Below are 41,222 nucleotides of genomic sequence, written 5' to 3'. Positions count from 1 at the left end.
TAATTAGTAAGCGATGCCACTCACCAACATTATGGAGTATTAATCTTCATTTCTAAAGGCTATCCTCCTGTACAAGGCAGATTCTATACGCGTTACGCACCCGTTCGCCGGTCGTCATCTGCAGCAAGCTACAATGTTACCCCTCGACTTGCATGTGTTAAGCCTGCCGCTAGCGTTCATCCTGAGCCAGGATCAAACTCTTCATTGTATATTTTAAATATTATAATGAATAGTTTCAAAAGAATTTAACTTCGTCTGAAGTTATGGTTATTTCTTACTCTCTAATTACGCTGTCAATTTCAATAATATCAATGAACTTCGTCAATCTTAATATTTAGTCTATCTCAACCAAAATCGCAATCAACTTACTCTTGTAGAAACACTAGAATCGAACTAGTTAACATCTTATCTGTTATTCCAAAATCTCTGTGATCGTGTGCTTTCGTTTCTGAAAGCGGATGCAAAACTATAACCTTTTTTTATTCTGACAAAACTTTTTTTGAAGTTTTTTTTAAAGTTATTTTCTCACAATAAATCAATGAACTCCCGCCAAAAACGGACTGCAAATATACAAGCTTTATTTTTAAACCCGCAAGTAAAATTTTAATTATTTTTTAACTTAAATTTCACTCTTTACTTACACTCTGTTAATGAACTTATGCAAATTCTAAAACTGTGTTTTGTTATTTGCGGGTGCAAAACTACACACTCTTTACAAACCTACCAAACTTTCTTAAGCCTTTTTTTGAATTATTTTATAATCAACAGACTTTCAAACATATAAAAAAGGAGCATTTTTAATCTAATAGAGCAACTTAAAGACTTATTTAACAAATACTGTAATTATAGCTTTGATTTTTTGTTTACTTTTATTCTCAAAATAAACATAAACTATGAAAAAAGTATTTCTGTGTATAGCAATTGCCTCTACTCTATTCCTTTTATTTAAAACTCAAAAAGGGAAAATAGTATCGAATCAATTGAAAGGAATTGTACAAAACACAGTTTCGAACTCTAACAATTACATTAATAAAGAAGGGAATTCTATAAAAACAAGAGTTCTTATTCCTGAGGGATACACAAGAACTACATATAAAAAAGACTCTTTTGAAGAGTATCTTCGCAATTATTCTTTAAAAGCTTATGGTAGTCCTATTATTAATTATGATGGTTCGGAGTATTTTGCTCAACATTGGCATGATGCTATTTTAGAAATACCTGTTCCTAAAAATGGTTTGCAACAATGTGCTGATGCTTTGATGAGAATTAGATCTGAGTATTTATGGGATCATAATCGAAAAAATGAGATTGGTTTTAAGTTTACATCTGGTCATTATTGTTCTTGGAAAGAATATTCTAAAGGTTATAGACCTAAAGTTAATGGTAATAAAGTTAGCTTTCATAAGACGGCAACTGCTGATAATTCTAAAAAGAATTTCTACAAATATTTAAACCTTATATATATGTATGCTGGAACTTTGTCATTACATACAGAATTACCTAAAGTTCCTCTATCAAAAATAAAGATTGGTGATATGCTAGTTAAACCAGGAACCCCTGGACATATAGAAATTATTATTGATGAAGTTATAAATGATAAAGGAGAGAAACTATTCTTATTAGCACAGGGGAATACTCCTGCTCAAAATGTGTGTCTACTTAAGAATTTTGAAGAACCTGACATCTCTCCTTGGTATACTTTTAATGAAAACACCCCTGTTTATACTCCGAGTTATCATTTTGACAAACCTATTTTTGTGAGATTTAAGTAATATTATAAATTAGGAAAAACACTACTTACTCCTATTAAGATATATTTTCCAACTATTAATTCTTATTATTAAGTGTAAATACGTTTATAAAGTTGCGTTAGGGATTGAAGCGTTTGTTGGAGCTCTTTTTAATTTTAATCAATAAAATTTAAAAAGCGACTGCGTAAAGCCCGACCTCCAGGGAACGTACATAAAAAGTTGTCAGTTATCAGTGAACAATTATCAAACTCAATGTTTGGTATGAGAGTTAATCTCGAACTAACTCCGTCAATTTTTCTTCTTGATCTATTTGCCAAACATTGAAAACACCATCTCCGTCAAAATCTGTCACAGCCACAGCTTTTACTTTAAATGAATTATTAGTTGCTTCAATAATTTCATAACTATAGTTGGCATTACCATTCTCTTGAACTGTTTTTGGTGGAATAAAATCGATCGCATTAAAATCGTTAGAATACTTAGAATGCATAAAAAAATGATTTCTCTGCATTCTAAAAGCATGTTTTAATTGTGTTTTAGCTTCAAGACTTCTTGCATTTGCAATTAGAGGCATTATGTTAGGTAATGCTATTAGTATAAGAATACCTATAATTACCAACACTACCAACAACTCTTGTAGGTTAAATGCTGCTACTCTTTTAGTTACTATTTTTCCTTTAAAATTCATAGTTTATGTTTAGAAATGTCAAAAGTATAAATATTTATACTATTTTTGCCGATATTTTTTATACAATTTATAAGTATATATGAGAAAATTGCTGTTTTTATTAGGTCTTAGTGCCTTGGTTTCTTGTGGCACACTTCCACAAAAGTATGATTACTACGTACCTGTTTCGTACGTGGAATTAGGTTTTGTTGGTAAAAAACAAAAATCTGTTCATCAGACTGAATTTAAAGCTTTTGGAATTCCAAAGTATGAAAACAAAGTTCGGTTAAAAGTTATTCAAAAAGATTTTTCTAAGTCTTATTTTAAAAAGTATACAAAGGCCGCAAAACTTAGTCGTGTTACTACTAATGTAGTTTACAATGATAGTATTGCACCTAAACCGACTTTTTTAAATATTGATATTGAAGATAGGGTTTCTGTTGTTAGTAACATTAATGCACAAAAACCTGTTTTTAATTATTTAAAGAGAAGTCCACAAGCTACTATTGTATCTGGATTACAAATTGTACCTAGTAATTCTTTTATGAAATCATATAAGAATGCTGATGCTGTTTACTTAGAAACCGATCATCATGATAAACAATGGTTTCTTTTTTATAAGAAAGGAAAATTAATAGAGAAAATAGATTTAAATAATTCTACCATTTTTGGTTATAAGCTATCTTCTTTTTGTTGGGAAGCCACTGAAAGGAGAAAAATTAAAATCGCTACTATTGTGGATGAAGGTAGTGTTTGTACGAAAATGACGAAGAGAAATCCTGAAAAACTTGAACAAGAACTTACTAAAAGTAGTTTTGATTTTTAAACTTTAAACCCTATGAAAAAGTTATTATTTTCATCATTAGTATTATCAATTTTCATGGCTTGTGAAGCTATCTTTATTGAAGATATTTCTAATGAAGAAGTTACGATTATAGCTCCTACAGATGGTAGTGTGTTAGATAAAGGTACTATTAATTTTAATTGGAATTCATTAGAAAATGTAGATAAATATCGTTTACAAATTGCCAAACCTAGTTTTACATCTGCTACTCAGGTGGTACTAGATAGTTTGGTTACTTCCACTACTTTTGGTAGTGATTTAGCTTCTGGTGAATATCAATGGCGTATTAGTGGTGTAAATGCTGAATTTGAAACCAATTATACTACTGCTAGTTTTATTGTTAAAGCTGAAGATATATCTGCTGGTATTGTTACTATTACAGCTCCTGTAGAAAATAGTGAAGTTGGTGTGGGAACTGTTGAATTTACATGGAATGAATTGAATGATGCAGATGAATATCAACTGCAAATAGCAACTCCTGATTTTGATTCTGCTACCAGTTTTGTAGTAGATACTCGTGTAGAAACCGCTTTCTTTAACACTAGTTTAGCTGAAGGCACTTACCAATGGAGAATTAAAGCGCTTAATTCTGGTTTTGAAACAAGATATACTACTACTAATTTTACGGTTAAACCTGTAGATATTTCTGGAGAAACAGTTTCTTTAACTACTCCTGCTAACGAAAGTGAAATTGATGCTGGTACTATTGCTTTTTCTTGGGAAGCTTTGGATAATACAGATGAATACCAAATTCAAATAGCAACTCCTAATTTTGCTACTGCTACTAGTTTTGTTGTTGATGAAACTGTTGACACTGCTACTTTTAATAGAGATTTGCCTGTTGGAGAATATGAATGGAGAGTTAAAGCAATAAATGCAAACTCAGAAACTAGCTACACTACTTTAAGTTTTACAGTTAAATAAAAACAAATGCTTAAGAAATATATTATAATATCTTTTTTATGGTTTTCATGTGCTGTTGTTTTTGCACAAGAAATTAATGATAAAGAAACTCAACGAATAGAAAAATTAAAATCGGAATTAGATGCATTGTCTAATAAAGTTGGTGGCCTTACTGAAACTGTTGATTTTAATGTTAGTGATACAGAACTTTCAACGTTTGTAAGAGCAGTTGGAAAATCAAAAAAAGTAAATATTAGTGTTACTAATGATATACAATCAACAACTTTAACTCATAATTTTTCGAATGCAAAAGTAAAAGACATTATACTATACTTATGTAAAGAACATAAATTTACGTTTGACATTACTGGTAATATTATTGCTTTAAAAAAGTATTCTCCAATTACAATACCTAAAAAACCAACACCTAGATCAATTTATGTTGATTACGATAATTTAAATGATTTGTTTTCTGTTGATTTAAAAGGTGATAGTTTGGCTGTTGCTTTTAAGAAAATTACTGATGTTACCAGTAAAAACTTAGTTTTTGCTCCTGGTTTAGAAAAAAAACAAATCTCTGGATATATTAAGAACAAGCCTTTTAAAAGTGCTATGGATAAATTAGCTTTTTCTAATAATTTATTAGTTACGGAAACTAAAGATGGTTATTTTTTATTTGAAAGTGATACTCCTGAATACAATCAAGCTAGTACCTCTACAAACAATAGAGGAAATAGAAACGGAAGAAACACAGGAGGAGTTACTAGACCTAGGAGATATCAGAGTTCTAACTTCTTTTTTAAAGTAATTGATAGTACTAAACAAATTGTTGAAGTTGACTTTGAAAATACTCCAATTTCTTCTATTATTAAAGATATAGGAAACCAACTAAATGTAAATATGTTTACCAATGCTCCTTTAAAAGATATTGGTAAGGCTTCTGTAAAAGCTAAACGTATTGCTTATGAAGATTTATTGGCTAGAATTTTAGAGGATTCTGATTTTACTTTTAAAAAGAGAAATAACATTTACTACTTTGGTAAAAATGATCAAGCATCTTTACGTAGTTCGGTAGTGATTCCTTTAATGCACCGCTCTATTGAAGTTATGAATCAACCTTTAAGTTCTGGTGGAGGAAGAAGTAGTTTTTCTTCTGGAGGTATTGGTGGTGGATTTAATTCTGGTTTTAATAATGGTGGAATTAATGGGAATAATGGTAACTTCAATAATAATATTAATAACGGAGGTAGTATCGGTAATAATAGAAATTCTAACTTTAACAACCAGCAACGTATTAACACTAGAAGTAACCAAACTTTTGGAAACTATAGTTCTAAATCTGAAGCTTTAATTAATATTCTTCCATCAGATGTAACTAAAGATTTAGAGATTAAAACAGATATTGAACACAATACTTTTATTGTGAGTGGTGATGCTCAAAAAATTGAAAAATTAAAAGAGTTTATTAATAAAATAGATAAACCTGTACCTGTTGTACTTATTGAAGTTATGATTTTAGAAGTGAATAATTCATCTAGTATTTCTACAGGTATTGATTTAGGTTTGGGTGAAAATCCAGTAAACGATTCTGGTAGTTTATTTCCTTCTGCTAATGTAACTTTGGGTGCATCGTCTATTAATAAAATTATAGGTGGATTTAATGGTTTTGGTTCTTTAAATGTTGGGAAAGTTGTTCCTAATTTCTTTGCTAAAATTCAATTTTTAGAGAGTAATGGAGATGTAAAAGTTCGTTCTACACCTAAATTATCTACCTTAAATGGTCATCAAGCAACTTTATCAAACGGTGAGCGTTCGTATTATAGAATTGAAAGAACAGATGTAATTGGAGCGCAAAATCCGCAAACAATTCAAACTAACAACTATGTGCCTATTGATGCTGATTTAACTATTGGCATTCGTCCTATTGTTTCTGGTGATCAACAAATCACGTTAAATATAAATGTAATGCAGTCTGCTTTTAACGATGGTGACAGAGTAGACCCAAATGCGCCTCCTGGAATGAACATCCGCGAGTTTACTTCTACTATTAGAGTAGGTGACCAAGATGTAGTAGTTTTAGGTGGTTTAGAAGAGAATAGAAAAAATAGTGTGGGTTCTGGTGTGCCTTTACTGGCTAGAATTCCTGTTCTTAAATGGTTTTTTAGTAAACGTACAAGAACTGCTTCTAAGAGTAAATTATCTGTATTAATTAAACCAACAATTATTCGTTAGTGTATCCTCGTAAATTCACATATGGTTCTGTTTTTAGTGCTGTTGAGTATGCTAACTATAATGGAAAAGAAACTTTACAGCTTTTACAGCTAGAGAAAAAGAAAAAAGAATTGGTTGTTAAAAACAATCAGAGCTTTTTGAGCATTGATGAAATAAAAAAAGATGATGTTAAACATTTCTTTTTAGTTATTAATAATTCACAGGTTATTACTAAAAAAGTTGATTTTTTAAATGAAGATCCTCTTATTTTAGTTCAAGAGGCTTTTCCTAATATTGCGCTTCAAGATTTTTATTTTGATACTTATAGTAATGATGAAGATTCTTTTATTGCTATTGCAAGAAAAACTTATATTGATACTTTAATTGATGAATATGAGAAAAAAGGAATTGCTGTAGTTGGAGTTGGCTTAGGCAGTTTGGTTATTAAAAATTTACTCAATTTTATTAAGCCTGATACTTCTATTAATACTTCTAATAGTATTGTTTCTATTGAAGATGCTAAAATTATCGATATCAGAAAAACTAATTTAGATAAAAGTTATTTCTCTATTAACGGTTTAGAAATTTCTAATTTAGATACTTTATCTTTAGGAGGAATTCTATCGTATTATACTGGTTCTTTTTTAGGCTTGGAAGATTTAAATAGTACACTAGCTGGTAATTATGAGAAAAAAAGAGAGTTTACTATTAATTTAACTCTTATTCTTGGCTTTTTACTTTTTAGCTTACTGATTAACTTCTTTGTTTTTAATAATTATTATTCAAAAGTCACAGCTTTAGAGTCTGAATTATCTATTAATGAAGTTTATAAAAATCAATTGATTTCATTACAAGAAGAAGTAAAAACGAAAGAAACTGTTTTAGAAAGTATTCAATCTGTTTCTCAATCGAAGTTAGCTATTTACTTAGATGAAGTTGGTCAATTGGTACCAAATACTATTTCTTTATCTGAAATAAATTATCAACCTATTACTAGTCGTTTTAAAAAAGGTAAACAGATTAAGGTAGATTTAAATAGAATTTTAATTAGAGGTGTTGTGAAAAAAGAATCTGATTTTACTGTTTTTGTTGATTTGTTAGAATCTAAAAACTGGATAGATAATGTGATAATTAACAGTTTTAGTAAAAACAGAAACGCAACCAACTCATTTGAACTTTTAATAGATCAACAGAATGACTAGTAAACAAAAGAACATAGGGTTGATAATTGGTTTTATTGTTTCTTTATTTTTGGTGTATAATTTTGCAATTAAAAACACTTTCAATTATAAGAATCAGTATAAAAAATTATTAAAGGAAAAGGATTTATTAAATAATGCTGAATCTAAAATTAATTTCTTACAGCGTAAGAACAGACATATTGATTCTATTTTAACTTCAAAAAATATTTCAATAGAAAACTCTTTTCAGCAAACCATATTACAAAATATTACAAGGTTTTCTGCTTCTGAAAATATTCAGATTGTAAATTTTAATGCTCCGCATTTATATACAAACAATAATACAATTACGGAAACATTAACTTTTGAAGCTAGGGGTGATTATCATACTCTTTTAAAATTAATTAACTTTATTGAACAAGAGCAGTTAGGTAAATTATTATCTACACACTTTGAAAAGAAAAAGAATTACAGAACTAATAGAAATTATCTTACTGTTATAATATATCTACAAAAAATTAGTAAGAATTAAAATATGGAACTTTCGCTATTTATTTTTATAGTATCATCAATTGCTAGTATACATATTTTGTACATGGCAATGCCTGAAATATTTTTTATCGTTCCTAATTGATTGAAAGCAATTTTCTATAGACTCGTATTCATTCCAGCAATTATATTTAGTATTATTGGAACTGATGAAATACATTCTCAAACTTGGAAAGTTGTTTTTTGTTTGGTTTTTCTTTTTCTCTCCTATAAATTGATTACAACTGTTGAGAGATCTTTTATGATGATGATTTTATTTTTAGCTTTTACAGCTTTTTATATTTTTTATTTCAGAGACGGATTTTAAATCAACCTTATTAAAATAGAAAAACTACTAATCACTATTAGACCAAGTTAAAACACCTTTTAAAATTTCTTCTTCAAAACCTTTAATTAAGTCTTTATTGTTTCTTGTATAAATATCAATTCTAATCCACGCTTCATGTGATTCATTTCTGTATCTATTTTTAAGAAGCTATTTAAATTATTCTTGGACAGTATCTTATTCAGATTTTCTACATCTTCTAAATCTATACCATTCACAGCACCACTTCCTTTATATTTATCTCCTATAAAATAATTTGAAAGTTCTATTTCTGGACTCAAAAATTTGTGTTCTTCTTCTGAAAAATCATTACACAAAGGCAAGTAAATACCTTCTACTTTAGGGTGTAGACATGATGTTCCTCCTATTTGGTTAGAAATCAAAACTCCTGTTGGATATTCGATAATAATTCCTATACCTACACTATCCCACAATTCTATTTTGAGGTTTATATATTTAAAAAAAGAACTCTAATGAGACCTATTTTATATAGCTAATTACTAACGGTAACAATGTTAATATTGTAAAAATACAGTAACCAACAATGGAAATATAGTATTGATAATTCTCTTTCTCTTTTTTTACAATACTCATTACCGTCATACATATTCCAACAACTAATATCACTTTAGATATTATAGAAATCATTGTTAGTTTTTTTAGCAAATCTTCTGGATTGATTAAAACATTAAGCAGTTTTACAGACACATAAAAAGTTAATATTTGCATTATAACTAAATAGATTAAAAATCTAAAAGCCCACTTTTTGTAGTTTGTTTCTTTTTTATTACCAAATTCTTCTTCTAATTCGTTCATTTAATTTGTTTGTGTAATTGATAAAATCCTTTTATTTGGCTGAGATAAATTAGATAATATCAAAAGCCCTCCTACAAATAAAATTGCTCCACCTATAAAAGGAAAACCGGCTCCAACTAAATCAGCTATATTAGAAGAAAACAAAAAAGGTAAGCAAAATATCATTCCAAATATTCCTGATAAAATCGATGTAAAAGCTCCCATTTTTACAATTTTAATTATGTTAATAGTTGAACTTAATTTATTATTTAATCTTGATTCTATTAACTCTTTTTTTAATTCTTTTAAATTTCTATTAGCATACTCTTCAATGGTCCAATTAGAAATTGACTTTGTTTTTCTTCCTTTTTTAAAATCTTTATAAAAAGTCTTCCATAAATCAGGAAGTAAAAATGCTCCGAAAATAAAAATTGTAAAAGAAGGAATAGAGTAATTACCATTTCCAATCATAAAAGCCTGCATTCTAATTTCATCTTCAGGAGTCATTTTGTACTCTAATAGTATATGTTTTAAATCGTGACTTTCAAATTTTGGAACTAAATTTAAGCCATATGCATCTAAACAATTCGCTATTTCTTTTCCTAAAGTGTCTTCTTTACACTTTTTCAAGTCGAAAACAATCTTTTTATAAGGTCTCATATCATGATTTTTCTCTATAAATGACACTGAAAAATCAAACGATTTTTTAATTATTTTTCTAGCTAATTTTTGTGATAAATTCATTTCATTTCTTTTTTTATCCTATAACAGTACTTAATTTAAACATTGGCAAATACATAGCTACTAAGATAGTTGCTACAATGGCACCTAAAACTAAAATCATTAAAGGTTCAACTGTGGCACTTAGCATTTTTGATTTGTGTTCTATTTCTTGTGTATACTGGTAGGTTAACCTATTAAAAATAGTTTCTACCTGATTTGTTTCTTCTGCTACTTTAATTAATGATCCCATTTTAGGATCAAAAATTGATTCACTACTGATACTTTCGTGTAAACTTTTTCCTTGTAAAATTCCCTCCTCCACTCTTTTCAATGCTCTTTGTAAAGGATAAAAGTCTATCATTTTTTCAGTCAACTGAATTCCGTTTAACAAAGGAACTTTAGCACTCACTAATAAAGTTATAGCTTGTGTAAACTGAGCTATCTTTATTTTTCTAACAAAATTTCCTACAAAAGGAATTTTTAAAAGAATACTAGTGTATAATTTCTTGTACCATAATTTATTTTTAAAAACATTTACTGCAATAATAAGAGCAAAAATGAAAAGAAAAACAAATCCGTAATACTTACCAAATGTATTGGATAAGATTATAATTTTTTGAGTAATCCATGGTAACTCTACTTTATTTTGCTTAAAAATATCAGCAAACATAGGTACTACAAATCGCAGCATAAAAATTAATGCTAACATAGCCGTACAAACAACAACTATTGGATAAGAAAAAGCATTAACCACTAATCTTCTTTGCTCATTTTTTCTCTGATAAAAAACACCTAAATCTTCAAAAACTTTATTTAAAGTACCTGTACGCTCCCCTATTTGTACAGAATAATACTCGTACTCTGTAAAATGTTTCTGCTTTTTTATAGCGTCTGATAAATTTCTTCCACTTATCAACTCTTCTACAATTAATGTAAAAATCTTTTTATCAGCTTCTTTTTTTTGCTCTGCTCCTATTAATTCTAAAGCATCTTTTAACTCTAAACCTGCATTTAAAAGTACACTTAATTCTATGTAAAAAGCTTCCTTCTTTTTATTAGAAAAAGAACTACCGAATATATTAATCTCTTTTTTTAGTAAAGAATCTATATCAAAAGAAGACTCTTTACTACTTTTTTTTGTTTTATTATCTAATTGAAAAGCCATTATTCATTATTGATATAAAAAGAAGCATCTTTATTTTTAAAAACAAACACGTTTGTATTTCCGAAAATTGGAGAAGTTTCAAGCTGAATAGCATCTATAGTTCCTTCTTTTACCTCTACACCATCCAAATACATACGTTTATCATTTATTTTTATTAAAAATGTATCTTGATCTTTTAAAATATAGTCATCGTAAAACTCGTAAATAATTTCACCCTTTGATGTTTTAAACGATAAAACATCTTCTCTATTTAAATATGTTACTTCAAATAAATTAAAATCTCCCCACAATGAGCGTTCTAAAAATTGAAGCTCTTGTTTTACATTTAAGTTTTTACGAATAGATTGCACCTGTTTTTGAACCATAGATAATGATAAAAAAGCAATAGAGATAACAATACTAGAAATTACTAATACCACCAACATTTCACTTAATGTAAAACCTTTTACTTTTTTAAAATTTCTCATACGAAATAATTTTACGGTGTACCTTTTTCTTTGTTTTAAGATGTACAGCTTGTATAATAATAAAGTCAGAATCACTTTCCTTCTCTACTGTTACATTCCAATCTTTCATTTCTTCTTCAAAAGGAATTTTTATCTGCTGGTGCTCTAATAAATAATGAATTTCATTTAATTCATTCTCTATATACTGTGTGTTTTTATTAACTAATGATTCTATTAACGCTCCTAAAACCGTTACTGCAATCCCAAAAACAATCATCATAATTACAGAAGCTGTAAGTACTTCTGTTAAGGAAGATGCTTTTACTTTTTTTTGTAACCAACCTATTGTACCCATTTTGCTACTTTTTGTTGTTGATTTTCAATTAACATACCAGCATATTGATTGGAAAGTTTTTTCCTATTAATTATAGCATTATACAAATGGTTTACATAAGTACTACCAAACTGTTTGGTGATAAATTTATTGGTATACACTGAACCTATAACAGTACCTAATAATTCTAAATTTCGATTACAAAAAACTTCTCCTTTAACTTCTACATCTTTAGAAATTACAACTTGCTGATTAAAATTACTTTTTTTAATATCATCAGCATTAAAAAGTACAACTCCTTTTATTTTAGATTTACTATCTATAAAAAGAGGTGGCTTTTGATTAGTTGCAGATACTTTATTTTCTTTAGAAATAACCACTAATGCTGATGGGTAATTTAACTGACATCCTTTTCCTACTTTTAATTCTTGACTAGCAATTGCTTGAAAAGTACCTTTTGTATTAGCTGCTATTTCAATTACCGGAGCAACTAAAATTACATCCTCTAAAACAGCAGAATTACTTACTTTTATTTTAGTATTTGAACACAAAATTATATTTCCTTTTAAGGTAACATCTCGAACATTCAAAAAAGCATTCGCAATTGTGTACAGTGTTTTTTCTGAAAAAGATTGCTCTTTTTCTAAACCTTCTTCCAACTCAAAATACGAATCTGATGCATTTGTAAAAACAGAAGTACGCATTGTTTTTAAATACGATAGGTTTTTTACTGCTGGTAATGAAGTACTACTTAACTTCTGCCTACCATAAATAAGCAAATTATTGTAGTATGAATTCCCAGAAATATTTCCTGTATTTACTCCTTGCTTTGGTAAAGATGCATTTCCAGTAATTTTAGTGTTTCCTACAACTATTAAAGGCATATTATTCTCTTTCAAATACAGTGCATTTTGTTTAGGATTATGATTTCCAACAATTGCACTTTTCTGAAATATTTCGTTTTTCACTTTTGATGTAATAGTTACCAAATCAAAAACACCCCAATGCTTTTTGTTAAAAGAAGTTTGCTCTTGCTGATTGCTTGAAAGTTGTACTTGACTTTCTCCATAGTCTACCTTGGTATCATGTAAATAATCAAATCCCTCTTGAACATTTCGGACAGCTTCTTTAAAAAAAATATTTTTTATGTTAACCCTTTGTTGAAGATGTATTAATTGAATAAAAGCAAAAACAATCAATGCTATTACCACTGATATTACCAGCACATATTGCAATGCACCTGCTTTAACTTTTTTAAAAATCCACATTATTTTAATTCGAAAGATTTAGTAACACCATTAAAGCGTACTTTAATTTTTTCATCATTCGCCTGAAGCAACTTTATCTTTTTTATAGTTTCTCCTTTTTTAAACAACTCTTGTTTTCCTTGAATTGTTAGTACATATGATTTAGTTCCTCCACCCGTTACAACTCCATTATAAATAATATTAGGAAATGGAATACTTGGATTACTTTTAGGAACTGATTTCTTTTTTACCTTCTTTTTTTCTGTTTTAATCGTTCCTAAAAAAGGATCTCTGTAATCGTCATTAACTGTGTAAGCAATTCTTTTTTCTATTTTTTCTGGTTTGTAATTTTCAACAATACTGTTAGTAATTACAATAGCTTCATCTGTATCTAACTTACTATAAATTTGATATCCAATAGCTCCCCAAATTGCAAGTACAGCTACTAATAATAACGTTGTTTTTTGTTGCTTTGTCATTGTTACGATATTAATAAAGGATAAATTTCTTCAATAGATGTAGTACCATCAGCTACCAATGAAATAGCATTATCTTTTAATGTTGCTATTTTATTTTCTCTTAAATACATTGATACATCTGATTCTTTTTCTTCAATACACTTCACCAATTCTTTAGTTATAGGAATGATTTCATAAATTGCTTTTCTTCCTTTATAACCTGTATGATAACAATCTCCACAGCCAACTGCTTTATAATGAGTTTTTCCTAACATATCTTTGTATTCTGTTGGTAAATCCTCATCATTGATTGAAACCTCTTGCTTACATGAATTACATAATTTTCTAACTAAACGCTGAGCCACACTAACATTTAGTGTACTAGCTATTAAAAAAGGAGGTACTCCCATATCAATTAGCCTCGACACAGTAGCCCAAGCTGAATTTGTATGAATTGTTGATAATACCAAATGCCCTGTTAACGAGGCTCTAATTGCCATGTTTGCAGTATCTACATCACGTATCTCTCCAACCATTATAATATCAGGATCTTGACGTAAAAATGTTCTTAATGTACTTGCAAAATTTAAACCTATACTTTCTTTTAATTGAACTTGATTAATTCCTTCTAAAGTATATTCAACAGGATCTTCAATTGTTAAAATATTCGTATCATCAGTATTTAATAATTTTAGCGTAGCATACAACGTTGTTGTTTTACCAGAACCTGTAGGACCCGAAATTAAAACAATTCCGTTTGGCTTTTTCACTGCCGATTTATAGGTTCGTAATTCTTCTTCTGTAAAACCTAAATTTTCTAACTGAATATTCACACTATTTTTAGATAAAATACGAAGTACTAATTTTTCACCATGTAATGTTGGTAAAGAAGATACACGAATATCAAAATCGCCATCACTTGTAGCAATATTTATACGTCCATCTTGTGGTAATCTTTTTTCAGAAATATCTAAACCAGCCATGATTTTTATTCGGTTGACTATTTTTGGATATTCTGAATGATTGATAGTGTAGCGCTCTAAAAGCTTTCCATCTATTCTAAAACGTACTTTATTCTTTTTTTCAAAAGTTTCAAAATGTATATCACTACTTCCAATATTTTTGGCTTCGTGAATCATACTTAATAAAAAATCTTCTGAATATTGTAACGCTGCTCTTGTTAGTTTTTTATCTTTCTTTCGATAATTTTTTCTCAACAAAAAGTCTACTACTTCTTGTGATTCTTTTTCTAAAACAATTTCTTTATTCAGTACTATTTGTAACTCTAGTGCTAAATTTTCTATATCATCAGAATCTGTAAGAAATTTTAATACTGGAGTATTTTCTATCGGAACAATTCTATAACTGTAAGCTTGTTCTGAAGTTATGTTTTGGATAACTTCTGATGATAATTCTAAGTCTTCTTTTTTCAATTAAATAGCGTATAAATTAATAACATCAAATAACTTGTTAATTAACAAAACGATAGCAACAAATAAAGATTGCAATCCTGCTAAAGGAACTGTTTTGTCTTTTAATCCTGATTTTAAAATCAGGAACAAAATTAAGGAAAAAATTAAAGAGGTTGAAAATAAGGTTAAAAATGTGATTATTGGGAAACTACAAGCTAAAAAAATAAAGAAAAAAGCATCTCCTAAACCTATGGTTTCTGATAATTTCATTTTCATTTTAAACTTTGCATATACATACAGTGTTAAAAACACCGCTAAAATGACCAATAAATTCACTTTAATACTCACTAGTAAAAGAGTAATATTAGCATTTAAAGCAAACAAACCTAATCCTAATAAAATTGCAGAAACAAAAAGTAAAACTACAACTTGTCGTTCTTTAAAATCTTGATAAGTAATAACACTTAAATTGATTAATAATAAAATGAATACAATAATTATTTCCATAAGTTTTATTGAAATAATATAAGTAGAGAATCTCTATTTAATTTAAGATTCTGACAAATATCTGATACACGCTTCTCTAGCTGACCAAACTTCTTCAAAAGTTTTAGTTATCCTTTCTTCTTTTACCCAATTCTTTATAAACTTTTTGTGAAAGTCTACTTTATAAGCAGCTACCTGACTTGGTAAAATTATTTCTTCGTACAAAATAGCATCTTTCAAATTAAAAAAAGAAGCTGTTTCCGAAGTTACATCTACTCTTTCAGCATTAATTTTCAAATAACAATGAGCCTCTGGAATATAAGGTAACCCGAAGTTTTCTTCAGTGTGTAAAATATTCGTATTTGCAGAAGTCATTTTATAAACTCCTAATACTAATTGAATATTATCAATAGCGTTTTCTCTAGCTACTTCGCATAAAAAAGCATGCTTTGAACTACAACTACCTTTTCCTTCTTTTATTACTAAAGATAAATCTTCCCTATTTTCATTCCTTCCGTAAGGTAAATTCTTAACATGAGATACCAATGAAATCCAATCTTGAATACCTTTAGAAATAACAAGCTCCGATAATGGTAATAATGTTGTTATATTAAAATTCAAACTAATCTAATTTCTTACTAAGCAATTATAAAGAGTTGATTGTTTTTCTGATGGCAACCAAATTAGTAAGTAACTTTTCTAAATAATCAATGTGTAACATATTAGCTCCGTCTGATTTTGCATTTGCAGGATCAAAGTGAGTTTCCATAAACAATCCATCTACGTTGTTTACTACACCAGCTCTTGCAATAGTTTCAATCATATCTGGTCTTCCTCCTGTTACTCCTGAACTTTGATTTGGTTGTTGTAACGAATGAGTAACATCTAATACTGTTGGAGCATATTGTTGCATAGTAGGAATCCCTCTAAAATCAACTAACATGTCTTGATAACCAAACATAGTACCTCTTTCAGTTATCCAAGCTTTATCATTTCCTGAATCTTTTACCTTTTTAACAGCATGTTGCATAGCTTCCGGACTCATAAATTGTCCTTTTTTAAGATTTACGACTTTCCCTGTTTTAGCTGCAGCAACTACTAAATCAGTTTGACGTACTAAAAATGCTGGAATTTGTAAAACGTCAACATAATTAGCAGCTTTTTCAGCATTAGAAACCTCATGAATATCTGTAACCGTAGGTACTTCAAAAGTTTCAGAAACCTTCTTTAATATTTTTAAGGCTTTTTCATCACCTATACCTGTAAAACTATCAATTCTACTTCTATTCGCTTTTTTAAAACTTCCTTTAAACACATAAGGAATTTCTAGTTTATTAGTAATTTCAACTACTTTTTCAGCTATTCTTAACGCCATATCTTCTCCTTCAATGGCACAAGGTCCTGCTAATAAGAAAAAATTATTCGAATCGGTATGCTTTATATTTGGTATTAATGATAAGTTCATTTCAGTTGTATTTTGGGGCAAAATTACGAAATTTAATTAGCTATCTTTAAATTTTAAAAATGATCATACCATGAAAAAAACACTCATCTGTTTTACGTTACTTATTATTTGTAGTTGTCATAAAAAAGCAAACAAAAAAAACGAAAAGATATATGCTCAGGTCGCTCAAGAAAAACAACCTACTAAAATAGATAGCACCTTAATTAAAAAACATTTAAACATACTTGCTTCTGATGAAATGGAAGGTAGAAAACCTGGAACTCCAGGAATGGAAAAAACTACTAAATATATTGAACAACAATACAAACGTTTAGGTTTAACTTTTTTTGATACTTTAAGTTCTTACAGACAAAAATTTAGCTACACAGGTATTCAAATGAGCAATATAATTGGAGTATTAGAAGGTAAAAGTAAAAAAGATGAATTTGTAATTATATCTGCTCATCATGATCATTTAGGTATGAAAAAAAGTGGTTCAGGAGATCGTATTTATAATGGTGCAAATGACGATGCTTCTGGTGTTGTTGGAGTTTTGGCTTTAGCTGAATATTATGCAAAGAATAAAAACAATGAGCGTAGTTTAATTTTTGCTTGTTTTACTGCTGAAGAAATGGGACTTATTGGATCTAAGCATTTTGGAAAAAATATTAATCCCGAAAAGTTTGTAGCTGGTATCAATTTAGAACTCATAGGTAAAGAGCCAAAAACTGGTCCAAAAACTGCATGGTTAACTGGTTTTCATAGATCAAATTTTGGAAAAATAATTCAAAATAATTTAATAGGTACTGGATACAAATTATTCCCTGATCCTTATCCTAAATATAATCTATTTTTTAGATCTGATAATGCTTCATTAGCTAAATTAGGAGTACCTTCTCATACATTTTGTACCACTCCCATCGATACTGACCCCGACTACCATAAAGTTACTGACGAAACATCTACTTTAAAAATTGATGTTCTAACCGAAACCATACAAGCCATAACAGTTGGAACTAGTAGTATTATTGATGGAAAAGACACCCCCACAAGGATAACACTAGAATAACAATAAATTATTGTTTTTATCATTTAATCAAAAACGCTAACACATAAAAAAGCATCCTTAATTTAAAGGATGCTTTTTTTACAAATCCACACCAAACAGATGCTAAAACACCAAAAAAAGCTATTTTTTAATCAAAAAACACACAAAAACACCTAGTTTTTACCATATCATCAAAAAAACACTTTCAAAAAAATGAATTTTAACATTTTTTATGATTTTTTTTATATATTCGCTACACAAATAAAAAAAACCCTTCAAAAAATGAAAAAATTACTACTCAGCATGGCAGCGCTTGCTGTTATTGTATCGTGTTCAAATAATGATGAAACTATTCAACCAGATGTTCAATCTGAAGAGCAACAATCCGAAATTTTGTCAAAGAGTCAAATTGATGATATTATTCAAAAATCATTAGAAGATACAGGAGATTTTTATTGGAAAGACACAAATGCTCATACCATCTGGAGTGCAGTTCAACATGAAGGTGGTATATTAACTATTGGATATGGTACAAGTGAAGATCAATATCAAAGAAGTAGTGAATCTGAACCTATAAAAGATAATTTAATACAATTAGTGCGTAGTTTAGAAAATTACAAAAGTACTAATAAAGGTAATGATGAGTTGTATGTAGATGAAAATATTAATGTTATTGATATTAAAGTTGAAAATAAAGCAACTATTGAAACATTATTAAAAGATACGAGAGTTAGATATTTAGAGCCAGCTTCTTATACACTGCAAGCAACTAACAATAATGCACAAGCAAAAATTTTAAGTGGATCTGGATGTGGATATAGATCTGAAACTCTTCAATCTGCTGACTATAGAACAGTATCTCCTGGAGCGAGAGTACCTTGGAATTTTGATGTACATAACATTCCTTCTGCATGGAACTACAGTACTGGTAGAGGAGTTACTGTAGCTGTTATAGATTCAGGACTTTCTCCAGAGCAAAGTTTAATGAATCAAAATTTTAATGATGGTGATTCGTCTGGAAGAACTGTTCAAAAATATGGAACTTATGTTGATTCTTTTTGGCCATGGTCTAATAACTATGATGGTGTAAATGATAAATGTGCTCATGGTACTAGTATGGCTTCTGCTGCAACTGCACCTAGAAACAATAACAATCAACCAGTTGGAGTTGCTTACAATGCTAACTTAGTTTCTTACAGAGCTGTTGCTGATGTTTTAATTGATGATTATCATGAAAAAAGAGGTGTTGCTGAAGCTTTAACTGCTTTAGGTAATAGAAGTGATGTAAAAGTAATATCTATGTCATTAGGTTCTCCTTTCGGTATTTCAAGAGTAAGAGATGCTATTAGATATGCTTACAGTAGAGGAAAAATGATTATTGCTGCGGGTGGTACTTCTACTTCTTTTACAACTTGGTATGGTGTAATTTTCCCAGCTAACATGAACGAAACTGTTGCTGTTACTGGATTAAAAGAAGGTAGATATGTGAGATGTAGCAACTGTCATTCTGGATCTAAAATTGACTTTACAATTGAAATGGAAAGAAATTCAGGAAAACTTGTACCTGTATTAAGTTACTATAATAATGCTGCTAGATATGTTGGTGGTTCTTCTGTAGCAACTGCTACTACTGCTGGTATTGCTGCTTTAGTATGGTCTAAAAACCCTACTTGGAATCGTGAGCAAGTTTTAAACAAAATGAAAAGTGCTGGTGAATTCTACCCAAATAGAAATTCTCAATTTGGATATGGTAATATTGACGCTTTAAAAGCTGTTAGATAAAATTTACCTTTCTAATAAATCATATTTTAAAAAGAATGTTTTCTGTTGAAAGCATTCTTTTTTTATTACTTACTATCTATTCAAAGCTATCAGTTACATTTTTAAACTGTTATTGATATTATTTTGGCACGAATTTAGATTATCTATATCTAGATAAATTAATTAAATTCAATATTTACAAGTTCTATTTATTCTTTTGTAAATTGCGAACCTAAATTGAATACCCGAAATACATGAAAAAAATTACGCTAATTATTTCTTTTATATTATTCACAATAAGCATTTCTGCTCAAAATAGAGATGGATCTATCTTTTATTCTGATGTTGAAAGAACTGAAACTGAGTATAAAATTAATGTTGATCTTTATGAAGTTGGAAAAGTTAACTTCATAAAAGTAGAACTTGTTGATGAAGACAAAAATGAACTTGCATCTGAAATAGCTGAGTTAAAATTAAAGAGTGATGGGAAGTATTATCTGAATTTTAAAGATACTGAAACGAGAGTTTACCCTGAAAATATCAATTTAACACTCATAAATGAATACAACACTATTAAATATCCACAGATTAATATAAAGTTAATGGATAAACTTTTACGAGTTATCGATTATTCTCAAACTGTGTTTTATTAAAAATAAAAATCCCGAGCAATTGCTCGGGATTTCTTTTGTACTAAAAATTAGTTGTATTCTTAGTATAAATAGTTTAATGCAGTAATATCATTGTTATTAAACTCTCCATCTTCGTTGTTACTAAAACAAGCAAGCATTATAGATGTTGGGTCATAACCTGATGGAGTACCTGGAATAGGATTTGCACCTACACCAGCAGTACCTTCATTCACGTTTTGTCCACAACTCTGTCTAGAGAAATAATCTGTGTGACGGAAACCAACAGAGTGACCGATCTCATGAGTAATTACGTGCTCAATTACATTTGTATTATAGTTTCTTAAACCATAAATTTGAACAAACTTAAATGGTGCCCCACCTGAAGGGAAACCAGCAGAACCACCTGCTCCATTTTGATTAGGATTGTGGTATACAACCATATCTTTCGGCTCATAATCTGTACCAAAAGTTAAGTTAAAACGAATAGATAAATTTAATCTATTGTAATTGTTAACTGCCCACTGTAAAGCTGTTTGCTCATTACTTGCTAAGCCAAAACCACCACCGCCAGTGAAACCAATAATATCAATAACGGTGTTTTGCGCTACTAAATTATTAGTGTGGTAATTTCTTCCAGTTAAACCTTGTAAGTTAGGTAAACTTGCTGCTTGATCTTCTGGCATGTGAATATCTCCTTCCATTTGGATCATGGGAGTAGTTGATCCGTTAGGTAGTACAAAATTCACTTTTTTTACATCACTAGTATTAACATCAAAATTAGCTAATCTAGAAATGATTTCCGGAGCTACATCACTAACTACTGCTGTTTCTAATTGTTCGTCTTTTTCAGATTGACAAGCAAAAAAACTAGCACCAACTAATAATAATGCAACTTTGAAGGGTTTCATTTTTTTCATTTTTAAATTGTTTTTAATGGTTTTAAAATAATTTAACGCCAAATTAACCAAAATATTACTATTATTTTAACATTTAATAGCATTTATCACTAATTACACTTATTTGTTAAAATAACAACATATGAAAGTTAAAAAAAACATATTAACCTATTAAATAACAGAGATTTTTAAAAAGGATAAACAAAATAGAAAAACAAAAAGGTCTCATAAAAATGAAACCTCTTTTTGTTTAACAAAATTTATATAGACATGCTATATTAAGAATAAAAACTACTCAAAAAAGTAGTGTACTGATGTAAATGATTAGCATTTATAACTGTATTTAATTTAAAAAGAAACCCCGAAATAATTCGGGGTTCCTTTATCTAACCAAACTTAGTATAAAAACTAACTACTACTATTTTTAAAACTACTTAACTTATATATGTGATATATTAAAACTTAAACGGGGATTATTGTACAGTTTAAAATATATTTCAATAACTATTTATAAGAACTCCACTCTATAAGACACCACTTTTTTTAATAAGTCACTTATTAGCATAAAAAATCCTAAGTAATTTAATACTCAGGACTTTTTAATATAAATCTATATTAGATTAGTATAAATAATTTAATGCAGTTATATCATTGCTGTTAAACTCTCCTTCAGTACCTGTACTAAAACACGCAACCATAATTGAAGTTGGGTCATATCCAGCGGGAGTACCTGGAATTGGATTAGCACCTATACCTGCAGTACCTTCATTTACATTCTCTCCACAACTTTGTCTAGAGAAATAATCTGTATGACGGAAACCTACTGAATGTCCGATTTCATGAGTAATTACATGCTCATTAACATTAGTACTAAACTGCTCTAAGTTATAAATTTGAACGAACTTAAATGGAGCTCCTCCTGAAGGAAATCCAGCTGAACCACCTACTCCTTCATTACCATTTTCATCTACTGGTGGATTAGGATTATCGTAAACTACCATATCTAATGGATCGAAGTTTGTTCCAAACGTAAGATTAAAACTAATAGTTAAGTTTAATCTATTATAATTTGCAACAGCCCAACGTAAAGCTGTTTGTGCTTTACTTGAAAGACCAAAACCATCATTGCCAGTATAACCAATAATATCAATTACTGTATTTTGAGAAACTAAATTATTAGTATGATAATTTCTAGCATTTAATCCTTGTAAATTAGGAAGCCCTAAAGCTTGCTCTTCTGTCATATGAAGATCTCCTTCCATTTGAAGCATTGGTATTGTTTTACCTCCTGGTATTACAAAATCTACCTTCTTAACGTTACTAGTACTAATATCATAATTAGCTAACTTAGAAATTATTTCAGGAGATACTTCACTTACAGTAGAAATTTCAGCTTGTTCATTTTTTTCCGACTCACAAGCAAAAAAACTTGCTCCTAATAGTAATAAAGCAATTCTAGTGAATTTGATTTTTTTCATTTTTAAATTGTTTTTTAAAGGTTTTTAATTCGAATCGAAATATACACGCATTTTCAATAAAACTTTAACAAAACCACTAAATTAAACGTAACAAAAAGTGACAATTGGTAATAATCGGTAACAAAAATCAAACAAAAAACTATGAACCAACACTTTAAAAAAACAGAATAATTAACAATAAGAAAACGTTTTGATAAACTAAAAAAACTTAATTATAAACATATGGTAAGAAAAAGTCTCTAAAGAAAAGCATCTTCTAAAACGAATCTTTAAGAAGCTTTTCTTAAATTTTAAAAAATAATCTAATCAATCCCTTTTAATTTACTTTTGATACAAAAATCGTTTCGTTTTTTTTCATAAAAAAAACCATAAACTTACGTTTACGGTCTTTTTTGTCTAACCAAACTTAGTATAAAAACTAACTACTACTATTTTTAAAACTATTTAACTTTCTATTGCTTATCAATAAGAAGTTCCTAGCTATGTTTATTATCTTATTTATATGTCTACTATATGTTAGACACTCTTATTTGTATAAAGTCACTGTTAGATTTACTTTTTAAAATAAAAAAGACTGTAAACTCTCGCTGACAGCCTTTTTATCTAACCAAACTTAGTATAAAAACTAACTACTACTATTTTTAAAACTATTTAACTTTTTATTGCTTATCAATAAGAAGTTCCTAGCTATGTTTATTATCTTATTTACATGTCTACTATATGTTAGACACTCTTATTTGTATAAAGTCACTGCTTGATTTATTATTTAAAATAAAAAAAGACTGTAAACTCTCGCTAACAGCCTTTTTATCTAACCAAACTTAGTATAAAAACTAACTACTACTATTTTTAAAACTACTTAACTTTTTATTTTATACTTTATTATAAATAGGGAATTATTTTTTTTATAACATCAATAATCTTTTTAATGTTAGAAATATCATTTAACCAATATTCCTCAATACTTATGACCCAACTATTTTAAATAAGTCACTTAAAAAAGAAAAAAACTGTAAGCAACTTAGAACTTACAGTTTTTAACTAACCAAACTTTGTATATACTAACTACTACTATTTTACTTTTTAATGACTATAAATAAAAGGGGATTATTTATTTTATATTTTCAATGAACTTTAATATTCAAACAACTTAATCATATTGTTTCGTTGTTACATTAATTAAGACACATTATTTTTTAATAAGTCACCTAAAAACAAAAAAATCTCAAAATAATTGAGATTTTAATATAAATATTTTCTTAATACTACTCTATGTTCTGAAAGAGATTTGTCGTAGTTTTTAACGAGAAGCTCCAGTATTTCTGGAGGTTTTAAGCCTATATCTTCTTTTTTTTGAAACTTAGAAACATATAAATTATATGTTTCATTTTTATTTTCAAAAATTAAAAAATGTTGCTCATTTAATTCTGTATAAGCAATTTTTTCTCCTAAAAAAGTTTTCGATTTATCTTCAAAAAAATCTGAAAACTCATAATACTTTAAAACATTTTCCAATCTTACACTATTTCAGCAGATAAACCCAACTCAAGTAATCGAGTACACTTTGATTCTAATTCTTTATACTCTCCTGTTTTTACAGCACATTTTCCTTTGTAATGAACTAATATAGTGCATTGTTCAGCCTGCTCTAATGTATGATCACAAACTGATATTAAACTATCAATTACAAAATCAAATGTATTAACATCATCGTTATATAAAATAATCTCATGTTGCCTTGTCTCTTGTACCAAGACATCTAACTCTTCTTGAATTTTCTCTATCGTACTCATCTTCATTTATTTAATATACTTTAAAGCGACCCAATTATTTCTATTAATGGTCTTATCTAATGTTAGCTTATGAAGATTCATTTCCTTATCTATCAACGGAATATCTTCTACATAAAAACCGCTTAAAAGTACAATTCCTTTTTCATTTAAACAACTTACATATTTTTTTATATCATTTAATAAGATGTTTCTATTGATATTAGCTATGATAAGATCATATTTTTGATCTTTTAACAAAGATGCATCACCTTCATAGACAGAAATATTCTTACAATTATTTCTTTCTACGTTTTCTAATGAATTCAAATAACACCAATTATCAATATCAATAGCATCAATAGGTTTAGCACCAGTCATTTCAGCTAAAATTGCTAAAATACCTGTCCCACACCCCATGTCTAGTACTTTTTTTTCAGAAAGATCTAGATTTAAAATATGCTGTACCATCATGTGAGTAGTCTCATGATGCCCTGTACCAAAACTCATTTTTGGTTCAATTACAATATCATATTTCAAATTAGGGTTCTCATGAAATGGCGCTCTAATACTAACTAAACCATCTACTTCAATAGGATTAAAATTCTTCTCCCATTCTTCATTCCAATTGGTTTGCTCAACTTCTTTATATTCATATGTTACCTCAAATTCATCAGAAGATAACACATAAATATCACTTAAAATATCCTGAGACCAATCTTGCTTTTGTATGTAAGCCACTACTCCAGTTTCGTTTTCTACAAAACTTTCAAAACCAACAACACCTAATTCTGCTATTAGAATTTCTGTTGCTGGCTCTTTTGGTGTAACTTTAAAATTATATTCTATATATATACTATCCAATTATATTGCTTTTACTATTTCCGAAAAATCTACAGCTTTTAAAGAAGCTCCTCCAATCAATCCTCCATCAACATCTGGTTTCGAAAAAATATCTTTTGCATTATTAGGTTTTACACTACCTCCGTACAAAATAGACACATTATTTGCTACACTGTCAGTATATTTTTCTGATAATGTTTTTCTTATAAATGCATGCATTTCTTGTGCTTGATCGGCTGAAGCTGTTTTTCCAGTACCTATTGCCCAAACTGGCTCATATGCTAAAATAATTTTTCCATACGCTTCTGGAGCTAAACCAAATAAAGCTTCAGTTAATTGTTTTTTTACAACATTAAAGTGATTCTCTCCTTCTCTGTCTTCTAACTGTTCTCCAAAACAAAAAATCACTTCAAATCCTTCTTCAATTGCAGTAGCTACTTTTTCAGCTAAACTTTGATCTGTTTCATTAAAATATGTTCTTCTTTCAGAATGTCCTAGAATAACTGTTTCAATTCCGATTGACGATAACATTTCTGCAGATACTTCACCTGTGTAAGCTCCATTTTTAGATTGGTGCATATTTTGAGCAGATACTTCTATTACACTTTCTTCTGTTGCAACAACAGCTTGTTGTAAATTAACAAAAGATGGAGCTATTATTACCCTTGTATCTTCAAGTGTTGTTTCTTTTAATTCAGTTTTTAAACCGTCAATAAGTGTGTTTGTTTGTGTAATGGTATTGTTCATTTTCCAATTACCTGCTACAATTTTTTTTCTCATTGTTTATTAGATAAAATACTTCAAATTTTGAAGATGGTGATTAATTTATTTGACTTTAATACTAATTTGAATTAACCATACTAGTAATGTTCTCACAAAACTACTTTTTTAAAAATGAAGTTAAAAAATAATAGTACAATTTTTTTACGAAAACGTAATATTAGAAGCTTTTGAATTTTAACGCTTTACCTGAATTGCTTTTATTTATTTAGCTTTGGTGTTACTTAACACCTCAATTATTCGGCTATCATTGGCTTTAACGGTATTGAAAACCAAAATTTCACCCTTTTCGTCAACGACTAAATATCTAGGTATCCAAGATAAATCTAAAAAAGTTCCGAAAACTCCATCCCAACCAGATGGCAATAAATAATGTTCTCCTTTTACGTTATATTTTAATATCCCTGATTTTAAATCTTCTAATGAATTATCAATCGACAAAAACAAAAAGATAACATCTTTATATTCTTGATGCATTTTAACAATTGTTGGCATTCCTTTGATACAATCAGCACACCAAGAAGCCCAAACATCTATTAAAATTTTCTTCCCTTTATATTTTTCTAAAATCTCTTGAAACTTTATTGATTCATTATTGAGTGAAATAAAATTTTCATTAAGTGCTTCTTTTGAAAACTGTGTTTCATTTTTACCAGCACAGCTTATCAACAAACAGACTAAAAATATTTGCAAGTATTTCATTTATTGTAGTTTTTCACTGACTTTAGCAGTTTTAAATACTTTTATATTTCCTTCTGCATCAATATTTAAAAACCTAGGAATTGATTTTAACTTTAAAAATTTCCCTAAAGAACCTTCTCCTTTTTTAGGTATATAATAAAACTGCCCTTTCGGTTTTATTGATTTTAATCCATTTTTCCAATCATGATAACTATGATCTACAGAAAGAAAAATGTATTCTTTATCTGTAAATTTTTGTTGAAATGCCACAACATCATCAAAACTATCTTGACTTACGGGACAATAAGTTGCAAAAACCTGAACAAAAAGTTCTTTTCCTTTATTTTTTTCAAGAATCTGACGAAAACTAATAGAGTCTCTATCAACAGTTACTAATTTTTCATCCATTGCTATATCTGTAAAATTTTTAGGTTGAAAAACTGCACAACTCATCAATAAAAAAGTACAGAAAGTGAATATTATAAAATGCTTCATGTTAATTTAGTTTAATACGGGGATCTAACCAACTGTAAATTACATCTACTAAAATATTAATAATAATAAACAAAGTAGCAATTACTAAGACACTTCCCATAATTACAGGTAAATCTAATGTATTCAAAGCATTTACTATTTCTTTACCTAATCCGTTCCAATTAAAAATATACTCTATAAAAACTGCTCCAGCTAACATAGATGCAAACCAACCAGATATAGCCGTTATAACAGGATTTAAAGAGTTTTTTAATGCATGATTTTTGATTATTTTAAAAGTAGGTAATCCTTTTGCTTTTGCTGTTGTAATATAATCTTGATTTAAAGTTTCTAATAACGAATTTCGCATTAATTGAACCACTACTGCTAATGGTCGTATTCCTAAAACTATTGATGGTAAAATCAAATTTTTCCATTTAATAGTTACCGTTTCTCCAAAATCATCTACTTCATACAAACTCCCTGTCATTTCTAAACCTGTAAATTCATGAAATACAAAACCAAATAACCAAGCTGCTAAAATAGCAGAGAAAAAAGACGGTACACTCATACCTAAAGTACTTATTACAGATATAAACCTATCAAAAAATGTATCTTTATACAAGGCTGAGAAAACTCCTAAAATAATTCCTAATATCAAAGCTAATAGGATTGACATTATAGCCAAGACAGCTGTGTTAGGTAATGTTTCACCAATAACACTGCTCACACTTTTTCCGTTTTTTTGAAAAGATTCTCTTAAATAAGGAAGTTTAAATACTATTTGTATAGAACTAATTTTAACTAATTTGACAAATGAATATTTTTTATTCTGTAAAGCTGTATAATCATCATCATTTGTACTATGAAAAGACAATGGAGATAAATCATTTAAATAATATAAATATTGAGTAGTAATTGGTTTATCAAAACCATATTTTTTTCTGATATTCTTTAACTGCTCACCATCTTCTCTTTGTCCCATAAGCATTCTTGCAGGATCTCCTGGAAGAATATTGAATAAAAAAAAGATAATCGTAACTACTCCAAACAGCGTTAAAAAACCATACCCTATTTTACCAAGTAAAAACTTCATCATTACATTAACTCTTTTAAGTTTTTCATACTAGATATTGATTTTAAGCAAATATAATATTTACTTTTGCACAACTATAACATTTACAATGACAACACAACAATTAGTAGCTGAAATTAAGAAAAAGAAATCGTTTTTATGTATTGGATTAGATGTAGATTTACAAAAAATTCCTTCTCATTTATTAAAGGAAGAAGATCCTATCTTTGCGTTTAACAAAGCAATCATTGATGCAACTCATCATTTATGTGTTGCTTATAAACCAAACACGGCTTTTTATGAAGCTTATGGAATAAAAGGCTGGCAAGCTTTAGAAAAAACAATCAATTACATTAATGAAAAACACCCTGAAATTTTCACTATTGCTGATGCTAAACGTGGAGATATAGGGAATACTTCTACAATGTATGCAAAAGCTTTTTTTGAAGATTTATCTTTTGACTCTGTAACGGTAGCACCATATATGGGGAAAGATTCTGTTGAACCTTTTTTAGCTTTTGAAAATAAACACACCATTTTATTAGCTTTAACTTCTAACCAAGGAGCCTTTGATTTTCAAACTCAAAAAATAAATGACAAAGAGGTATATAAACAAGTTCTTGAGACTTCAATTACATGGAAAAATTCACAAAATCTTATGTATGTAGTTGGAGCTACCAAAGCTGAATTCTTAGCTGATATCAGAAAAATTACTCCAAATAGTTTTTTATTAGTTCCTGGTGTAGGTGCCCAAGGAGGAAATTTACAAGATGTTTGTAAATATGGTATGAATGATGAAAATATTGGTTTGCTAATTAATTCTTCTCGTGGAATAATTTATGCTAGTAATAATGAAAATTTTGCTGAAGCAGCTGCAAAAAAATCTGAGGAATTACAAAAACAAATGGAAATTATATTAAATGAAAAAAGCCAAGGTTAACAACTCCCTTCACTTATTGATTGATTAATTCAAACAACTATTGAAATACTGAAACTTTTTTAGCTTTAACTTCAAATTGAGAAGTCTGATTTTCAAACCCAATAAATAAATATCAAAGAGGTGTATAAATAAGTTCTTGAGATTTCAATTACTTGGAAAAAACTCGGAAAACTTTATGTATGAGGTTGAAGCTACTAGAGTTGAATTCTTAACTAGTATTAAAAAATTCACCCCAAATAGTTTTTTATTAGTTCCTGATGTAGGTGCTCAAGATTGAAATTAACAAGATGTTTATTAATATTATATGAATAATATTGATACTAATTAATTCTTGTCGCAGAATAATTAATGCTAGCAATAATGAAAATTTTGCTGAAGCAGCTGCAAAAAAACATGAAGAGTTTTAGGTACAAATAGAGAAGTTATATAAATAAAAAAGTCAAGGTTAACAACTCCCTTGACTTATTGATTGATTAATTCAAACAACTATTCAAAATATCTTTGTTAGTTGCTTACTGCTAAATTATAAATAAACTACTCTCGTCTATATTGATTTGATTTGAACTGTTTATTTTTTGAATTGAACAGCAAGCAACTATTAACAAAGATTATACCAAAAAGTAAGATTCTATTTTTATATCCCCTTACTTTTTCCACTTAAGTGTATACAATAGACACATAACTTAAATTCAGCATAATAAAGCCTTATTTATATGTCTCTTAAATAAAAAAACTGCCTGTAAAATTAATTACAGACAGTTAATTTAATAGTTTAACTATTTTTTATTTCGATGATTATGGATTCTGATCAGAATCGTTAATCATTGAATTAGAGTTAAGTTCATCTTGAGGAATTTGAAATCTAAAGAAATCTCCTTCAACTGGAATATCTACAGCTCCAAAACTTCTGTGATTAGTTCCTGCTCCAGTTCTATCTAAAGGCTTTTTAAGTCTCTTTAAATCTAACCATGCAACTCCTTCTCCCCATAGCTCAATTCTTCTCTGTAAGTAAATCTCTTCTACTAAAGCATCTCCTGTATTTGTAGATCTAACATATCCAGGATCTCTGTTACTTACTAAATCAAAAAGAACATCTGTAGCTGTAGCATCTCCTAATCTAGCTTTAGCCTCAGCTTCTACTAAGTACATTTCTGATGCTCTTAAATAAGAGTAATCACCTGCAAAAGATCCAGAAGCATCCATAAATTTAGTATTAGTGTAAGCTGGGTATGGCGAAGTAGTAGAAGTAGGTGAAACCCATGCAGCTTTTCTTAAATCTGTATCAGGAATCATATCATATAATCTAGCTTCAATCATTTTATAACCAGCTCCAAAACCAATACCACCATAACCTCCTAAAGAGCTATCAAAGTGAGAAAAGAAAGAAGCAAAAGTTGTTGTAGTCTGTGCGTCTATATCAGCTCCCCACATCCATTCAACATTACTGATATTATCGAAACCATCTGTAGCATAATCAGCACCAGGCATAAGACTATAAGAACTTCTAGCAGCAGCAGCATTATCAGCAGCACCTTGCCAGTTTCCAGTCTCTAAATATACATTTGCTAAAATTGCTTGAGCAACGCTCTTATCTATTTCCTGCTTAGAAGACCTTGCATAACCATCTAAAAGAGTAACTGCCTGTTCTAAATCAGGTATAATTTGATCATAAACATCTTGAACTGTACCTCTTGGTCTAGCATCTAATAAAGTTCTATCTGGAATTGGTACACCTGGGTCATTTTCATGACCTATATATGTATGTGCATACACTCTTACTAAATTAAAGAAAGACAATGATTTAATAGCTAAAGCTTGACCTAAAATAGCATCTTGTTCAGCACTTCTTCCAGTTTCTGGAAGAGATAAAATAATACTATTCGCATCTGCTATAGCTCTATAATAAGTAGTCCAAATGTTATTTGTTCTACTACTAGTTTGTTGTCTTCCATTATAATTGTATATAAAGATATACCAGTTAAAGTTATTCAATACAACATCTTGTCCTAGTAAATCCATCATAGCCATATACCCTTTTTGACCATAATCAACTTCACCTCCAATATTTGCTCTTGATCTTAAACTTGCATATATACCAAATAAAGCAGCTTTAGCTGCTGAAGGTGAACTAGCAACTTGCTCAGAAGATAAAGAAGCACCACCTGGAGCTGTATCTATGAAATCATCACTACAAGAAACAATAAATATCGAGAGTATGATTATATATAAAAATTTGATTTTTTTCATGATATTTTATGTATTAAAAATTTAACGTAACACCTAAAGAAGTAGTTCTAGCTAAACCGAACTCATTAGATGCATTACCTGTTACACTTAACCTTGGATCATAACCTTGTCTTCCTTTAGACCATAAATGTAAGTTACTTCCTGTAGCATAAAATCTAACAGAACTCATACCTAACTTATCAACTACATTTTTACTTAAGTTATAAGAAAGAGTAACATTCTGTAAACTTAAATAAGAAGCATCAACTAAGAAAAAGTCAGAAAAACCAGCTTGATTAACATCCTCAATATCTAATCTTGGAATAGTAGCATTAGGATTTTCTGGAGTCCAAGAATTAAATACATCATTATGGAAATTATCTCCTGCTGATGTAGTTCCTAATAAGTTTTGATATACTCCATCATAACCGTAACCTCCAATTTGATAAGCAAAACCTATATCTAAAGATAAGTTTTTATATGAAAAGTTTGTTGAAAAACCTCCATAAAGATCTGGTATAGCTGATTTTCCTACAAAGTTTTCAGGAGCAGATACTCTATCATTTGTAGTTTCTCTATTACCATTAGCATCTAATGTATTAGTATACCACAAACCATCTCCATTTGTAGGATCTACACCTGCAAATTCTCTCATGAAATAATCAAATCTAGAACGTCCTTCTTGAAGTCTAAAATTACCATCATCAATAAATTCATTAGGTAATCTAGTTATTTCATTCTTATAATGAGTAGCATTAATATTAAAGTTCCAAGCAAAGTTTTCATTTCTGTATAACTCAGCACCTATTTCTACTTCGAAACCTTTATTCTCCATATCTCCAACGTTATTAGGTCTTGTTCCCACACCGTTGAAAGTTGCAATAGGTTCAAAGAATAATAAATCATCTACTTTTCTAATAAAATACTCAGCATTTAAAGTTACTTTATTAAAAATACCTAATTCAAATCCTGCATTAATATTAGTAGATGTCTCCCATACTAAATCTTTATTTCCAAGTTGGAAATCGTTTATACCTGGAGTATTATTTCCAGCATTCAAAATATCAAATTGATCAGTATAAGCGTAATAATTTCTATTATCTTGATCTCCAACAATTCTTCTATCTGCTTCATACAATATAGCATCATTACCTTGTTGTCCATAACTAGCTTTAACTCTTAAGTTATCAATCCAATCAACATCTGATAAAAAGTTCTCTTTATTAACAGACCAAGCAAACCCTAAACCATAAAAGTTACCCCATCTATTATCTGGGTGGAATACTGAAGAAGCATCTCTTCTGTAACTTGCATTAAGGAAATATTTATTATCATAATTATATGTTAACCTAGATAAATAACCTTCAACATTATAATCTTTTTGATAACCAGTTAAAAACTGAATATTAACACCATTATTTAAGACTGGTAAATCACTTAATACAGTCTCTGTTACTTGACCAGCAAGTAATCTGAAATTGTATTCATTTGATTCGTGTCCAACTAATACTGAAATGTTATGCTTACCATACTCCTTACCCCAGTTAATTAATTGTTGATGAGCAATTGTTTCTCCTCTATTTGAACGAGAAGTAATCCTTCCATTAAACTCTCTTGCATCTCCACCGATTGGAGTAGCTAATCTAGTGATATTAGCACTAGTTAAATCCATAGAGAAATTATATGTAAACTCGAAATCACTTAAAAACTTGATAGATAAACCTGCTCTACCTGAGAAGTTGTCACTTATGTTATCATTAACATCTAATTGACTAGTTGCTACAGGGTTTGAATTAGACTTAAATGAAGGCCTAGTTCCCACTGAACCAAATCTATTTAACCCAAAGTCAAAAGCTCTCTCTCCTGTAGCTGGATTGATAACAACGTTACCGTTAGCATCTCTACCATAAACAGGATATATAGGTGCTGTACCTCTTGCCCAATTTGCAATATTACTCACACTATTTGTTCTAAAACCTCCTAATGGGTTATCTGCTATAGTTTTAGCATAATTCATACTAGCAGAAACCTTTAACCATTCTGTTGGTTTATAATCAGAACTTAACCTTGCTGTAGTTCTTTTGAATCCTGAATTAACAATAATACCTTCGTCTTCTAAATCTCCAAAAGATAAAAAAGTACTAGTTAAATCATTTTTGTATTTCATACTGATATAGTTCTCTCTTCTTACACCTGTTAAATATGACTCATCTAACCAACTATCTTGGTATAAAAGATTTGCATTAGGGTTTAATTTACCTGTAAGAGGATCGATTATCTGTCCTTCAGCCACATCAAAACTGTTATAACCTAACGGGAAGTCAGAATTCGTTACAATATTAGCTGCTGCTGACTGAGCAGCTGCTTCAGGAGTTTGTCCTGCATCAATTAAAGCTAATCTAGTTCTATCAAAAACAGCTTCATAATACCTACCTGCATCAGTAATAACATCATATTCAGGTACAGCTCTAGTATTGACACCAATTTTAGAATCGATAGTTACATCAATTTTATCTGTTTTACCTTTTTTAGTTGTAATAATGATTACACCATTTGCACCTCTACTACCATATAAAGCGTTTGCAGAAGCATCTTTAAGGAAAGACATAGCCTCAATATCCTGAGGATTGATTGAGTTTAAGTTACCATTAAATACAACTCCATCAACTACGTATAAAGGATTATTTGATGAATTAATAGAACCAATACCACGGAATCTTACAGATGGATCTGCACCTGGAGCTCCTGATTGATTAATGATTTGTACACCTGCAACTTTTCCAACTAGCCCTTGAGCAACAGATGCATTTGTAACCTCACTTAATGTTTCACTCTTTAAAGTTGAAACAGATCCTGTTATTTCTTCCTTTTTTTGAGTACCGTAAGCAACTACGACAACTTCTTCTAATAAATTATCATTCTCCATGATAATATTAATTGGTGATGAACCAGACACAGCTTTCTCAACTGTTTTCATACCAACAAAACTGAATACTAAAACATCTCCATTTTTTGCTTTAATTGCAAATGCTCCATCAAAATCAGTTTCTACTCCATTTGTAGTTCCTTTAATAACTACATTAACGCCAGGTAACGGACCTGTCTCATCGGAAACGACCCCTTTAACTAGCTTCTGCTGCGCGTTTGCTGTGAAAACAACACACATAAAAAGCAACAAGTACATTGCATTTTTTAAATGTCGACTCATAAAATTATTTGATTTAAAATGATTATTGAATCGCTAAAATTAGACACCAAAGCTGCATATTAACAGTAATTTGATTCTAACAACCTACTTTTTGAAGTGAAAACATTCTTTTTTGAAGCAAACAACAACTATGTTAAATTACTCCTAATAGGGTTAAATTAACAACATCGCAAGGACTTTATTCATTATTTTAGCATAAATTATCAACTTAATTATTGCTACATGACAAAAATTAAATGTATAATAGTTGATGACCTTTGTATTGCTGTAAACAGAATAAAAAAATTGTTAAAAGGTCTCGAAACTATAGACATTATTGGGAGTTTTTCTGATCCGTTGGAAGCCATAGACTCTATAAACCATTTAAAACCTGATTTAGTATTTCTAGATATAAAAATACAGGGAGTATCTGGTTTTGATATAATCAAGCAAACGTATTCTAGAAATAAGCCGCTATTTGTGTTTATTACTAGTCATAATGAATTTGCTTATAAAGCTTTTGATTACTCTGCTTTTGATTATATAACAACTCCATTTGAAGACAATCGTTTTTATCAAACGATAAACAATGCTATGGAATACAAAAGAAAAGAGGAGTTAGTAAATCTACAATCAAGCCTAAACGACATTCTTTCTATTGTTCAGAATACAGACAAAATTGAAAGTAGAAAAATAAATATCAAATCTGGTAACAAAATATCTTTCTTAGATGTTGATACAATTAAGTATGTTTCTGCGTCTGGTTACTACATAGAAATTTTCACTACTAACAATAAGAAGCATTTATTGAGAGAGTCTTTATCAAGCATTATCAAAAGATTAAACTCAAATAAATTTATCCGCATACATCGATCAACAATCATTAACTCTGATTTTATAGAAGAAATTATAAGTTCAAGTTATGGTGAAACCGATGTTAAAATAATAGAATCAAAATCTACTTTTAGGGTTAGTAAAGGTTATAAAAAAGAGTTTCAAGAATTAATGGGAGTAAAATAATTTTATTTTTGCACTGTTAAAACAAAGACTTTGAAAATATCAGATCAACTCAACAGAGAGCTTAATATCTTAAACACACCTAAACGAATAGTTTCTTTAGTACCTAGTTTAACTGAGTTACTATTCGATTTAGGATTGGAGGAACAAATTGTTGGCTTGACCAAATTTTGTATACATCCATATCACTTAAAACAAACAAAAACTATTGTTGGTGGAACAAAAAAAATTAAACTGGATGTTATTAAAGATTTAAAACCTGATATCATTCTCTGTAATAAAGAAGAAAATACTGAAGAAATAGTTAATTCATGCAATGAAATTTCTATTGTTCATGTTTCTAATATTTTTACATTGGATGATGTTTTTGAATTAATAGAACAATATGGTCTTATTTTTTCTTGTAGAACTGAAGCCTCAAAGATTTATCAGAAACTTAAATTCAAGATAAACGATTTTAAGAATTTTGTAAATTCATATGACTCCAAAACCGTTGCTTATTTTATATGGAGAAATCCGTGGATGGCTGCTGGGAATAACACTTTTATCAATCACTTACTTGAGCTTAATAAGTTTGATAATATTTATAAAAATAAAGAACGCTATCCTGAGATACAATTAAAAAAGATACGATTAGAAGGAGATCCGGAAATAGTTTTCCTTTCTTCAGAACCTTATCCTTTTAAGGAAGAACACGCTTTTGAAGTTGGTAGATGTACACACCATGCTAAAACCGTTTTTGTTGACGGAGAATTATTTTCATGGTACGGTAGTAGACTTTTGAAATCGTTCGATTATTTTAAAAAATTACACCAAAGAATTGTCTAAATATTTTATTCTGCTAATTTTTTCTAAAATCTTCATTGCCTTGTAAGAGGCTATGTCACTTTTAGCTTCATCAACATACTTGTAATCATTAGAGCGTTCCATTAGTTTTTCGTAGCGATCTTCAAGATGTCTTTTATACCTAATAAGTTGTTTAAGTTGAGACATAACACATTGAATTTCAGTTTAAATATAACAAATAAAAAACTGAAATTCAACATTTTAACAATTATTCTAAATACATTTTTATTGATTGCAACTCATAAATAGGACTTCTTTTCATAAACACATTAAAAAACGCAGCATGAGTAGCTCCAGATACAATTAATACTCGATCTTCTTTTGACATTGGTACTTTATTTACATTAGAAAACATTCTTAAATTTCGTTGATAAAACTTAGCCGCTTCGTCCGCTCCCTCAAATCCCTTTTCTGAACTAACATAACTAAGCATATCAGCATTATAATTCAATAAAAAGTCATATGATTTATCTGTATTTAACAATAACAATGTATTTTTCAAACCTATCTGATTGACATTACCTATCAAACCTTTTAATTTATTATTTAAAACTTCAAATAATTCAAAATATTTAGTTGATTTATTCTTTTTAGCAATATCCTTTAAATCATAATTGTATTCCATTTTATGATCAATCCCATAAATATTTTTAACATTAGTTTTTTTTCCTATCGCAAATGCAATTAAACCTATCTCAGACTTGCCATAATAACCAATATCCGCGCCAGTATCAGCTTTATATTTTTTATAAGCTTCTTCTAATTTTGTTTGATATCTAGGCTCTTGTTCAACCAAAATAATGGTAGGCTTAAAATTAGCGATAGATTTTACTACGTAATCAATCTCTTTCTTTGCTTTACTGGACGCTTCGTTATATTCAGTTTTATTTGCATCTGAGGTTTCTCCCATATGAAACATTCCTATATTTAACACTTTTATCTTTTTATTAGCCCTTTTTTGAGATTCTTGAGCAAAAGTGATTATACTTATAAAACTCAATAGCAATAACAATTTATTTTTCATTTTTTTGATTAAAGTTATACATTATCGATTCATCAACAGGTAAGATTAACTGATAATCATACCCTTCAATTACTTTTTTTAACGAGTGTAAATCTCCATTTTCTGGTAACTTAATTCTACCCGATTTTACATCTTCTCTTATTTCTTTTAAATTGATGATTGTCCATTCATTCTTTTTTGCAAACTGAGTAAACAAAGACAATCTACCATAAAACTTTTTATACTTTTTCAAATTATCATTCATAATTTCCCCATCTCTTACAAAAGGTCTCCATGAATTTATACTGCTACTTACAGTATTATTTTTTTCAGCCAACTCTTCTGTGTAATTTCCAATGTCGTAAGCACCATTAGATATAATTTTAGAAGCATGAAGGCTACCTAATTTTATAAACATTTTAGCTTTTCTATTTTTATTGAAAATTTCATACAAATTATTCCTCATATAACTAATTCTATCTACATGAGAATCTTGTCTCCATCTAATATAGATATCCCAACTTAACTTTAAATCCTCAATTATTTTCATAGCTTCAACGTCATTAGATGTAAACTGATTAAAAAAAGTAATCACGTCGTCATCTTTTAAAATTTCACCCAAAGCATTTTTAATTTTCTCTTCTTTTCTAGCCATTAAATAATCAAAGATTTTCTTATTAGCTTTTTCTTTTAAGCTCACAATTTTATTATAGTTATTTTCATTCTTTTTTAATTGCACTAACTCATCTAAAAAGAATAATACTGAATAATAATACTCTTGATCAATTCCATGAATTTTCATATTGTGCTTTCTTATTTCAGAAAGAAACTTAGCATCTTCTACTCCTGCAAAAAAAGGAATAGGATCAGCACTTTCTCCTAATGCTACTTTCTTGTACTTTGTATTAAAATCACGTAATTTTTCAACTGTTAATTCTGCTTCCTTTGATAATTCTTCTAACTTTTGCGCAGAATTAGGCCCTACTTCCGCTACAAACTCAGTGTAATTAGATTTTGCTAATAACGGAATTAATGCTTTTGTTAAAATTGACGTTTGTTTAGAATAATGACTTTCCCCAAAAACAATGAACTGAGATTCCTTAATCATTTTTAAAATCATCTTTTTTCCTTCTCCTTCAATTTTATTGTTCTTTACAGTAAAATTAGACAACTTACTTTCTACATAGCTTTTATTAATTTCTTTTTCTTGTCCGCAAATTCCCCAAACAATAAAACAAAAAATTAGTGTGTATTTTTTCATTCTGTACGGTTTAAAATTCTTACACAAGATTACTTCATCATTAAGAAAAAAATTAAAAAATTACACCAACTAGCTGTTTAACTAAACGAATAACAAAAAACATCTTAATATAGTTTTGGTTGTGTAAAAAACCTGCTTTATATAAAAAAGACTGCTTTTCATCATGAATTTTAAGTAGGTTCAGAAATGATTTATATTTTTACTAATCTTATGAAAAAAAACACAGAATTAAAGTATAACATAATTGTCTCTCTACTATTAATATTAATAGATTTTGGATGGGGAATTTTCATAAAAAACAAAACAAAACTTCCTTTAGTTTTTTTACTTAATACAACTTATAGCATTAGCTTTTTTACTGTTTACTTTTTAAATTACTTTTATGTATTGCCTAAATTTTTAAAAACTAAAAAATATGTTTGGTTAGGAATTTCTTTTATCGTTTTACTTTTAGTTTTTGCAGGTATTCGTTTTTTCTTAGAAGAAGTTATTTCTCTTCATCTATTTAATATTCATAATTATAATTTAGAGCAAGAAAATATTTTATTTATCTACTTATTAGATAGTTTTATTTTTGCATTCAAGGCATTTTTATATAGCAGTGTTGTTTATTTATTATTTAGAAACAACGAAAATAAAACAGCTATTCACGATTTAAAGTTAGCTCATGAAAAAGCTCAATTATCTTCTTTAAAATCTCAATTAAGCCCTCACTTTTTATTTAATACACTTAATAATTTCTACATAGAATTATATGATGAAAAACCAGAAACTGCTGAAGGTATTTTAAAACTATCTCAATTATTACGTTATATTACTTATGAAACAACAGACGACTTTGTTTTTTTAGAAAAAGAAATACAATTTATTAAGGACTATATTTATTTTTTTGAACGTAGATATGAAGATAATTTACATTTAAAACTAGAAATAAATGGAATTATAAACACTCAAAAAATCCCTTCTTTAATTTTAATTCATTTTATTGAAAATGTTTGTAAACATGGAACTATTAATAATGCTGAAAAACCAGCAAAAATTAATATTGACATTAAAAAAAGTAGTTTAGAAATCAGTACCAAAAACTATGTAAACACTTCTGAAAAATATATGGAAAAAGGTATTGGTACAAAAAATATTAAACAGCGATTAGATGTTATCTTCAAAAATAATTATACATTAACCCAAGAAAAGAATGATGCTATTTTTAGTAGCTTTTTAAAAATTCCATTATGAGTAAAGTTTTAAATTGTTTGATTGTTGACGACGAACCACCTGCTATTCGCTTATTAGAAAAGTACATTTCTAAAATTTCATTTTTAGAAGTTCAACAAACATTTACAAGTCCTTTACAAGCTTTACAGCACATTGAAAAAGATAACTTTGATATCATTTTTCTAGACATTCAAATGCCTGAATTAACAGGATTACAACTTTCGAAAATTATTAATAAAAAGGTTGAAATTATTTTTACCACTGCTTATCCACAATTTGCTTTAGAAAGTTATGATGTAGCTGCTATTGATTACTTATTAAAGCCTATTGATTTTGAACGCTTTTACAAAGCTGTTTTAAAGGTTTACAATCGTTTTTCTAATGAAACAATTACTAATACTACAAGCAATACACAAAACGATTTTTTCTTTTTAAAAACAGATGGAAAAAATAAGTTTGTTAAGGTATTTTTAAACGAAATAGTATACATTGAAAGCTTAAAAAATTATGTTAGCATTCAATTAAAAGATGAACAAATTATCACCTACAGTACTTTAAAAAAAATTAAAGAAAACTTACCTGAGGACCAATTTATTCAGATACATAAATCGCATATTGTGGCAATTCAACACATAGAGAAAATAGATAACGATGCTGTTTTTATGCAAAAAAAAGAACTTTCAATAGGTAACACCTACAAAAAGTCCTTTTTTAACTTAATAACGAATAAGCAATTATAATTTATTTACCTATCGTTTATCTTGTAAAGCAAATACTCTCCTTAATAAGTCTGTATTTCTTAAACCTATTTTATTTCTAATTCCTTTTTCTTCTACAGCAATCATAGTAAAAACTCCTTTTAAAGCTTGATTAGTTACATAATCTGTTAAGTCAGGATTTACTTTATTTACAAAAGGAATTGAATTATACTTAGTGATTAAGTTTGACCATATTTTATCTGCCCCTACTTTACCGAAAGAATTTTTAATCACCGGATTAAATTTTGAATATAATGCGCTATTTGTTTTTCCTTGTAAATAATTAGTTGCAGCATTGTCATTTCCTAATAAAATATTCTTAGCATCATTAAAAGTAATATCTTTAACTGCAGTAACGAAAATTGGTGTAGCTGTTTTAACTGCATCTTCT

General features: G+C 28.7%; 42 protein-coding genes, 1 rRNA gene and 1 pseudogene (1 of these 44 only partly in view). 15 read left to right on the top strand and 29 right to left on the bottom strand.

Annotation, left to right across the window (positions count from 1 at the left end; translation table 11 throughout):
- Nucleotides 1-208 (bottom strand): 16S ribosomal RNA (locus tag EYW44_RS16670); the annotation flags it as partial.
- A gap of 685 nt (nucleotides 209-893) precedes the next feature.
- Between EYW44_RS16670 and EYW44_RS16665 the strand changes: the two genes are divergently transcribed.
- Nucleotides 894-1,772 carry a DUF4846 domain-containing protein gene (locus tag EYW44_RS16665; RefSeq protein WP_132725147.1) on the top strand — a complete coding sequence of 293 codons (879 nt, stop codon included), beginning with the start codon at nucleotides 894-896 and terminating at the stop codon, nucleotides 1,770-1,772.
- Nucleotides 1,773-2,019: 247 nt separating this feature from the next.
- Here the strand turns inward: EYW44_RS16665 and EYW44_RS16660 are convergent, their stop codons facing one another.
- The gene (locus EYW44_RS16660; protein ID WP_132725145.1) at nucleotides 2,020-2,439 is read right to left on the bottom strand and encodes a prepilin-type N-terminal cleavage/methylation domain-containing protein; all 420 of its coding nucleotides are present in this window, start codon (nucleotides 2,437-2,439) and stop codon (nucleotides 2,020-2,022) included.
- A gap of 79 nt (nucleotides 2,440-2,518) precedes the next feature.
- Here EYW44_RS16660 and EYW44_RS16655 point away from each other — a divergent pair, with 79 nt between their 5' ends.
- Genes EYW44_RS16655 through EYW44_RS16635 form a run of 5 tightly spaced genes read left to right on the top strand, consistent with a single transcriptional unit; the run spans nucleotide 2,519 to nucleotide 8,089 of the window.
- A complete protein-coding gene (locus EYW44_RS16655; protein WP_132725143.1) occupies nucleotides 2,519-3,244 on the top strand; it encodes a hypothetical protein in 726 nt (241 codons plus the stop codon).
- 12 nt (nucleotides 3,245-3,256) lie between these two features.
- Nucleotides 3,257-4,186: a hypothetical protein gene (locus tag EYW44_RS16650; protein ID WP_132725141.1), complete on the top strand. Its 930-nt coding sequence runs from the start codon at nucleotides 3,257-3,259 to the stop codon at nucleotides 4,184-4,186.
- 6 nt (nucleotides 4,187-4,192) lie between these two features.
- Entirely contained in the window at nucleotides 4,193-6,397 is a 2,205-nt protein-coding gene (locus EYW44_RS16645; protein ID WP_132725139.1) for a type II secretion system protein GspD, read from the top strand.
- Nucleotides 6,397-7,578, top strand: coding sequence for a PilN domain-containing protein (locus tag EYW44_RS16640; protein ID WP_132725137.1), 1,182 nt, complete (start codon nucleotides 6,397-6,399; stop codon nucleotides 7,576-7,578). The genes EYW44_RS16645 and EYW44_RS16640 overlap by 1 nt, the downstream gene beginning before the upstream one ends.
- Nucleotides 7,571-8,089 (top strand): hypothetical protein, encoded by a 519-nt coding sequence (locus EYW44_RS16635; protein ID WP_132725135.1) that lies wholly within the window; start codon nucleotides 7,571-7,573, stop codon nucleotides 8,087-8,089. The genes EYW44_RS16640 and EYW44_RS16635 overlap by 8 nt, the downstream gene beginning before the upstream one ends.
- A gap of 351 nt (nucleotides 8,090-8,440) precedes the next feature.
- Here EYW44_RS16635 and EYW44_RS16630 read toward each other — a convergent pair.
- The 12 genes and pseudogenes from EYW44_RS16630 to kdsA all read right to left on the bottom strand — a co-directional run bounded on the left by EYW44_RS16630 (nucleotide 8,441) and on the right by kdsA (nucleotide 16,962).
- Nucleotides 8,441-8,814 (bottom strand): annotated as a pseudogene (locus EYW44_RS16630) (DUF6210 family protein).
- A 97-nt stretch (nucleotides 8,815-8,911) separates the two neighbouring features.
- On the bottom strand, nucleotides 8,912-9,247 hold the full coding sequence (locus tag EYW44_RS16625; RefSeq protein ID WP_132725131.1) for a hypothetical protein: 336 nt from the start codon (nucleotides 9,245-9,247) through the stop codon (nucleotides 8,912-8,914).
- A complete protein-coding gene (locus EYW44_RS16620; protein ID WP_132725129.1) occupies nucleotides 9,248-9,970 on the bottom strand; it encodes a hypothetical protein in 723 nt (240 codons plus the stop codon).
- A 13-nt stretch (nucleotides 9,971-9,983) separates the two neighbouring features.
- Nucleotides 9,984-11,114: a type II secretion system F family protein gene (locus EYW44_RS16615; protein ID WP_132725127.1), complete on the bottom strand. Its 1,131-nt coding sequence runs from the start codon at nucleotides 11,112-11,114 to the stop codon at nucleotides 9,984-9,986.
- Complete coding sequence (locus EYW44_RS16610) at nucleotides 11,114-11,581, bottom strand: type II secretion system protein (RefSeq protein ID WP_132725125.1); 468 nt, start codon at nucleotides 11,579-11,581, stop codon at nucleotides 11,114-11,116. Before EYW44_RS16610 ends, EYW44_RS16615 begins: the two co-directional genes overlap by 1 nt.
- Complete coding sequence (locus EYW44_RS16605; RefSeq protein WP_132725123.1) at nucleotides 11,568-11,915, bottom strand: hypothetical protein; 348 nt, start codon at nucleotides 11,913-11,915, stop codon at nucleotides 11,568-11,570. Before EYW44_RS16605 ends, EYW44_RS16610 begins: the two co-directional genes overlap by 14 nt.
- On the bottom strand, nucleotides 11,903-13,162 hold the full coding sequence (locus tag EYW44_RS16600; protein ID WP_132725121.1) for a hypothetical protein: 1,260 nt from the start codon (nucleotides 13,160-13,162) through the stop codon (nucleotides 11,903-11,905). Before EYW44_RS16600 ends, EYW44_RS16605 begins: the two co-directional genes overlap by 13 nt.
- Nucleotides 13,162-13,620, bottom strand: coding sequence for a hypothetical protein (locus tag EYW44_RS16595; RefSeq protein WP_132725119.1), 459 nt, complete (start codon nucleotides 13,618-13,620; stop codon nucleotides 13,162-13,164). Before EYW44_RS16595 ends, EYW44_RS16600 begins: the two co-directional genes overlap by 1 nt.
- A 2-nt stretch (nucleotides 13,621-13,622) precedes the next feature.
- Nucleotides 13,623-15,032 (bottom strand): GspE/PulE family protein, encoded by a 1,410-nt coding sequence (locus EYW44_RS16590; protein WP_132725117.1) that lies wholly within the window; start codon nucleotides 15,030-15,032, stop codon nucleotides 13,623-13,625.
- Nucleotides 15,033-15,518 carry a hypothetical protein gene (locus EYW44_RS16585; protein ID WP_132725115.1) on the bottom strand — a complete coding sequence of 162 codons (486 nt, stop codon included), beginning with the start codon at nucleotides 15,516-15,518 and terminating at the stop codon, nucleotides 15,033-15,035.
- Nucleotides 15,519-15,560: 42 nt separating this feature from the next.
- Nucleotides 15,561-16,118, bottom strand: coding sequence for a hypothetical protein (locus tag EYW44_RS16580; protein ID WP_243643685.1), 558 nt, complete (start codon nucleotides 16,116-16,118; stop codon nucleotides 15,561-15,563).
- Between the two features lie 25 nt (nucleotides 16,119-16,143).
- Entirely contained in the window at nucleotides 16,144-16,962 is an 819-nt protein-coding gene (gene kdsA, locus EYW44_RS16575; RefSeq protein WP_132725113.1) for a 3-deoxy-8-phosphooctulonate synthase, read from the bottom strand.
- Nucleotides 16,963-17,032: 70 nt separating this feature from the next.
- On the opposite strand from kdsA, the gene EYW44_RS16570 reads away from it, so the two are divergent.
- The 3 genes from EYW44_RS16570 to EYW44_RS16560 all read left to right on the top strand — a co-directional run bounded on the left by EYW44_RS16570 (nucleotide 17,033) and on the right by EYW44_RS16560 (nucleotide 20,403).
- Entirely contained in the window at nucleotides 17,033-18,010 is a 978-nt protein-coding gene (locus EYW44_RS16570; protein ID WP_132725111.1) for a M28 family peptidase, read from the top strand.
- 261 nt (nucleotides 18,011-18,271) lie between these two features.
- On the top strand, nucleotides 18,272-19,771 hold the full coding sequence (locus EYW44_RS16565) for a S8 family peptidase (protein WP_132725109.1): 1,500 nt from the start codon (nucleotides 18,272-18,274) through the stop codon (nucleotides 19,769-19,771).
- 233 nt (nucleotides 19,772-20,004) lie between these two features.
- Nucleotides 20,005-20,403 carry a hypothetical protein gene (locus EYW44_RS16560; RefSeq protein WP_132725107.1) on the top strand — a complete coding sequence of 133 codons (399 nt, stop codon included), beginning with the start codon at nucleotides 20,005-20,007 and terminating at the stop codon, nucleotides 20,401-20,403.
- 59 nt (nucleotides 20,404-20,462) lie between these two features.
- Here EYW44_RS16560 and EYW44_RS16555 read toward each other — a convergent pair whose 3' ends face one another.
- From EYW44_RS16555 to EYW44_RS16515, 9 genes are all read right to left on the bottom strand, one after another.
- The gene (locus EYW44_RS16555) at nucleotides 20,463-21,299 is read right to left on the bottom strand and encodes a M57 family metalloprotease (protein ID WP_132725105.1); all 837 of its coding nucleotides are present in this window, start codon (nucleotides 21,297-21,299) and stop codon (nucleotides 20,463-20,465) included.
- Between the two features lie 599 nt (nucleotides 21,300-21,898).
- The gene (locus EYW44_RS16550) at nucleotides 21,899-22,756 is read right to left on the bottom strand and encodes a M57 family metalloprotease (protein WP_207893807.1); all 858 of its coding nucleotides are present in this window, start codon (nucleotides 22,754-22,756) and stop codon (nucleotides 21,899-21,901) included.
- Nucleotides 22,757-23,998: 1,242 nt separating this feature from the next.
- Nucleotides 23,999-24,271, bottom strand: coding sequence for a hypothetical protein (locus EYW44_RS16545; RefSeq protein ID WP_132725103.1), 273 nt, complete (start codon nucleotides 24,269-24,271; stop codon nucleotides 23,999-24,001).
- Nucleotides 24,272-24,273: 2 nt separating this feature from the next.
- The gene (locus EYW44_RS16540) at nucleotides 24,274-24,549 is read right to left on the bottom strand and encodes an ATP-dependent Clp protease adaptor ClpS (protein WP_132725101.1); all 276 of its coding nucleotides are present in this window, start codon (nucleotides 24,547-24,549) and stop codon (nucleotides 24,274-24,276) included.
- Nucleotides 24,550-24,555: 6 nt separating this feature from the next.
- A complete protein-coding gene (gene prmA, locus EYW44_RS16535; RefSeq protein WP_132725099.1) occupies nucleotides 24,556-25,389 on the bottom strand; it encodes a 50S ribosomal protein L11 methyltransferase in 834 nt (277 codons plus the stop codon).
- A complete protein-coding gene (gene tpiA, locus EYW44_RS16530) occupies nucleotides 25,390-26,148 on the bottom strand; it encodes a triose-phosphate isomerase (RefSeq protein ID WP_132725097.1) in 759 nt (252 codons plus the stop codon).
- Between the two features lie 204 nt (nucleotides 26,149-26,352).
- Nucleotides 26,353-26,850 (bottom strand): TlpA family protein disulfide reductase, encoded by a 498-nt coding sequence (locus tag EYW44_RS16525; protein WP_132725095.1) that lies wholly within the window; start codon nucleotides 26,848-26,850, stop codon nucleotides 26,353-26,355.
- Complete coding sequence (locus tag EYW44_RS16520; protein ID WP_132725093.1) at nucleotides 26,851-27,324, bottom strand: TlpA family protein disulfide reductase; 474 nt, start codon at nucleotides 27,322-27,324, stop codon at nucleotides 26,851-26,853.
- A gap of 1 nt (nucleotide 27,325) precedes the next feature.
- Nucleotides 27,326-28,402, bottom strand: coding sequence for an ABC transporter permease (locus EYW44_RS16515; RefSeq protein ID WP_132725091.1), 1,077 nt, complete (start codon nucleotides 28,400-28,402; stop codon nucleotides 27,326-27,328).
- 85 nt (nucleotides 28,403-28,487) lie between these two features.
- On the opposite strand from EYW44_RS16515, the gene pyrF reads away from it, so the two are divergent.
- Nucleotides 28,488-29,318, top strand: a complete 831-nt coding sequence (gene pyrF, locus EYW44_RS16510) for an orotidine-5'-phosphate decarboxylase (RefSeq protein ID WP_132725089.1) — start codon at nucleotides 28,488-28,490, stop codon at nucleotides 29,316-29,318.
- 136 nt (nucleotides 29,319-29,454) lie between these two features.
- Nucleotides 29,455-29,595, top strand: coding sequence for a hypothetical protein (locus EYW44_RS22310; protein WP_165872253.1), 141 nt, complete (start codon nucleotides 29,455-29,457; stop codon nucleotides 29,593-29,595).
- Between the two features lie 518 nt (nucleotides 29,596-30,113).
- Here EYW44_RS22310 and EYW44_RS16505 read toward each other — a convergent pair.
- Both EYW44_RS16505 and EYW44_RS16500 read right to left on the bottom strand, forming a co-directional pair.
- The gene (locus EYW44_RS16505; RefSeq protein WP_132725087.1) at nucleotides 30,114-31,565 is read right to left on the bottom strand and encodes a RagB/SusD family nutrient uptake outer membrane protein; all 1,452 of its coding nucleotides are present in this window, start codon (nucleotides 31,563-31,565) and stop codon (nucleotides 30,114-30,116) included.
- Between the two features lie 13 nt (nucleotides 31,566-31,578).
- Complete coding sequence (locus tag EYW44_RS16500; protein ID WP_132725085.1) at nucleotides 31,579-34,752, bottom strand: SusC/RagA family TonB-linked outer membrane protein; 3,174 nt, start codon at nucleotides 34,750-34,752, stop codon at nucleotides 31,579-31,581.
- Between the two features lie 222 nt (nucleotides 34,753-34,974).
- On the opposite strand from EYW44_RS16500, the gene EYW44_RS16495 reads away from it, so the two are divergent.
- Together EYW44_RS16495 and EYW44_RS16490 are read left to right on the top strand one after the other, a co-directional pair.
- Entirely contained in the window at nucleotides 34,975-35,751 is a 777-nt protein-coding gene (locus EYW44_RS16495) for a LytR/AlgR family response regulator transcription factor (RefSeq protein ID WP_132725083.1), read from the top strand.
- Nucleotides 35,752-35,781: 30 nt separating this feature from the next.
- A complete protein-coding gene (locus tag EYW44_RS16490; RefSeq protein ID WP_132725081.1) occupies nucleotides 35,782-36,576 on the top strand; it encodes an ABC transporter substrate-binding protein in 795 nt (264 codons plus the stop codon).
- On the opposite strand, the gene EYW44_RS16485 is transcribed toward EYW44_RS16490, so the two are convergent.
- The 3 genes from EYW44_RS16485 to EYW44_RS16475 form a co-directional block, all read right to left on the bottom strand.
- Nucleotides 36,556-36,741, bottom strand: coding sequence for a Lacal_2735 family protein (locus tag EYW44_RS16485; protein WP_132725079.1), 186 nt, complete (start codon nucleotides 36,739-36,741; stop codon nucleotides 36,556-36,558). The genes EYW44_RS16490 and EYW44_RS16485 overlap by 21 nt on opposite strands.
- Before the next feature lie 61 nt (nucleotides 36,742-36,802).
- Nucleotides 36,803-37,618 carry a DUF5694 domain-containing protein gene (locus tag EYW44_RS16480; protein ID WP_132725077.1) on the bottom strand — a complete coding sequence of 272 codons (816 nt, stop codon included), beginning with the start codon at nucleotides 37,616-37,618 and terminating at the stop codon, nucleotides 36,803-36,805.
- The gene (locus EYW44_RS16475) at nucleotides 37,608-38,858 is read right to left on the bottom strand and encodes a hypothetical protein (protein ID WP_132725075.1); all 1,251 of its coding nucleotides are present in this window, start codon (nucleotides 38,856-38,858) and stop codon (nucleotides 37,608-37,610) included. Before EYW44_RS16475 ends, EYW44_RS16480 begins: the two co-directional genes overlap by 11 nt.
- 210 nt (nucleotides 38,859-39,068) lie before the next feature.
- Between EYW44_RS16475 and EYW44_RS16470 the strand changes: the two genes are divergently transcribed.
- Nucleotides 39,069-40,094, top strand: coding sequence for a sensor histidine kinase (locus tag EYW44_RS16470; RefSeq protein WP_165872252.1), 1,026 nt, complete (start codon nucleotides 39,069-39,071; stop codon nucleotides 40,092-40,094).
- Entirely contained in the window at nucleotides 40,091-40,813 is a 723-nt protein-coding gene (locus EYW44_RS16465; protein WP_132725071.1) for a LytR/AlgR family response regulator transcription factor, read from the top strand. Before EYW44_RS16470 ends, EYW44_RS16465 begins: the two co-directional genes overlap by 4 nt.
- Before the next feature lie 9 nt (nucleotides 40,814-40,822).
- On the opposite strand, the gene EYW44_RS16460 is transcribed toward EYW44_RS16465, so the two are convergent.
- Nucleotides 40,823-41,222 carry the 3' portion of a DUF4197 domain-containing protein gene (locus tag EYW44_RS16460; RefSeq protein ID WP_132725069.1) on the bottom strand. It continues 314 nt past the right edge of the window, so 400 of the gene's 714 nt are visible here — the last part of the coding sequence; the start codon falls outside the window, past its right edge — the gene reads right to left on this strand; its stop codon occupies nucleotides 40,823-40,825.

This window comes from Tenacibaculum sp. M341, assembly GCF_004337695.1.
Lineage (GTDB): Bacteria > Bacteroidota > Bacteroidia > Flavobacteriales > Flavobacteriaceae > Polaribacter.
Note: the sequence above shows the minus strand (reverse complement) of the source record. Positions and strands in the feature narration are given on the sequence as shown.

Excerpts from the sequence above, each read along its gene's own strand:
- EYW44_RS16665 (WP_132725147.1), top strand. The coding sequence starts at position 894 with ATGAAAAAAGTATTTCTGTGTATAGCAATTGCCTCTACTCTATTCCTT.
- EYW44_RS16660 (WP_132725145.1), bottom strand. The coding sequence starts at position 2,439 with ATGAATTTTAAAGGAAAAATAGTAACTAAAAGAGTAGCAGCATTTAAC.
- EYW44_RS16655 (WP_132725143.1), top strand. The coding sequence starts at position 2,519 with ATGAGAAAATTGCTGTTTTTATTAGGTCTTAGTGCCTTGGTTTCTTGT.
- EYW44_RS16650 (WP_132725141.1), top strand. The coding sequence starts at position 3,257 with ATGAAAAAGTTATTATTTTCATCATTAGTATTATCAATTTTCATGGCT.
- EYW44_RS16645 (WP_132725139.1), top strand. The coding sequence starts at position 4,193 with ATGCTTAAGAAATATATTATAATATCTTTTTTATGGTTTTCATGTGCT.
- EYW44_RS16635 (WP_132725135.1), top strand. The coding sequence starts at position 7,571 with ATGACTAGTAAACAAAAGAACATAGGGTTGATAATTGGTTTTATTGTT.
- EYW44_RS16625 (WP_132725131.1), bottom strand. The coding sequence starts at position 9,247 with ATGAACGAATTAGAAGAAGAATTTGGTAATAAAAAAGAAACAAACTAC.
- EYW44_RS16620 (WP_132725129.1), bottom strand. The coding sequence starts at position 9,970 with ATGAATTTATCACAAAAATTAGCTAGAAAAATAATTAAAAAATCGTTT.
- EYW44_RS16615 (WP_132725127.1), bottom strand. The coding sequence starts at position 11,114 with ATGGCTTTTCAATTAGATAATAAAACAAAAAAAAGTAGTAAAGAGTCT.
- EYW44_RS16610 (WP_132725125.1), bottom strand. The coding sequence starts at position 11,581 with ATGAGAAATTTTAAAAAAGTAAAAGGTTTTACATTAAGTGAAATGTTG.
- EYW44_RS16605 (WP_132725123.1), bottom strand. The coding sequence starts at position 11,915 with ATGGGTACAATAGGTTGGTTACAAAAAAAAGTAAAAGCATCTTCCTTA.
- EYW44_RS16600 (WP_132725121.1), bottom strand. The coding sequence starts at position 13,162 with ATGTGGATTTTTAAAAAAGTTAAAGCAGGTGCATTGCAATATGTGCTG.
- EYW44_RS16595 (WP_132725119.1), bottom strand. The coding sequence starts at position 13,620 with ATGACAAAGCAACAAAAAACAACGTTATTATTAGTAGCTGTACTTGCA.
- EYW44_RS16585 (WP_132725115.1), bottom strand. The coding sequence starts at position 15,518 with ATGGAAATAATTATTGTATTCATTTTATTATTAATCAATTTAAGTGTT.
- kdsA (WP_132725113.1), bottom strand. The coding sequence starts at position 16,962 with ATGAACTTATCATTAATACCAAATATAAAGCATACCGATTCGAATAAT.
- EYW44_RS16570 (WP_132725111.1), top strand. The coding sequence starts at position 17,033 with ATGAAAAAAACACTCATCTGTTTTACGTTACTTATTATTTGTAGTTGT.
- EYW44_RS16565 (WP_132725109.1), top strand. The coding sequence starts at position 18,272 with ATGAAAAAATTACTACTCAGCATGGCAGCGCTTGCTGTTATTGTATCG.
- EYW44_RS16560 (WP_132725107.1), top strand. The coding sequence starts at position 20,005 with ATGAAAAAAATTACGCTAATTATTTCTTTTATATTATTCACAATAAGC.
- EYW44_RS16555 (WP_132725105.1), bottom strand. The coding sequence starts at position 21,299 with ATGAAAAAAATGAAACCCTTCAAAGTTGCATTATTATTAGTTGGTGCT.
- EYW44_RS16550 (WP_207893807.1), bottom strand. The coding sequence starts at position 22,756 with ATGAAAAAAATCAAATTCACTAGAATTGCTTTATTACTATTAGGAGCA.
- EYW44_RS16540 (WP_132725101.1), bottom strand. The coding sequence starts at position 24,549 with ATGAGTACGATAGAGAAAATTCAAGAAGAGTTAGATGTCTTGGTACAA.
- tpiA (WP_132725097.1), bottom strand. The coding sequence starts at position 26,148 with ATGAGAAAAAAAATTGTAGCAGGTAATTGGAAAATGAACAATACCATT.
- EYW44_RS16525 (WP_132725095.1), bottom strand. The coding sequence starts at position 26,850 with ATGAAATACTTGCAAATATTTTTAGTCTGTTTGTTGATAAGCTGTGCT.
- EYW44_RS16520 (WP_132725093.1), bottom strand. The coding sequence starts at position 27,324 with ATGAAGCATTTTATAATATTCACTTTCTGTACTTTTTTATTGATGAGT.
- EYW44_RS16515 (WP_132725091.1), bottom strand. The coding sequence starts at position 28,402 with ATGATGAAGTTTTTACTTGGTAAAATAGGGTATGGTTTTTTAACGCTG.
- pyrF (WP_132725089.1), top strand. The coding sequence starts at position 28,488 with ATGACAACACAACAATTAGTAGCTGAAATTAAGAAAAAGAAATCGTTT.
- EYW44_RS16505 (WP_132725087.1), bottom strand. The coding sequence starts at position 31,565 with ATGAAAAAAATCAAATTTTTATATATAATCATACTCTCGATATTTATT.
- EYW44_RS16500 (WP_132725085.1), bottom strand. The coding sequence starts at position 34,752 with ATGAGTCGACATTTAAAAAATGCAATGTACTTGTTGCTTTTTATGTGT.
- EYW44_RS16495 (WP_132725083.1), top strand. The coding sequence starts at position 34,975 with ATGACAAAAATTAAATGTATAATAGTTGATGACCTTTGTATTGCTGTA.
- EYW44_RS16485 (WP_132725079.1), bottom strand. The coding sequence starts at position 36,741 with ATGTCTCAACTTAAACAACTTATTAGGTATAAAAGACATCTTGAAGAT.
- EYW44_RS16480 (WP_132725077.1), bottom strand. The coding sequence starts at position 37,618 with ATGAAAAATAAATTGTTATTGCTATTGAGTTTTATAAGTATAATCACT.
- EYW44_RS16475 (WP_132725075.1), bottom strand. The coding sequence starts at position 38,858 with ATGAAAAAATACACACTAATTTTTTGTTTTATTGTTTGGGGAATTTGC.
- EYW44_RS16470 (WP_165872252.1), top strand. The coding sequence starts at position 39,069 with ATGAAAAAAAACACAGAATTAAAGTATAACATAATTGTCTCTCTACTA.
- EYW44_RS16465 (WP_132725071.1), top strand. The coding sequence starts at position 40,091 with ATGAGTAAAGTTTTAAATTGTTTGATTGTTGACGACGAACCACCTGCT.